Source organism: Nosocomiicoccus massiliensis (assembly GCF_000438455.1).
GTDB classification, from domain to species: Bacteria; Bacillota; Bacilli; order Staphylococcales; family Salinicoccaceae; genus Nosocomiicoccus; species Nosocomiicoccus massiliensis.
In genome coordinates, this window is sequence record NZ_CAVG010000040.1 from 1 (window position 1) to 42,940 (window position 42,940).

The 42,940-nt window shown below is 36.9% G+C and carries 42 protein-coding genes, 2 riboswitches and 1 other annotated feature; of the genes, 11 read left to right on the forward strand and 31 right to left on the reverse strand.

The window, feature by feature from the left end; all coding sequences use genetic code 11:
* Positions 1 to 221: 221 nt before the first annotated feature.
* The 5 genes from TJ68_RS01865 to TJ68_RS01885 all read right to left on the reverse strand — a co-directional run bounded on the left by TJ68_RS01865 (position 222) and on the right by TJ68_RS01885 (position 5,129).
* Positions 222 to 857 carry a KinB-signaling pathway activation protein gene (locus tag TJ68_RS01865; RefSeq protein WP_040928427.1) on the reverse strand — a complete coding sequence of 212 codons (636 nt, stop codon included), beginning with the start codon at positions 855 to 857 and terminating at the stop codon, positions 222 to 224.
* Positions 854 to 1,900 carry an Mrp/NBP35 family ATP-binding protein gene (locus TJ68_RS01870; protein ID WP_040928428.1) on the reverse strand — a complete coding sequence of 349 codons (1,047 nt, stop codon included), beginning with the start codon at positions 1,898 to 1,900 and terminating at the stop codon, positions 854 to 856. Before TJ68_RS01870 ends, TJ68_RS01865 begins: the two co-directional genes overlap by 4 nt.
* A gap of 95 nt (positions 1,901 to 1,995) precedes the next feature.
* Positions 1,996 to 2,670: a PAQR family membrane homeostasis protein TrhA gene (trhA, locus tag TJ68_RS01875; RefSeq protein WP_040928430.1), complete on the reverse strand. Its 675-nt coding sequence runs from the start codon at positions 2,668 to 2,670 to the stop codon at positions 1,996 to 1,998.
* Positions 2,671 to 3,816 carry a UTP--glucose-1-phosphate uridylyltransferase gene (locus TJ68_RS01880; RefSeq protein WP_081643639.1) on the reverse strand — a complete coding sequence of 382 codons (1,146 nt, stop codon included), beginning with the start codon at positions 3,814 to 3,816 and terminating at the stop codon, positions 2,671 to 2,673. It lies immediately after the preceding gene.
* 8 nt (positions 3,817 to 3,824) lie between these two features.
* Positions 3,825 to 5,129: a pyrimidine-nucleoside phosphorylase gene (locus TJ68_RS01885; protein WP_052327249.1), complete on the reverse strand. Its 1,305-nt coding sequence runs from the start codon at positions 5,127 to 5,129 to the stop codon at positions 3,825 to 3,827.
* A 146-nt stretch (positions 5,130 to 5,275) separates the two neighbouring features.
* Between TJ68_RS01885 and TJ68_RS01890 the strand changes: the two genes are divergently transcribed.
* Complete coding sequence (locus TJ68_RS01890) at positions 5,276 to 5,929, forward strand: metal-dependent transcriptional regulator (protein ID WP_040928433.1); 654 nt, start codon at positions 5,276 to 5,278, stop codon at positions 5,927 to 5,929.
* 37 nt (positions 5,930 to 5,966) lie between these two features.
* Here TJ68_RS01890 and TJ68_RS01895 read toward each other — a convergent pair whose 3' ends face one another.
* The 4 genes from TJ68_RS01895 to nhaC all read right to left on the reverse strand — a co-directional run bounded on the left by TJ68_RS01895 (position 5,967) and on the right by nhaC (position 9,348).
* Entirely contained in the window at positions 5,967 to 6,743 is a 777-nt protein-coding gene (locus TJ68_RS01895; protein WP_040928434.1) for a Cof-type HAD-IIB family hydrolase, read from the reverse strand.
* Positions 6,744 to 7,334, reverse strand: coding sequence for a ribonuclease H1 domain-containing protein (locus tag TJ68_RS01900; protein WP_040928435.1), 591 nt, complete (start codon positions 7,332 to 7,334; stop codon positions 6,744 to 6,746).
* A 59-nt stretch (positions 7,335 to 7,393) separates the two neighbouring features.
* Positions 7,394 to 7,771 (reverse strand): hypothetical protein, encoded by a 378-nt coding sequence (locus TJ68_RS01905; RefSeq protein WP_040928437.1) that lies wholly within the window; start codon positions 7,769 to 7,771, stop codon positions 7,394 to 7,396.
* Positions 7,772 to 7,881: 110 nt separating this feature from the next.
* Positions 7,882 to 9,348 carry a Na+/H+ antiporter NhaC gene (gene nhaC / locus TJ68_RS01910; protein ID WP_040928438.1) on the reverse strand — a complete coding sequence of 489 codons (1,467 nt, stop codon included), beginning with the start codon at positions 9,346 to 9,348 and terminating at the stop codon, positions 7,882 to 7,884.
* A 190-nt stretch (positions 9,349 to 9,538) separates the two neighbouring features.
* Between nhaC and TJ68_RS01915 the strand changes: the two genes are divergently transcribed.
* Positions 9,539 to 10,093 (forward strand): NADPH-dependent FMN reductase, encoded by a 555-nt coding sequence (locus TJ68_RS01915; RefSeq protein WP_040928439.1) that lies wholly within the window; start codon positions 9,539 to 9,541, stop codon positions 10,091 to 10,093.
* A 59-nt stretch (positions 10,094 to 10,152) separates the two neighbouring features.
* Here the strand turns inward: TJ68_RS01915 and TJ68_RS01920 are convergent, their stop codons facing one another.
* Positions 10,153 to 10,410: a type II toxin-antitoxin system Phd/YefM family antitoxin gene (locus TJ68_RS01920; RefSeq protein ID WP_040928440.1), complete on the reverse strand. Its 258-nt coding sequence runs from the start codon at positions 10,408 to 10,410 to the stop codon at positions 10,153 to 10,155.
* Between the two features lie 18 nt (positions 10,411 to 10,428).
* Entirely contained in the window at positions 10,429 to 12,303 is a 1,875-nt protein-coding gene (locus TJ68_RS01925; protein ID WP_040928442.1) for a heavy metal translocating P-type ATPase, read from the reverse strand.
* A 187-nt stretch (positions 12,304 to 12,490) separates the two neighbouring features.
* Between TJ68_RS01925 and TJ68_RS01930 the strand changes: the two genes are divergently transcribed.
* Together TJ68_RS01930 and TJ68_RS01935 are read left to right on the forward strand one after the other, a co-directional pair.
* Positions 12,491 to 14,095: a BCCT family transporter gene (locus TJ68_RS01930; RefSeq protein WP_040928443.1), complete on the forward strand. Its 1,605-nt coding sequence runs from the start codon at positions 12,491 to 12,493 to the stop codon at positions 14,093 to 14,095.
* A 151-nt stretch (positions 14,096 to 14,246) separates the two neighbouring features.
* On the forward strand, positions 14,247 to 15,287 hold the full coding sequence (locus TJ68_RS01935) for a PTS sugar transporter subunit IIC (protein ID WP_040928444.1): 1,041 nt from the start codon (positions 14,247 to 14,249) through the stop codon (positions 15,285 to 15,287).
* A 29-nt stretch (positions 15,288 to 15,316) separates the two neighbouring features.
* Here TJ68_RS01935 and TJ68_RS01940 read toward each other — a convergent pair whose 3' ends face one another.
* Entirely contained in the window at positions 15,317 to 16,768 is a 1,452-nt protein-coding gene (locus TJ68_RS01940) for an aldehyde dehydrogenase family protein (protein WP_040928445.1), read from the reverse strand.
* 122 nt (positions 16,769 to 16,890) lie between these two features.
* On the opposite strand from TJ68_RS01940, the gene TJ68_RS01945 reads away from it, so the two are divergent.
* Both TJ68_RS01945 and TJ68_RS01950 read left to right on the forward strand, forming a co-directional pair.
* Positions 16,891 to 18,285, forward strand: a complete 1,395-nt coding sequence (locus TJ68_RS01945; protein ID WP_040928446.1) for an L-cystine transporter — start codon at positions 16,891 to 16,893, stop codon at positions 18,283 to 18,285.
* Positions 18,286 to 18,365: 80 nt separating this feature from the next.
* Positions 18,366 to 18,551, forward strand: coding sequence for a CsbD family protein (locus TJ68_RS01950; RefSeq protein ID WP_040928447.1), 186 nt, complete (start codon positions 18,366 to 18,368; stop codon positions 18,549 to 18,551).
* A 39-nt stretch (positions 18,552 to 18,590) separates the two neighbouring features.
* On the opposite strand, the gene thiD is transcribed toward TJ68_RS01950, so the two are convergent.
* The 7 genes from thiD to TJ68_RS01985 all read right to left on the reverse strand — a co-directional run bounded on the left by thiD (position 18,591) and on the right by TJ68_RS01985 (position 25,821).
* The gene (gene thiD / locus TJ68_RS01955) at positions 18,591 to 19,412 is read right to left on the reverse strand and encodes a bifunctional hydroxymethylpyrimidine kinase/phosphomethylpyrimidine kinase (RefSeq protein WP_040928448.1); all 822 of its coding nucleotides are present in this window, start codon (positions 19,410 to 19,412) and stop codon (positions 18,591 to 18,593) included.
* The gene (gene thiE, locus TJ68_RS01960) at positions 19,413 to 20,045 is read right to left on the reverse strand and encodes a thiamine phosphate synthase (RefSeq protein ID WP_040928450.1); all 633 of its coding nucleotides are present in this window, start codon (positions 20,043 to 20,045) and stop codon (positions 19,413 to 19,415) included.
* Complete coding sequence (thiM, locus tag TJ68_RS01965) at positions 20,042 to 20,845, reverse strand: hydroxyethylthiazole kinase (protein ID WP_202898279.1); 804 nt, start codon at positions 20,843 to 20,845, stop codon at positions 20,042 to 20,044. Before thiM ends, thiE begins: the two co-directional genes overlap by 4 nt.
* 45 nt (positions 20,846 to 20,890) lie before the next feature.
* Positions 20,891 to 20,985: riboswitch (TPP riboswitch) on the reverse strand.
* Positions 20,986 to 21,019: 34 nt separating this feature from the next.
* The gene (locus tag TJ68_RS01970; protein WP_040928452.1) at positions 21,020 to 22,420 is read right to left on the reverse strand and encodes an FAD/NAD(P)-binding protein; all 1,401 of its coding nucleotides are present in this window, start codon (positions 22,418 to 22,420) and stop codon (positions 21,020 to 21,022) included.
* Positions 22,421 to 22,582: 162 nt separating this feature from the next.
* Positions 22,583 to 23,866 (reverse strand): NCS2 family permease, encoded by a 1,284-nt coding sequence (locus TJ68_RS01975; RefSeq protein WP_040928453.1) that lies wholly within the window; start codon positions 23,864 to 23,866, stop codon positions 22,583 to 22,585.
* Positions 23,867 to 23,942: 76 nt separating this feature from the next.
* Positions 23,943 to 24,362 (reverse strand): universal stress protein, encoded by a 420-nt coding sequence (locus TJ68_RS01980; RefSeq protein ID WP_238316011.1) that lies wholly within the window; start codon positions 24,360 to 24,362, stop codon positions 23,943 to 23,945.
* Positions 24,352 to 25,821 carry a SulP family inorganic anion transporter gene (locus TJ68_RS01985; RefSeq protein WP_052327250.1) on the reverse strand — a complete coding sequence of 490 codons (1,470 nt, stop codon included), beginning with the start codon at positions 25,819 to 25,821 and terminating at the stop codon, positions 24,352 to 24,354. Before TJ68_RS01985 ends, TJ68_RS01980 begins: the two co-directional genes overlap by 11 nt.
* A gap of 118 nt (positions 25,822 to 25,939) precedes the next feature.
* Between TJ68_RS01985 and TJ68_RS01990 the strand changes: the two genes are divergently transcribed.
* Together TJ68_RS01990 and TJ68_RS01995 are read left to right on the forward strand one after the other, a co-directional pair.
* The gene (locus TJ68_RS01990) at positions 25,940 to 26,614 is read left to right on the forward strand and encodes a hypothetical protein (RefSeq protein ID WP_040928455.1); all 675 of its coding nucleotides are present in this window, start codon (positions 25,940 to 25,942) and stop codon (positions 26,612 to 26,614) included.
* A 47-nt stretch (positions 26,615 to 26,661) separates the two neighbouring features.
* A complete protein-coding gene (locus TJ68_RS01995) occupies positions 26,662 to 27,855 on the forward strand; it encodes a trans-sulfuration enzyme family protein (RefSeq protein ID WP_040928456.1) in 1,194 nt (397 codons plus the stop codon).
* Positions 27,856 to 27,880: 25 nt separating this feature from the next.
* Here TJ68_RS01995 and TJ68_RS02000 read toward each other — a convergent pair whose 3' ends face one another.
* Positions 27,881 to 28,126, reverse strand: a complete 246-nt coding sequence (locus tag TJ68_RS02000) for a DUF3923 family protein (protein ID WP_040928457.1) — start codon at positions 28,124 to 28,126, stop codon at positions 27,881 to 27,883.
* 83 nt (positions 28,127 to 28,209) lie between these two features.
* Positions 28,210 to 28,629, reverse strand: a complete 420-nt coding sequence (locus tag TJ68_RS02005) for a hypothetical protein (protein WP_040928458.1) — start codon at positions 28,627 to 28,629, stop codon at positions 28,210 to 28,212.
* A gap of 126 nt (positions 28,630 to 28,755) precedes the next feature.
* Here TJ68_RS02005 and TJ68_RS02010 point away from each other — a divergent pair, with 126 nt between their 5' ends.
* Entirely contained in the window at positions 28,756 to 29,487 is a 732-nt protein-coding gene (locus tag TJ68_RS02010) for a hypothetical protein (RefSeq protein WP_040928459.1), read from the forward strand.
* 40 nt (positions 29,488 to 29,527) lie between these two features.
* Here TJ68_RS02010 and TJ68_RS02015 read toward each other — a convergent pair whose 3' ends face one another.
* The 9 genes from TJ68_RS02015 to TJ68_RS02060 form a co-directional block, all read right to left on the reverse strand.
* A complete protein-coding gene (locus TJ68_RS02015; protein ID WP_040928460.1) occupies positions 29,528 to 30,715 on the reverse strand; it encodes a GTP-binding protein in 1,188 nt (395 codons plus the stop codon).
* A gap of 124 nt (positions 30,716 to 30,839) precedes the next feature.
* On the reverse strand, positions 30,840 to 31,358 hold the full coding sequence (locus tag TJ68_RS02020; RefSeq protein ID WP_040928461.1) for an STM3941 family protein: 519 nt from the start codon (positions 31,356 to 31,358) through the stop codon (positions 30,840 to 30,842).
* Positions 31,359 to 31,769: 411 nt separating this feature from the next.
* Positions 31,770 to 32,867 carry a 5-methyltetrahydropteroyltriglutamate--homocysteine S-methyltransferase gene (locus TJ68_RS02030; protein WP_420329221.1) on the reverse strand — a complete coding sequence of 366 codons (1,098 nt, stop codon included), beginning with the start codon at positions 32,865 to 32,867 and terminating at the stop codon, positions 31,770 to 31,772.
* 124 nt (positions 32,868 to 32,991) lie between these two features.
* Positions 32,992 to 33,240: a binding site (T-box leader), on the reverse strand.
* A gap of 101 nt (positions 33,241 to 33,341) precedes the next feature.
* A complete protein-coding gene (locus TJ68_RS02035) occupies positions 33,342 to 34,091 on the reverse strand; it encodes a 3-oxoacyl-ACP reductase (protein WP_040928465.1) in 750 nt (249 codons plus the stop codon).
* An 86-nt stretch (positions 34,092 to 34,177) separates the two neighbouring features.
* A riboswitch (TPP riboswitch) is annotated at positions 34,178 to 34,280 on the reverse strand.
* Positions 34,281 to 34,477: 197 nt separating this feature from the next.
* A complete protein-coding gene (locus TJ68_RS02040) occupies positions 34,478 to 35,788 on the reverse strand; it encodes a sensor histidine kinase (RefSeq protein WP_040928466.1) in 1,311 nt (436 codons plus the stop codon).
* Positions 35,789 to 35,792: 4 nt separating this feature from the next.
* Complete coding sequence (locus TJ68_RS02045) at positions 35,793 to 36,446, reverse strand: response regulator transcription factor (RefSeq protein ID WP_040928467.1); 654 nt, start codon at positions 36,444 to 36,446, stop codon at positions 35,793 to 35,795.
* Positions 36,447 to 36,475: 29 nt separating this feature from the next.
* A complete protein-coding gene (locus TJ68_RS02050; protein WP_040928468.1) occupies positions 36,476 to 37,852 on the reverse strand; it encodes an ABC transporter permease in 1,377 nt (458 codons plus the stop codon).
* Positions 37,849 to 38,502 carry an ABC transporter ATP-binding protein gene (locus TJ68_RS02055; protein ID WP_425325797.1) on the reverse strand — a complete coding sequence of 218 codons (654 nt, stop codon included), beginning with the start codon at positions 38,500 to 38,502 and terminating at the stop codon, positions 37,849 to 37,851. The genes TJ68_RS02050 and TJ68_RS02055 overlap by 4 nt, the downstream gene beginning before the upstream one ends.
* Positions 38,503 to 38,508: 6 nt before the next feature.
* A complete protein-coding gene (locus TJ68_RS02060) occupies positions 38,509 to 39,570 on the reverse strand; it encodes an ABC transporter permease (RefSeq protein WP_052327251.1) in 1,062 nt (353 codons plus the stop codon).
* Positions 39,571 to 39,925: 355 nt separating this feature from the next.
* Between TJ68_RS02060 and TJ68_RS02065 the strand changes: the two genes are divergently transcribed.
* Complete coding sequence (locus TJ68_RS02065) at positions 39,926 to 40,429, forward strand: hypothetical protein (protein ID WP_040928472.1); 504 nt, start codon at positions 39,926 to 39,928, stop codon at positions 40,427 to 40,429.
* 74 nt (positions 40,430 to 40,503) lie between these two features.
* On the opposite strand, the gene TJ68_RS02070 is transcribed toward TJ68_RS02065, so the two are convergent.
* Entirely contained in the window at positions 40,504 to 41,358 is an 855-nt protein-coding gene (locus TJ68_RS02070; protein WP_238316012.1) for a M23 family metallopeptidase, read from the reverse strand.
* A 116-nt stretch (positions 41,359 to 41,474) separates the two neighbouring features.
* Here TJ68_RS02070 and TJ68_RS02075 point away from each other — a divergent pair, with 116 nt between their 5' ends.
* Entirely contained in the window at positions 41,475 to 42,248 is a 774-nt protein-coding gene (locus TJ68_RS02075; RefSeq protein WP_040928474.1) for a hypothetical protein, read from the forward strand.
* Positions 42,249 to 42,940 lie beyond the last annotated feature (692 nt).

Consider the following 42,940-nt stretch of genomic DNA (forward strand, 5'->3'; position numbering starts at 1 on the left):
TTGGTGCGCTTTTGAAAAGCGCAATATTTACTATAGCACGTTCAAAAAATTAAAGCAAGTTATTTTTTGAAATTTTAAAATTTATTTTTCGTGCGTCTGTCGTTTCTTGATTTTGACGACTTTTATATAATAGCAAGTAAACAAAAGATGGTCAAGCGTAAAAATATATATTTTTTAAAAAAACTTTAGAGGCTGGTGTAGCGCTCTAAAGTTATAGACTTTTATTTGTCTTTGTTAACGATACCGCGTGCGATTTTATCTTCTTTAGATGCTTCAATATATTTTGGCAATCTAAGTAATTGGTACGCATTTAATATGAGTACAGTAAATATCGAACGGTATATCCAAGTCATATCTTCTACTGATATAAATGGTAGTAGTGTTAACGACGTCATAAATATCATAAAGAACAATGACGGTATAAAGATATTCTTTTCGACTTGTTTATTTTTAACATATGCGACTACGAATCCGACAATTACAACAATAATTGGTATCCATATAAACTCAAGCGTTGAGCCGTGGTCTTTTCCAACCTTGAAAAATCTTAAGTAGAAAAGATCGAATATCGCATACATAATAAGAAGGATTTGTACGTATGGCCAAAAACTTCTAAATATCCCGAGCCCTAGCGGGTTAATAAATAAGTAAATATAGAAAACTACTTGTGCGACAGTCGCGATAATAAGTCCGTATCCTATAATCCATATTAAACCGATGAAAAACTCAGAGAAGTCCCCTTTAAACAAATGACTCGTGACATTTTCATATTCTGTAAACAAGCTGATAAATGTAGACGCAATCACACCGATAATTAACGTCGTAAAGTAAAACTTAACAACATATTTTGAACTCATTCTTCTTCCTCGATAATACGTTTTGCTATTTCTTCATAATGATCGCTAATTTCACCTTCAAGATAAACTGACGGTGCAAAGTCTTCTTTATCAAAGTTTGGTTGGCCAAGAGGAATCTGCCCGAGTAACGGCACGTTTAACTCTTCCGCGAGTTTTTGTCCGCCACCTTTACCGAATATATATTCCTTATTGCCTGTTTCTTTACTTTCAAAGTAAGACATATTCTCTACAACACCTAAAATTTCGTGATCCGTATGAATCGCCATCGCTCCTGCACGAGCTGCAACGAACGCTGCTGTTGGATGTGGTGTCGTTACGATAATTTCTTTACTCTCCGGTAACATTTGATGCACGTCGAGCGCCACATCTCCTGTTCCAGGTGGTAAATCGAGTAGAAGATAGTCTAGGTCGCCCCATTCTACTTCTTTAAAGAAACTCGTTAGCATTTTACCGAGCATCGGTCCTCTCCAAATGACAGGTGTATTCTCTTCAACAAAGAATCCCATAGAAATAACTTGAACACCGAAGCGTTCAACTGGAATAATTTTTTTATCTTTAATTTCAGGTTGCTCTGAAATCCCCATCATATCTGGCACACTAAACCCGTATATATCTGCGTCGATGATCCCAACTTTTTTACCAAGCTTTTGTAATTTAACCGCAAGGTTTACCGTAACCGTTGATTTACCAACGCCACCTTTACCAGATGCTACAGAGATGAACTTCGTTTTCTCCATATCAAACTGGCTTTCGTACTGGTTACCCATCGTCGCTTTATGTTTATTAATTTCTTCTTCTGGTAACTCGTCAAAGCGAAGACCGACACTATTTGCGCCCGCTTCTTTTAATAAATTAACGATTTTAATTTGTAGGTCTAACTGCTCTTGTCCACCTAAACGTCCAATTAAAATCTTTAAGCTGACGTGTCCCTTATCTTCTATTATTTTGACTGATTCGATACCATTCGTCTCAGAAATCGGTACGTTTAAAATCGGATCATTTACACTCTCCACTATTTGACGTACTTCTGACTCTGTTATCATTTAAAATCCCCTCTCGATAATCGCTATTTGAACTTATATTATCATAATAAGCGATTGCTTCATGCAATAAAATGCGTATGAAGTCTGATTTTATGTTAAATCATGTAGAACACGATACCGATATAATGAGCGATACTCGCTATAAATATAAAAAAGTGCCATATCATATGGAAGTATCGCTTATCTTTTTGCGCATAGAACCATGCGCCAATTGTATATAATACGCCACCTATAAAAAGCATGACTAAAAACATAATATTTGTACCAAATAATACGGCAGGTAAAAACGGTACGATCATCCACCCCATCACAAGATAAAACGCTAAGCTAATTTTTGGACTGACTTTCGGGCTTAACGTCTTATATAGTACACCTAAAATCGCCGCACTCCACTGGAGTATGAGAATCGTATATCCCCAAAATCCACCGATAACGCTAAGCGCGACTGGTGTATACGTACCGGCAATCGCAATGTATATACAACTATGGTCAATTAAACGCATGACATATTTGTGATGTGTGCCCGGTGCCATAATATGGTAAATCGTCGACGATAAAAACATTGTAATAATTGAAATGACATACACGCTACCGCCAAACGCATGCATTGCCCCACCTTCTACATACATATATATAGCAGTAAAAGGAAGTAAAAATATAAACAGAAATGTTGCGACACCGTGACTGACGCTATTTCCTACTTCTTCACCAAACGATAAAGGAATAATGTGTTTTAAAGTTTTTTCAACAGAGATATTATTTTCTTTCATCTATATCATTTCGTATCTCTCAAGATCACGACGCGCTGTTTCCACACTATCTTGACCCTCTTTGTTTTTAAGTGGGGAAAATTCTCCTTCACGGTCCACTTGAAGCGTCTTATGTTTATTTGCAACGATAAATGCGTCGAAATAGAACTTTTCAAATTTTAACGCTTCTTCTTTTACTAACTTTAAATCATCATCTAAAAATTCTAAGTTTTTAAGCGCGAGGTGATATGGCATATCCGCCTCTGCCGCTTTCTCGATAAACGGGATACTAAATACGTGAATCCCGATATTTCCATTTGTAAATGACGCGTCTTCTCTGTCAGGAATTTCAGTGTATTCAACGACTGTTTTCTTACCGTCAAGTAACGCGAGTCGACCGACACTTTCATTTGGTTTAGGCGTAATCGATTTTGACGTCACTTCATTTTCCTCATCTAAATGAAGACCGACAAGGACTTCGTCGAGTACTTTTACGACGACGTTGTCGACGTTGTTCATAAATACCGCTTCAACGCCACGCGTTTTCATATCTTCTAGCATGCCACTCGCTTTAAGCGCACTAAATATTCCACCGTTCCCGTTCGGTGTGATCATTATTTCTTCATCTTTAGTTAATAATAACTCTCCAGATTTTGATAGAGACGGAAAATGTTCTTGCTTAAAGAAGTGAACATTTTCTTTTGGTAATCCGAAGTAGTTTTTATCTTCGAAAAATTGAACTGTTTCATCGTGATTAATATCGCTCGTCATAATGTACCAATGAACGTTTAACACGTCTTCTTTTTTATATTTTAATATTTGACGCGCTTGTAGTTCAAAAAGCGATACGTCGTCAAATGTAAACGTTCCTTTCGGTCCATCGTACCCGAGGCGTGTTCCTTGTCCACCAGCCATTAAAAGTACCGCGACTTTCCCGTCTTCAACCGATGTGTGTGCTAAACGTTCTAACACTTCTACGTCTAACTCTTCTTCTGTCACGAACGGAACTTCTTCAACGTTTGACGTATCAAACGCCGTCTGATTTACATAAACATCTTCATACACAGATTTTACTCTTTCTAAATCTAACTCGTTTAACTGTGCGTCTATTTTTTCTTTTGATGCTTCTCTAAGCTTTTCATATTGCGGAATCCATTGTTTCAATATATACACCTCTATTCTGTAATCACTTTTTTAATGAGTGTTGGATGAACTTCTTCTTCACCAAACGTATAACAATCTTTAACGCGTGAAATGACGTCATCGACATTTTCTTTGTTAGAGTGAATCACTGCAAGTGTATCTCCAACTTCTACTTTATCTCCAACTTTTTTCTCTAGAACGATACCGACCGCTAAGTCGATTTCACTTTCTTTCGTTTCACGTCCAGCGCCTAAAATCGATGCTGCTACTCCCATATTTTCAGACTCAATTTGCGTGACGTATCCTGCTTTGTCTGATTTTACTTCAATAGTATATTCAGCAGTTGGTAATAGACTGTAGTCATCAATCACGTCGCCGTTTCCACCTTGACTTACGATAAGTTGTCTAAATTTCTCTAGTGCCGAACCATCTTCGATTGCTTTCTCTAATAGTTCACGTGCTTCTTCTAAACTATTTGCACCACCACCAAGGACAACCATTTGACTACCGAGGACAAGTGATAATTCTGTAAGGTCTTCTGGACCTTTTCCTTTTAACGTTTCAATAGCCTCAATCACTTCTAGCGCGTTACCAATCGCATAACCGAGTGGCTCTTCCATGCTTGAAATAACTGCCATCGTATTTCGTCCGACATTATTACCAATTTGTACCATCGTATGTGCGAGTGCCTCTGCATCTTTTTCATTTTTCATGAATGCACCGTCACCAACTTTTACGTCAAGAACGATACCATCTGCTCCTGCTGCGATTTTTTTAGACATAATCGAACTTGCGATTAATGGAATCGAGTTTACTGTTCCTGTAACGTCACGTAGTGCGTAAATCAGCTTATCTGCCGGAGTTAAGTTGCCTGATTGTCCGACTAATGCAAGTTTTTGCTTGTTTACGAGTTCGATAAATTCTTCTTGAGATAATTCAACATGGAATCCTTCCATCGCTTCAAGTTTATCAACTGTTCCACCTGTATGACCTAGCCCTCTTCCACTCATTTTAGGTACTGGAACGCCAACTGCTGCAACGAGTGGCGCTAATACTAACGTCGTAGTATCACCAACGCCACCTGTCGAGTGTTTATCTACTTTAAACCCTTCGATTCCAGATAAGTCGATTTGATCTCCCGACTCAACCATTTCCATCGTTAACGTTGCAACTTCATCTTCTGTCATACCGTTTAAAAAGATTGCCATCAGTAGACTCGATGCTTGATAATCCGGGATATCTCCATTGGTATATCCTTGAACAAACGATTTAATCTCTTCTTTTGATAATTCGATATTGTCACGTTTTTTTGTAATGATGTCTATCATTCTTGTCATATTCATACACTTCCTTAAATGTTTTCGAACATAATTTTCTATTCTTATATTATAACGTATCCTATTGAAATGATAAAATAAACGAATGTTGCACGAGTTTCATATTCATTGCATAATTAAGTTACATAACGAGAGGTGGATTATAAATGAGTCCGACGAGAGAAGATTACTTAAAAATAATATATGAACTCGGTGGCGAGTTTTCTAGAGTATCTAATAAATCGATATCTCAAAAACTCAATATTTCACCACCAACAGTTACAGAGATGATGAACAGCCTAGTTAAAATCGGCTGGATCGATTTAAAGCCGTATCACGGGAGTATGCTTACCGCTGAAGGTGCCGAAGAAGCAAAACGACTCGTCCATAAACATCGTCTATGGGAAGTCTTCCTCGTTGAAAAACTTGGGTTTTCAATCGATGAAGTTCACGACGAAGCTGAACTGTTAGAGCACTCAACTTCAGATAAACTCGCTAAAAGAATATACGAATATCTAGGACGTCCAAAATATTGTCCACATGGCGGAGCAATTTTACCTGAAGATATGGAAATCGCAGATCGCCACGCGAAGATCTTACCAGACATAAAAATCGACGACTCTGTCGTCATCCAGCGTTTCGTAAACGAAGACCGACTCGTACATTACTTTAAAAACCAAAATTTAAACATAAACGACGTCGTCACTGTGAAGAACTTCGATGATATGCTCGATTCATACGAACTATACAATGAAACAAACGGAGAAATCGTATATATATCCTCAACAATCGCACAATTTATATTCGTTCGACCATTATAAAAGCCGCGTCCGTTTATACGGACACGGCTTGTTTTATTTAAATGAGTTTATAATGTTTTAACGCATAATATAATCCGTCGTCATCGACGTGACTCGTCACATATTCGGCGACTGATTTCGTTTCATCGACACCGTTACCCATCGCAACAGAGTGATTTACGAGTTTTAACATGTCATAATCGTTCGGACCGTCTCCAAATGCATACACGTCATCTTCATTAAACCCGAGCTTTTCAATGACCTTTTTAACGGTCTTTGCTTTAGATCCACCTTTTGGCATAACGTCTAACGACACTCGATGCCATCTTAAAAAGTCTAACTCGCTATATTTTTCTTTATAGTAATCCTCTTCATCTTCTGTACAAAAGAGTAATCCTTGGCACACTTCGTTTTCAAGATGGAAGTTTTCGTTATGTCCAGGTGATTCATCGAACTTTAGAGAGCCTAACCCTTCGTCGATTCGACTATGACTTTTTATATTTGACACCATATGTGTATCGTTTAAATAGACGACTGGATGGTTATGTTTTTTAGCGTCCTTAGATATTTCTTCTAACAAGTCACTCGGAATTGGATTTTTGTAAATCACTTCACCGTCAACGACTGCGTATTGTCCGTTTAATGCGATATATGAGTCGATTCCTAACTCTTCTCTTAAATTTTTAAATAAAAACGGTGCGCGGCCTGTCGCAATGACTAACGTATGTCCATCTTTTTTAAGCGACTCGATCGCACGTTTTGTAGATTCTGGTACTTTGACCGATGTATTATAAAGTGTTCCGTCAATGTCAAAAAACAATAATTTTTTCACCATTTAGTCCTCCATAATCGATTGTTTTGCAAGATCATCTGCGCGCTCGTTATAAAAATCTCCAGTGTGTGCTTTTACTTTTATAAAATCCACTTTGATTTGTTGCATCAGTTGCTCCATTTGCTTCTGATATTCTTTTGTTGTCGGTTTATTTGTACGCCACTCTTTCGTTGCCCATTTTTCTAAACCTGCATAGTCATAATGGATGTGAATTTTATCGTACTGATTTGAAATCGCGTAGTTAACTGCATATAGTACTCCACCAATTTCAGCGCTGACGTTCCATAAGTTGTCGTCTTTATTAATAGCGATCTCTTTCGACGCTTCGTGTATTACTTTACCATCTTCAATTAGAATTGCACCAAATCCTGCGCGTTCTGATCGCTTATCATAACTCCCGTCAACATACGCTATAAGCCCATCTAACTTTATATCTTCTTTTTTGCTTAAATTCATAAACTTAAGTGCTTCATCTTCAGTTTTAAATGATTTATATTCTGCACCGCTAAAACCCATCACTTCACGCTTTGCAGTGTCCCAATCTCTATAAATACCAGGGGTTCTCCCTCTACGTACTGCATAATATTTACTCATATGTCTCCTCCACGGTTCATTGTACCAAAAAAGGCAGACAGGAGTCTGCCTTCGTGATATTACATTTCATCAGATTTATCTTCTTTTTCCCCTGGGGGAATGCCGATTTCTTCATCCGCTTCAATATGCGTGACAAATGGCGCTTCTTTTAAACTTTCGTATTGTGACTCATCGAGATCGATCGTTTTCATGTTCATGTTGTCCATCTCATTAATCACATCTGATTCTTCTACACCATATTCTTTTAAGTCTTCTAATGTAACGTCACGATTAAACGAGACGATGTAACGTGTTTTTGTCATATCTTTATCTACATCTTTCTCTTCAATATTTTCTTTTGGTTCTTCGACGTTTTCGGACGGCTCTTTTGTATCTGTATTCGTTGAACATGCAGCTAAAAGTAGCGACATTGACATCAACATAATATAGCGTTTCATCACCATCAGCTCCGCTTCATTATTTTGCGCGTTTTTTATCAGTAAATATGCTGATGAAAAACACAACCCCAATACTTAAAATGAGTTTAATAATATGTTTCATACGTATATTATAACTCATTGCTTGCTGGTTTCGCCTCTTCTGAACCGTAAATATCTTCTAAGAACTCTTCTTTTTCGCTGTCAGTAATATATTTAACCCCAATACCTGTCGCAGCTAAAATGAGTGCAATAATCGGTACAGAGAAGTTTAAAATCGCATAAGGGCCGTAATCCCATGCGTACACTCCTAACGTTCCATATATAAATACCCCACACGTATTCCAAGGGATAAATACAGACGTTAACGTACCACCATCTTCTAAGCTTCGCGATAAGTTTTTCGGATGTAGTTTATTGTCTATATATGATTTTAAGTACATTCTTGACGGTACAACGATTGAAATATATTGTTCAGAACACGTTGCGTTTGTGAAAAACGCTGAAGCAAGCGTAGCTGAAATTAAACCAAATGTACCTTTTGCGATTTTTAAAATTTGGTTCATAATCGATTGAAGCATGCCTGAGTACTCCATAATCCCTGCGAAAGTCATCGCAACGATTGTCATCGAAACAGTATACATCATGTCGAGTAATCCACCGCGGTTAAACAGTGTATCTACACTTTCGTTACCACTTTCTAAAGCGTATCCGTTTGTTAAGACGTCAATTGACGTGCTGAGTGATCCACCTTGAACAAATACTTGAGCAAGTACCCCGAGCATCGCACCGATGAATAGTGCAGGTGCAGCACTCATTTTTAATACGATTAAAACGATAACAATTACTGGCACTAAAAATAGCCACGGTGAAATGACAAAGTTATCTTGCATCGCATTGAGCATGCTATTCACCTCTTCATCATTTAACGTTTCGTTACCAATTACTTTAAGTCCAATAATTAAAAATACGATTAATGAAATAATAAGCCCTGGAATCGTCGTGTAAAACATATGTTTAATGTGATCGAATAACGGTACGTGTGTTAAACCAGCAGCTAAGTTTGTCGTGTCTGATAGCGGTGACATTTTATCTCCAAAATAAGCTCCAGAAATAACAGCTCCGGCAATCATCGCAGGTTCAATCCCCATCGACATACCGATACCCATACCAGCAACACCAATTGTCGCCATCGTTGACCATGAGCTACCAATCGCAAGCGCAACTAAAGCACAGATGAGCATAATCGTGACTAAGAAATATTTTGGATTTAATAAAATTAAACCGTAGTAAATCATCGTCGCAACAATACCCCCACCAATCCAAGAACCGATGACGAGACCAACTAAAATAATAATAACAACAGCCGGTAGTGCGAGTTTGATTCCTTTATACATAAATTCTTCAAGTGAATCCCACTTATAGCCACAAATAAGTGCGACAATGGCAGCAGTTGCCGTACCGAGAATTAACGGCACGTGTGGATCAATTTCAAATTTAACCACCGCAATATACATCGAAAAGATCATAACAATGAACGGTATGATTGCTAAAAAGACGTTAATCTTCTTTGGTGATTCTAATTTACTTTCCTTCATTGAAAATCCCCCTAATAATATTCTCTTTTTAATTATAGCGACAAAATTTAAAAATGGTAGCGATTTCTTAAATATTTTCAAAAAATCGGTGACATTTTCATCAACAATTTGACTGATTTTAACCTTCAAATATTACAATACACCGAGAAAATGATACGATATAATTGATAATTTTATAGGAGAGAACGTAATGAATATACTAGTATTAGCTGGAGCGAATGTCGGCTCAAAAACGGCAACTGCTTTACAATACGTCACAAACTATTTTGAAACACACTATAATACTCATAATATTGAGATGATCGATTTAAAAGATAAAACACTCAGCCTAGCAGATGGGCGTCATTATGAAGACTGGTCTGGCGATACGAAAGAAGTCATTTCTAAAATGTTAGCAGCTGACGTCATCGTTATCGGATTCCCAGTGTTCCAAGCATCTATCCCTGCAGTTCTAAAAAACTTATTCGACCTATTACCAATCGATGGCTTAAAAGGAAAAACAGTATCCATCGTCTCAACAGCGGGATCTAATAGACATTTCTTAGTTGCAGAAATGATGCTGAAGCCGATATTAAACTACATGAAAGCACACGTATTATCATCATATGTATTCATCACACCAGAAGCATACGAAGGAAAACGACTCACAGACGTCAACATCTTGCACCGTCTCGATAATTTAGCAGATGAAACAATCGACATCGCTGAAGCACATCAATCATTTAGTAAACGTAAGAACAAATAAAACAACGCCGAGTACAGTTGTACTCGGCGTTTATTCATAATGAGACCAACATGGGTAATTTATAATTCTTCCCAGTTAATATCATCGATATTTGTCCAACCACTATTGTCTTCCATTCGTCTTCTAACGACATTTAACACACCGTTGTTTTCTAAATATAGCGTTTCATTAATACTGTCCCAATTCTCTTTACTAATAAGAACCGCCTCAGAGTTTAACTTATTATCGCTAATAAATATTGCGTTGTGATTTTCATTTACTTCTTTGAGTAATTTATAGAGGTTTTCTCTCGCTTGAGAAGGTGTCAAAACTAACATGTTAATCACTCCTAATGTTTAATCCCTATACGCTAATAATCTTAAACCATTTAATATAACTAGAATTGTTGATCCTTCGTGGCCAATGACTCCTAGTGGTAAGTTTATTGCTTGGAAAAGGTTCGCAATGAGGAGTAACGCGATGACCGCAATTGCAAATACAACGTTCGCAATGACGATACGCTTCATCTTTTTAGACAATCCAATAGAGTACGGTATCATCGTTAAGTCGTCTTTAATAAGTACGACGTCTGCTGTTTCCATTGCGATATCTGTTCCTGAACCCATCGCAAATCCAACCGAAGATTTTGCTAATGCTGGTGCGTCGTTTACACCATCTCCAACCATTCCAACATTTCCATATTTTTCTTTTAATTCATCTAATATAGAAGATTTTTCATCTGGCATTTTATTAGCATGAACTTCTTTAATACCGACTTGTTTTGCGATATGCTTTCCGGTATTTTCGTTATCACCCGTAACCATAATCGTTTGAATACCCATGTTATTGAGTTTTTCAATCGCGATTTTTGCACTTTCTTTCACGACGTCTTCTAGCGCATAAAACGCTTGTAACTCGTTATCGCGACTCACAAAGATCACCGTGTTTCCTGTCGATTCTTTTTCAATTACGACACGCTTCACTTCTTCAGATAGCTGAATATTAGATTCATCTAACACATAACTATGCTTTCCGACTTTCCATTCGCTACCTTCGTTTTGAATTAAGAATCCTTTACCTGTAATATCCTCGACGTGATCGAGTTCAATGAGTGGCGTGTCTTCTAAGTAATCTAAAATCGCTACTGCAATTGGGTGCATAGAGCCTGATTCTGCACTTTTAATAACCTCATCGACATGTTCGTGGTCGACACCATCTACGTAATAAACATCTGTAACAGCAGGCTCGCCAACTGTTAACGTACCTGTTTTGTCGAATATAATCGCGTTTAATGCGTTCGTGTTGTCGATCGTTTGACCGCCTTTAAACACCATTCCGTTACGCGCAGCGTTTGAAATTGCTGAAAGTGTTGCTGGCGTTGCACTTGCGACTAATGCACATGGTGACGCAACTGTTAAAAGTACCATTCCACGGTAAAACGACTCTGTCCAACCCCAGTCGAGTACAAAGTACGCTAAAGCGATAAATAACGGAACTCCGACTAATACAACTTTTACATAAGTGTCTTCAATTGACTCAATAAAACTCGCCGTTTTACTCGGTGAAGACTGCGCTTCATCGACAAGTCGAATAATTTTAGCAAATAACGTATTGCTATCTTCAACTGTAACTTCGATATCGATTCTGTTACCTTCGTTAATCGTCCCCCCGACGACCTCGTCTCCTGTTACTTTTTCAACAGGAACAGATTCACCTGTAACAGATGCTTCGTTAACAACCGCGTCAGTTGAAAGAAGTTTTCCGTCAATAGGAATTGTTTCACCGCGTGGCACTTGAACTTTATCTCCAACTTTTAGCTCAGCGGTTGGTACGACTTCAATTTCGCCGTTTTCATTGTAGCGACGCGCTTCGTCTGGCGTTAAGTTCATTAACTCAGAAATCGCGTTTCGGCTTTTTTCGTTTGCCATCGATTCCATCGCTTCAGCAAGACTGAAGATGAAAATTAACAGCGCACCTTCCATCCAATATCCGATGATCGATGCACCAACGGCTGCTAAGATCATCAGTACGTCTACGTTTAAATGCTTGTCGTGAATCAGTTCTTCGATTCCGTTTTTAGCGCTATAATATCCCCCGATTAAAAAAGCAGCAATAAACACTGGAATCGCAGCATTTTCAAGGCTTTGGTATTGAAGTACAATCCCTATAATAATAAGAACCGCACAAATCACCGTGTTTCTGAAGCCTTTGTTTTGTAACCATTTTTTCAAAGTTGTTCACCTACTAATTTAGAAAATTATCATTTAATTTAATGCTATATCTATACTTAATTATAATAATTTTAAATAAGAAATACAATGATTTAGATCAGTTGTTATTATTTTATTTTCAAACATCCTTTTATTCTAAGTATCAATATGTTAGTCTATATACTTGTGTATAAAAAGGAGTGTTAAAATGACCGATAAAAGTAAGCAAAAAATATCACCAGTGTTTAAATACGCGTCAATTTTAGTACTAATTCTTGTTTTATTTGGTATGTTTATGCCAGCAAGATTCGGTGAATGGACTGGAGCTTTAAGTAACTATATTACGGTTACTTTTGGTTGGTATTACATGATACTTGTTACGGTAATTATTATATTTTCAGTATTTTTAATATTTAGTCCGATTGGAAAATTAAAACTCGGTAAACCGAATGACGAACCTGAATTCAGAACAATTTCTTGGTTAGCGATGTTATTCAGTGCCGGTATGGGGATCGGCCTTGTGTTCTACGGGGCATCAGAACCTATATCCCATTATCTAGCACCACCATCAACTGACCCAGAAACTAAAGAAGCTTTCATGGAGTCAATGCGTTCCACGATATTCCACTATGGATTCCATCCGTGGGCGGTATATGGAATCGTTGCGTTATCTCTCGCATACTTCCAATTTAGAAAGAACGAAGATGGTTTACTATCTAAAACGTTACGACCTATTTTTGGAGATCGTGTAGATGGTCCATTAGGTACAGTCGTCGACGTACTTGCTGTATTCGCAACTGTTATTGGGGTTGCGGTATCTTTAGGTGTAGGTACGTTACAAATTAACGCCGGTCTTAATTATTTATTTAATGTACCTCAAAATATATTAGTACAGTTTATAATTATTTTTGTTGTAACAATTCTATTCCTAGCAAGTGCTTGGAGTGGATTATCTAAAGGGATTCAATATTTAAGTAACATTAATATGTCTCTTGCAGTGCTATTATTAGTTGCTCTATTTTTCATAGGACCAACGATTCTTATTTTAAATATGATGACAACAACAGCAGGATCTTACCTCGGAACATTTTTACAAAACAGTTTCGACGTAGCCCCTCTCTATGAGCAAAAAGCAGAATGGCTGAAAAGCTGGACGATTTACTACTGGGGTTGGTGGATCAGTTGGAGTCCTTTCGTTGGTATATTTATTGCACGTGTATCAAAAGGACGTTCAATTAGACAATTTGTCATTGCAGTATTACTCGTTCCAACAATCGTAAGCTTAATTTGGTTTAGTGTATTTGGAACGACAGGAATTACTGTCGCTCAAAATTCAGACAGCATATTAGCGTTATCACCAGAAACACAGTTATTTGCGATATTTAATGAATTACCACTTAGTGTCGTACTTTCAACAATCGCAATACTATTAGTATCGATATTCTTTATTACATCTGCAGACTCAGCGACATTCGTTTTAGGTATGCAAACATCTCACGGAACGTTACAACCTCCTAAAAGAATTAAAATTACTTGGGGAATATTACTTTCACTCATCGCATTTGTACTATTACTCACAGGCGGTGACGAAGGTCTAGGAGCGTTACAATCAGCAGCGATTATATCTGCTTTCCCATTTAGTATTGTTATCATTCTGATGACAATCAGTTTCTATAAAGACGCCGACTTAGAACGACGTAACTTAGGTCTTACGATTACACCAGACCAAGACAAGTTAGAAGAATATCATGAACATGTAGAAGAACATCCAGATCAAGATATGGAAAGAGAAAATCCAGACAACGTATTCTAAAATTATCCTTACCGATTTTTATATCGGTAAGGTTTTTTATTTTGTATCTAATAAGAAAAAATATATTCAACTTTTCAAAAATACATATTGTTTATTCACCATATAATGGATATGATTATGAAAAATACATATTACGGAGTGATTCTTTCGTATGAAAATGTCTAAAAAGGATTTCTTTTTTAATATTTTAAATGGGATGGCGATCGGTATCGTCGTCGCATTAGTTACTAGTGCATTGCTCGGAGAAATTTTAAAGTTTTTCGGGCGTTACTCTGACGTCTTTATAACGGTCGGTAATGCAGTCAGTTCGTTTCAGTTAATTACGTCAGTGATCATCGGTGTGTTAGCGGGGATGAACTTAAAGTTTGACGGAATTCGTAGCGTTATTTTAGGTGGAGCAGCGTTAATCGGTTCTGGAGCATTAGTCTTTGAAGAAACGGGTGTCCGTTTACAAGGAATGGGAGATTTAATTAACGTTTTAATTACACTCATTATTGCAGCGGCTATTATCGTATTCATTGGCGATAAACTCGGATCACTGAACATCGTATTTTTACCGTTTCTCGGTGGTGTCGTTCCCGGTTTAATCGGATTAATGATCTTACCGTACTCAAAACTTGTGACAACGAGTTTAGGTGAGTTAATTGCGCACTTTACAGATTTAAATCCGCTTCTCATGACGATTTTAATTTGTGTATTTTACTCTGCATTTCTCGCAACACCAATTTCACTCGTTGCGATTGCGACTGTTGTAAGTCTTTCTGGACTTGCGAGTGGTGCAGCAAACTTAGGAATTTTAACAGCATGTATGACGTTTTTATTTGGCTCAATTGGAATTAACAACAAAGGTACCATCATCGCTCTCATCATCGGTACAGGTAAAATGATGATGCCAGTGTACTTCAAAAACCCAATTATCGCGGTGCCGTTAGTCATTAACGGAATTATCGTCGGTGCGACAGGTTACTTCATGAACGTGCAAGGAACACCAATGTCAGCAGGTTTTGGTCACACAGGATTAGTTGGTCCAATTAACTCGTTAGCGTTAATGGACGGTAGTACGAGTATGAATATCGCTAAACTTACAGTGGCGTATCTCATCGTTCCTGTCATTGCTGCATTTATCGTCGATAAACTATGCTTAAAGTTTCTACCAAAATATACGAGAGAAATGTTCTTATTTAAACCATAAAAAGACTGCAGCTCTGCTGCAGTCTTCTTTTAATTAAACGGATATGGCAATGGTCCACGCTGAGTACTCATCCATTTTAAATCTGTAAAATCTTCTAACACATATGGATTTCCGTAACGTCCCATACCACTATTTTTCACGCCACCAAACGGTATATTCGGAAAATCAAGAACCGTTTGTTCATTGACGTGTACCATACCACTTTCTATTTGTTCCGCATACTTCTGTCCTTTTTCAACATCTTCAGTAAATATCGCAGCCGATAGTCCGTAATCTGTATCGTTAGCAAAACGAATTGCTTCATCGTTAGAACTTGCTTTTATAATTAATGCGATCGGACTAAATAATTCAGTTTGTGCGATCTTGCTATCATTTTTAATATCTTTAAAGATAAACGGTGTGACAAAATTACCTTTCACTTCGCCTTCTAAGACGATTTCACCAGAGGCTTTTGCCATTTCGATAAACTTCTTCGTTTTTTCTAACTGAGTTTTATTAATAATCGGCCCAATAATTCCAACTTTATTGTGCTCGACACTCATTTTTAAATTTTCAGTTGCTGCTTTAAATTTATCGATAAAAGTATCATACACTGATTCATGAACGATGATTCGATTGACACTCATACATATTTGACCGGAATGTAAAAATTTCCCAGGAATTAACGCACGAACTGCATGATCTAAATTCGCATCATCCATAACGATAAAAGGACTATTCCCACCAAGTTCTAGCGCTGTCGATATAAATCTATCGTTTGTTACTTTACGAATGTGTTTACCAACTGCAGTCGATCCTGTAAAGCTAATCGCATTAATTTTTTCATGTGTAAAGAAGACATCTCCTACGAGTTTCGGTTCAGTTAACACCATTTGGAAAACGTTACTCGGTACTCCCGCTTCTCTTAATAATACTGCTGGTATCGCTCCACTCACGATACCTGTTTGAACGTCCGGTTTGTGAACGACCGCATTGCCTAACGCTAGTGCTGGCGCAATCGTACGCATCGATAAATGTAACGGGAAATTAAATGGCGCAACGGACGACACCACACCTTTTGGTGAGCGGTAAATTAAATTTTTCTTACCTAGTATAAGAGATGAACGATTTCCAACATGTCCAATCTTTTCTACTAATTTTAAAGACTCTCTTAAAATATTGATTGTCGCAACGTATTCAGCATTCGCTTTAACAAACGTACTTCCACTCTCTTTAATTAAGACGTCTACGATATTTTTTCTATGCTGAATAAATAATTTTATAAGGTTTTTAAGTACTTTCTTACGTTGCTTCGGATTGTTTTTCCATTCACTATTATCCGCAACTTCAAATGCCTTGTTCGTTTGCTCTAAACTCGCAAGCGGAATTTCCGCAACCAACGAGTCGTCAAACGGATTTAACGACTGAAATACTTCCCCACTGTCGCCTTCAACAAATTCTCCATCTATATAACTTTTATTTAAAGATAAAAAGATATTCATATCATCACTCCATTTTTATACTATACCCAAAAAATATTTTATTAATTTAAAACATATCTATTTACTAGGAATTAAAAATGTCCTATAATCGATTTATCAAAATTTTAAAAAGGATGTTATTCATGGATGCTACATTTATTATTATAAATCTAGTTGTATTTTTTGCGCTCCTTGTTGGAGTTTTTTTCATGCAAAAAAAGCATATTAAATTTTCATACCGCGTATTAATCGCACTCGGTATTGGCTTAGTATTCGGTGGAATTATTCAACTTCTATATGGTGCTGATTCATACGTCACGACTCAAACGACAGGTTGGATGGGCCTCATCGGAAATGGCTTCATTCGATTACTACGTATGATCGTTATTCCACTGATCTTCGTATCAATTTTAAGTGCATTTGCGAAATTAGAAGTTAGAGAGAAGTTTTTAAAGTCTGCAGTTAAGGCAATTTCGATCTTACTCATTACTGTCGCTATTTCTGCGGTAATTGGTATTACGACAGCTATCGCATTTAACTTAGACGCTTCAAGCATTAACTTAGGGGAAGCTGAAAACGCACGTAGTTTAGATATTGAATCAACAGCTTCAGAAATTGAAGGGTTAACGTTACCAGAACAAATTACGCAACTGATCCCAGCAAATCCATTTTTAGACTTTACAGGTCAGCGTGGTGCTTCGACAATTGCGGTCGTAATTTTCACAGCATTACTCGGATATAGTTTATTAAAGTTTAAAAAACACGATGAAGTACGTGCAAACAAATTATCAGAGGGGATTTTAATCCTCAACGATTTCGTCATGGAACTCGTTAAAATTATTTTACGCTTAACGCCATACGGAATTTTAGCAATTATGGCAAATACTGTTGCAACAAGTGACTTTAGAGCTTTAGTGGATTTAAGCTTATTCGTCGTCGCGTCTTACGTTGCACTCATTGCGATGTTTATCGTTCATTTAATTATTATTGCATTAACGGGGTTAAGCCCATTCACTTACGTTAAAAAGACGGCTGAAGTGTTACTATTCGCATTTACGTCACGTTCAAGTGCAGGTGCGTTACCGTTAAATATTCAAACTCAAACGACACGCCTCGGTGTACCGTCAAGTGTTGCAAACTTCTCTGCAAGTTTCGGATTATCGATTGGACAAAATGGATGTGCCGGAATTTACCCATCAATGCTTGCGATAATGGTTGCACCAGTTGCTGGAGTGAATGTTGACTTACAGTTTATACTCACGTTAATCGTCGTTATCGTAGTTACAAGCCTTGGTATCGCTGGTGTAGGAGGCGGTGCGACGTTTGCTGCCATTATCGTTTTAAGTACGATGAACTTACCAGTTGCACTCGCAGCAGTATTAATTTCTGTTGAGCCGTTAATCGATATGGGACGTACAGCATTAAACGTTAGTGACTCTATGGTCGCAGGTACTGTAACAGCAAAAACTGACGGTACTCTAGACAAAGACACTTACGATAATATGTCTTACGATGAACTTACAACTTCAAATATCTAACTTTATTTTACGGTTCGATGTTTTAAAACATATAGAACGGGTATATATCTAGTACTTCAGAAATGAAAGGTATGATATGAATGAGTAAATTTGAAGGTAAAGTAGATCAATTAAAAGGTAAAGCAAAAGAAACAGCTGGTAAAGCGTTAAACGATAAGAGTAAAGAATTCGAAGGTAAAGCAGATCAAGCTGCTGGTAAAGCAAAAGATGCTGTAGATAATGCATCTAAAAAAACTAAAGACCAAATTGGTAAATTAGGCGAATAATCGCATAACAAAGGGAGTTCCATTCGGAACTCCCTTTTTTTATTTTTCGATAATTTCAATACTATCTTTTACCTCTACCCAGTGGTTTACGGGACCATGTCCGTGACCGACTTCTATACGGTCTTCAATCGCGCTTTGGATAAAACTCTTCGCCGTAATAATTGACGTTTTTAAATCATTTCCTTTTGCAAGTTCAGATGCGATACACGCTGCGAACGTATCCCCTGTACCGTGTGTACGATTCGTATCGATACGTGTGCCGCGCATCCAAAACTCTTCATCTTTTAAACTGACGAAGTCTTCAGCATACAGATCATCACGGTGTCCACCTTTAATAACGACGTTTTCTGCCCCGAGTGCTTTTAAATAATTCGCCGCTTCAACCATATCTTCTCCTGATTGAATCGTTAAACCTGTTAACACTTCAGCTTCGGGAATGTTTGGTGTAATAATCGCTGCAAGGGGTACTAATTCTGACTTTATTGAATCGATTGCGCCGTCTTCGAGTAATTTATGACCACCTTTTGCTATCATCACTGGATCTAATATGTACGGTCCAAAATCGACTCTTTTTAAGTTTTCTACAACACATTTTACATGTGCCTCACTTGCGAGCATACCTGTTTTACACGCACCGATTTTAAAATCATCTGCGAGAGAATCAAACTGTGCATCAATAAACTCTGTCGGTACATAATATGCGTCTTGTACGCCTTTTGTGTTTTGTGCTGTGAGTGCGACGACAATGCTCATTCCAAATACGTTACGCGCTTGAAACGTTTTTAAATCTGCTTGAATACCTGCACCGCCTCCAGAGTCTGAACCTGCGATTGTAACTGCTTGTGGTGTTGAGTTAATCATTTAATTGTCCTCCAAAATATGTTCTATTTTTTGTTTTAAACCACTTACTTTTTCTGCAACGTTTTCTGCTAACATAATTTCAGATACAATAGCTGCACCTTTTACTCCTGTGTCTTTTAATACGTCTATGTTTTCTTCTTTAAGACCACCGATCCCAACAGATGGCACGTTCGTATGTTGAATGACTTCGACTAACGCCTCTTTTGACTGAACAATCGTTTCTTTAGTGTTTGTATCAAAGAATGCCCCGACGCCGAAATAATCTGCACCACCTCTCTCTGCTTCTATAGCTCGAGTAGTTGTTTTTACAGTGACACCGAGTATTTTATCGTCACCTATAATTTGTCGAGTAATATGTACAGGTAACTCCTCATCCCCGATATGAACACCCGCAGCATCAACTGCTAAAGCAATATCTACACGGTCATTAATAATAAGTGGCATGTTATATTTGTCCGTCACTTCTTTTACTTTAACGGCGAGATTGTAAAACGCGTTTGTCGTTAACTCTTTTTCTCGTAGTTGTACGATCGTGGCCCCATTTTGGCACGCTTCTTCAATGATCGATAAAAACTCATCATCGCTATAATCGTATCGACCTGTCACTAAATATAAACTTAAATCGAATGTCATACGTATTCTCCTTTAACTTCTTTCGTCCAATCCGTATCTTTTAATAGAGATAACTCGTTTAATAAATGAAATCTAAATTCATTTAGACCACGACTTTTCTCTGCTGCGACTTCACCGCAAATGTTAAAATAACTGACTCCGTTAATACATGCGTCTACAGGATGAAGACCACTGCCTAAATTCGCAGCAACTAATGCACCGACAGTATCTCCAGTTCCAGTAAATTGACCGTTATATTCAACGCCATTCGATAGTTTCACTACATGATCTTTACTGACGATAATATCGACTGGACCTGTCGCTAAGAAGACCATGTTTCCATGCTCTAGTGTTTTATCTTTTAACGCATCGATTAACTCCTCTAAACGGTCCGCTTTCGTATCCTCTTCGCCAGCATCTACCCCTCGACCATGACTTTTCAGCTTACAAAAAGCACGCATTTCAGACATGTTACCTTTTACAACTGCAGGCTTAAGTTCAACGAGTGCGTCACCGATACTATTTCTAAATTCGCTCACGCCGTATCCGACTAAATCAACAACGACCGGCTTTTTATGAGTATTCGCACGTGTCGCTGCATGTAACAAATGCTTCGCTTCATTGTATGGTAAACGCGCTAAGTTAATAAACAACGCGTCTACGGCTTGAATTACTTCATCTTGTTCATCAATATGAGCGGCCATAATCGGTTTTGCACCGACATATAATAAACTGTTCGCAATCATTTCAATAGAAATCTGATTCGTAATACAGTTCACGAGCGGGCTCGATTGAAGCGGAAATCCCGGTTTAAAATCCAACAAAAAAGCACTCCTTAATTATTTGCATAATTTCGGAGTGCTCAAAGAAGCCCTAAACATTTGTTACCTACGCCAGCATTATCTGTACAGGTTCAATGGGTATAATCTCAGCCACAAAAGTAGCACCCCGAAATGTCTATATTATTTTCTTAAGTATAACACATCAGTCGTCATTTATTGGTTAAGTTTTTCAATCGACTGCGGTATTTTCTTTAATATTAAGTTCACACCAGAGTTATTGATGTGCGTCGTAGATACTAAGTTACCGTATAGTTTCATTCTATCTAACACACCCGCTTCAGAGATCACCGAAAACTCTGGATATGTGATCTTAATACCACCGAGTGCGTCTACTTGTAGAATACCCTTATCGATTAAGGTCTTCACTAGAGGTGATGCGTTGTTTTTATCTGCTAGATTTTCCCCATTTAAGTTTGGTCCAACCGCACTCACCATAACGTCTGCTGAATAGTTACCATCTTTAGTTTCAATCACAAACTCATCCTCGTAATTAATATCCTCCACACCAGATACGTACGTCAGTTGACCTGATTCAATGAGTGAGACAATTTTTTCAGCAGTCATTTTTGGGAATGGTCCTGTTAATTGACCGTGTATGCCTTTTAGATGCTTCATATAATATTTTTTATCTTCTAACGACAAGTCATTCCACACTTCTCTTAATACTTCTGATAATGCTTCCGCAACTTCTTGAACGACACCGAGCGTATCTAAATGTTCGAGTTGATATTTGAGCGAATCGAGGACCGGCATGTCATTGAGCTCTGTTAAAAGATGAAAATCTATACCTTGCTTCTTCGTTTCTTCTTTAAATATATCGACGATTGTTTGAATCGTGATGTCTGTATTTTGTTTTAACGCTTCTACATCGATATCGACTTCCGCTTCATTTCCTCTAATGAAGGGCACCGTGCCACTTCGTGACGTCACTAATATATCGTTTTTATAGTTATGATGATGTAAATACATAATAATATCGAGTGACGTTAAGTTTGTTCCAATCACTCCGACAGATTTCGCGTTTAATAACACGTCACTATTGCGTTCTATCGGAAACGGTGTTGCGATATATTTGTCAATTTCTTTTAAATTATAAATATCCGTTTGAGGCAACTGTCCGATACATAAGTGTACAATATCGACTTCGTATGTATCATCCGCATGGATGATATAACTCTTTTCTTTCACATCGATATCATCGACGACTGATGGTACAAACGTCACTCGGTTATCTTTTACATACTCTGAAAACACGTCATTAGAATACTCACCAAATTCTGGACGCGTAATAAATTCATGTTTTAATAAGTCTGGATCATGTGCCTTTAAATATTTGATGTATTCTTTTTTATCGTCCCACGGGGCGAGCGTCATCTTTTTTAGTCGCTGATTGAGTAGCAGTGCGTCATCATCTGGACCGAATGGATATCCAGTCCCTGCGGCATTTAAATCATCGAATATATAAATTTCCATATCTGGATTCTCAACATGGTCAATATAGTAGCGAAGCGTTCCGATGCCGGCCATGCCTGCACCGACAATTGCGATTTTCATATAGAACCTCATTTCTAACTGTTTCATTACTCATACCCGTTTCTCATAATAAAAACTCCTGCCTAAAATAGACAGGAGTTTCAAATTATGACGGGTTGATTGACCAAATACCCGCTTCTTTTAATGCGTCTTTTCCTTGTAGTTCTTCCGTAATATCTCTCTTTATAAGAATCCGATTTGGATAATGAATAGTACCGCAAACACATATATTAACGGATGAACTTCTTTACCTCTACCTGCAACGAGTTTGAGTAACGGATATGTGATAAATCCGAGCGCGATTCCCATTGCGATACTTGCCGTAAATGGCATCGTTAAAACGATAATAAATGTTGGGAATGCGTCATCAAAACGCGACCAATTGACTTTCGCTAATCCCGTCATCATAAAGCTACCAACGATAATGAGTGCTGGTGCTGTAATTGCAGATAACGCAGAAATAGATTCAATAATCGGTGAAAAGAATAACGTCAGCATAAATAGTACCGCTACGACTAACGTCGTCAGTCCTGTACGTCCACCGACTTGAACACCTGATGATGATTCGATATACGCACTTGACGGTGTCGAACCAAACGTTGCACCAACTGTCGTTGCGACCGCATCTGCCATTAACGCCTTTTTAGCGCCTGGTAGTTCACCGTTTTTCATCAGCCCTGCTTGTTCAGCAACACCAATCATCGTACCTGTCGTATCAAATAGTGTCACGAGTAAAAATGCGAATACGACTGAGTATAACGATTGACTAAATACTCCGCCTAAGTCGATATCAAAAAATACTGGTGACGGAGGCGTAGATACAACACCATTATCGATGTGAAGAAGTCCAGTCACGTAACCGATAATTGCCGTTACGAGCATTCCGATAAATAGCGCCCCTTTAACGTTACGCGCGACAAGAATTAGCGTCAGTAATAAACCAACAACTGTCAGTAACGTGACAGGTGACGTAATATCACCAAACGCAACGAGTGTGCCTTCATCTGGCACGATAATCCCTGACATTTTTAAACCAAGTGAAGCAATAAATAATCCAATACCACTCGCGACCCCGACTTTTAACGGTGTTGGAATCGAGCGAATGAGTGTTTCACGAAGTGACGTAAATGTCAGAAGTAAAAATAGCATCCCTGCAAAAAACACTGTTCCGAATACCGCTTGATATGTAACGCCTTCAGTAAATACGACCGACACAAAATATGCGTTCATACCCATACCTGGCGCGATTGCGATCGGATAATTCGCCCATAACGCCATAATGAGCGTACCGACAACCGCAGAAATTACCGTCGCAATAAACACTTGGTTAAACGGTACCCCAGCTGCTGATAAAATCGCCGGGTTTACGATCACGATATACGCCATCGTAAGAAACGTAGTCAGACCCGCAATTAACTCCGTACGGACGTCTGTCCCACGTTCATGTAACTTAAAGAATTCATTCATAATTATATTCTCCCTAATGATTAAACTAACATAACTAGTTTACGCTTCATTCGCTTAGACGTCTAGAGGGTCCCAACTACTTCACGATCACAACTGGTATTTTTGATTTCTTCGTGACTTGATGACTCACGCTTCCGAGCATCATCTCTTGGAATGCGTTTAACCCTCTTGAACCGATGACGACGACGTCATATGTACCTTCGTTTGCGATTGAAACTACTTTTCGAATCGGATTCCCCGATTCTAAACGCAGTTGATAATTTACATCGTTTGAATCATATAATTCAGTAATTGGATGAAGCACTTTAATATGCTTCTCTTTTATATCTTTCTCGCCAGGTGCGTCTTGTAAAAAGTCGTATTTCACCGCTTCAGTTTCTAATACACTTAACACTGTAATGACACTCTCTTCACCAGCGAATTTTAACGCTTCTTTTGCAGCGCGAAAACTATAATCCGAGCCGTCTGAAGCGAGTAGTATTGATTTATACATCATCGTGCACTCCTTTTTGTATGAGATGAGACTCTTTTATCGTAGTTCGTGTGACAAACTTATCATAACTGCTTTTAGATAAATGTGTCACGTACACTTGATTGTGTGTTTTTAGTTGATGAACAATCTGTTCAATCGCCTCTAATGCAGCATCATCGTAAATTCTCGAGTCGTCGAAATTTAAGTAAATCGTACGACCTTTATCGTTTAAATCGATATGGTCCATCATCGATTCAATTGACGCGTAAAAAATATTCCCCGACACTTTATACGTAACTACGTCTCCATCTTCTTTAGTCACTGTAACGTTCGATATTTTTCTTAAGAAGAATAACGCACTTAAAAGCACCCCGAGAATGACCCCGACTGCTAAGTTATTCGTTAAGACGACTGCTACAACTGTAACGAGCATTACGAAAATATCGCTCTTTTCAGCGTACTTCACGTATTTAAACGTGCCCCAGTCAAACGTCTTTAACGCGACCATTACCATAATTGCCGCGAGTACAGACATCGGAATCTGAACCATAATATCGCCTAAAACGAGAATCATAAACATTAAAAACGCACCTGCAGTAAACGTCGAAAGACGTGTTGTACCACCGTACTCGACACTCACGACTGATTGTCCGATCATCGCACAACCACCCATTCCACCAAAGAATCCTGTAATAATATTTGAAACCCCTTGTCCGCGAGATTCCTTATTTTTGTTACTCATCGTACCTGTCGCATCATCGACGATTTTAGCAGTCAATAAACTCTCAACGAGTCCGACAATCGCCATAGAAATCGAATACGGTAAGACGATGAGTAGCGTTTCTAACGTATATGGTACATTCGGAATAATTAATTTTGGTAATGTACGTTTAATCTCCCCTAAGTCACCGACTGTTTTAATATCTGCACCAAAGATAATATATACACTCGTTAAAATGACAATCGCAAACAGCGGTGCTGGAATCGTCTTAACAAAACGCGGTGTAATATAAACGATCAGTAAAGTGACGATGACATATATGTATGTCGCAAACGATATGTTAAAAATATGCTCGAGTTGCGCCATAAAGATTAAAATCCCTAAAGCATTCACAAATCCAATCATGACGGAATTCGGTATAAATTTTAGTAAAGATCCGACTTTAAGCAACCCAAAAATCACTTGGATAATCCCCATTACAATCGTTGCGAAAATTAAATAATCGACACCATACTCTTTAACAAGCGGACTCACAAGTAACGCAATCGCACCAGCAGCTGCAGAAATCATCGCCGGACGACCACCTAAAAACGAAATCGAAATCGCAATGACGACCGACGCGTATAATCCAACCATCGGTTCGACACCTGCAATAAAAGAAAAAGCAATCACTTCAGGAATCAACGCAAGTGAAACGACAATCCCTGCTAATATATTTTGAATTGGCTGATTTAGCCACTCGGTTTTTATCTTTTCTACCATAGTAACCTCACTTTCCAAACATCTATTATAATAGAAATCACACAATAGTTGCATGTAAAATCTGCTATATTATAATTTAAGAAGAAAACACACAACATATAATGTGAGGTGGTAATTTTTGAAAAAAGTATTATTCGCATTCGCTTCACTTTTACTCATACTCGCTGCGTGTAGTAAAAAAGACGTTGCTGAAACTGAGAAGCCTAAAAACGAAGTCGAGCGTTCGCACCAAGAAGCAGAATCTGATACAGAAAAAGACAAAGAAGAAACTGAATCAAAAGAAGACACACCCCTAATCGCATTTGAAGACCTAACGACAGAACATCTATTAGCAATGACGATTTACGATCAACAAGTGATCGACGAGTTTAACGAATACGTATTACCGACAGCAGAAGAGATATTCGCTGGAGAATATTCGCGTCCTCTTTACCCCGGCGGTGAAAGCGCTGACGTAACGAATCAAATACCAGAAGTCAGTATCATCAATGTAGACGTCACTGAAGTGCTCGTAGACACACCAGAAGATCCATTATCATTCTACGTCGTTAACCCGCCAAGCATGGGTGGCATGTCCGTATTTGCAGTCGGAGAAACATACACGTTACTTTATTCATCACTCGGCGAACTTACATATCAAGAAGCTTTAAACTATGGCCATCAATATAACATTAAGGAATTATACGAAAAACATAAAAACAACGAAAACATATTAAACCTCATGGAACGAATGAACAGCTACGAAAATATGGAAGCGTATTACGAAAAAATAGATTCTATGTATGGAGAATAAAAAATACATTTTAAAATTACTACATTCTAACTGAAGGAGTTTCAATCATGCGTTCAAACGTTAACTTTAACACGAAGATTATTCATAACTGTCAGACAGAAAAAGAAGCGGGCGCAATCGTTCAACCGATTGTTCCAGCTGTTGCATACTCATTTGACTGTACGACTGATGCTCAGCATGCGACAAAATGTGCATCTGAAATTCATTACGGTCGTTACGGTAATGATACGACTAAGCAATTAGAACAAAAAATCGCGAGTCTAGAAGAAGCAGACGATGCACTTGCAGTAAGTAGCGGTATGGCAGCAATTAGTATCGCACTACTCTCACAACTAAAATCCGGTGATCACGTACTCGTTACAAAAGACTTATACGGCGGTACGTACAGTTTCTTAACAAAAATCGCAAGCCGATATAACATCGAATACGACTATATCGACTGCACTAATACAAATACAATAGAACAACATATTAAAGACAATACAAAAGTGATTTTTATCGAAACACCATCCAACCCGACGTTAACAATATTAGACATAGAAGCAATATCACACGTCGCAAAGAAACATCACTTAAAAGTCGTTATCGATAACACGTTTATGTCACCATACTTACAGCGCCCACTCACACTCGGCGCAGATATCGTCGTACATAGTGCAACAAAATACTTAAACGGTCACGGTGACGTCGTCGCAGGCCTCATTTGTGGATCAAAAGAAGACATCGCATTTATGCGCCAAAACATCATGGGAGAACTCGGACAAAACTTAAACGCGTGGGATGCGTTCTTAATCCTCCGTGGGATTAAAACATTATCCGTACGAATGGATAGACACTGTGAAAATGCAAAAGCAGTATTTCACTACCTAAACACACATCCATTCGTCAAAAACGTCTATTTCCCGGGTGATGAAAACCATCCACAAAAAGAAATTATAGAGAAACAAATGGCAGACAGTGGTGCAGTCGTATCATTTGAAATCGATGGAGATTCAACGATGGCAGAAGCACTATTAAACCATTTAAAACTCATCATCATATCATTCAGTTTAGGTGACCCAGAAACACTCATCCAACACCCAGCATCCATGACACACTCCGCAATACCAGTGGACGAGTTACATAAATTCAACCTAACAGAAAGCCTCATACGTTTGTCCGTTGGACTTGAAGCGGCAGAAGACATTATCAACGACTTAGATCAAGCGTTTGATAAGGTAAAAGAAGAGTTTATTAAATAAATAAAACCCCGTTAAGCTAAAAATTTTAACTTAACGGGGTTCTTCTTTGTCTATTTTTAATAACAATATTAATAACTAACCATACGACTTGTATGATAAACGGTATTATAAAAGCTGCCGCTAACACTGCGATATTAAGAAGTTTTAATTCCGTTGTTTGAACTGCACCAGTTGCATCAACTTCTCGTAACCAAAGAAATGCTGAAATTGCTAAAAAGCTTGCGACTTCTACAATCGTGATTATCCACCAAAAAATCCATGAGCCTTTCATAACATCATCACCTTTTTTTTAGAATAACATATTATTCTTAAAAAAGACCCCAAGCAATTATCATCAATTACTTGGGGATTTTTCTATTCTCCAAACAGATCTGTAAAGTTTTCGCCACCGAGGCTTTCTACAACTTTAGATAGTTCGTTTAATTTTGCTCTGAACTCTTCTGATGATTTCAGCTGTGCTGGTAGTTCATTTGCTCGTACAAATTTTAGCTCATCTGCACCTTTTTTATACACTTCAACTTCTAGTTTACTTGACGGATATTCCGCTTCTACTTCTAGCTTATAGTGTACGTTTTCATCTGTTAATGCAATGACGATTTCTAGCTCGTCTTCTCCTCCTGAAACTCCTTCATTAAAGAGTTTCGACTCTAACTCACTTTCTATAATGAGAAAGTTGTTATTGTCCGCTTCCTTTACAGAAATATCAAAAAGAATGTCTTCTAACTCTCGGAGTAGCCCTCTGACTTTTCGTCTATTCGTTAATTGTTCACTCATAATGATGCCTCCTTTTTATATTCCCTTCTCTTATTATTATACCAAATTTTACACATTGATTATATTTTTAAATGTATTGTTTATTCACTCTGATATAATATATTTAAAACCATTTAGAGGTGCATTATGAAGAAAATAATCTATGTAATGATGTTATCTACACTTATTTTAGTCGCATGTAGCAAAACTCCTGTTCCTATCGAAGACAATACGGTCGAACGAAAGGATAGTTCGAATGTTGAAGAGGTCGATGAATCATCTAAAGAGGATTCGAGTAAAGAAGATTCTGCAGAAAAGTCTAAACAAGAAGAAAATAAAGACGAGCCGTTGATTAAAAGAGAAGAGCTTACTAGAGATCAGATTCTTGCAATGACTTGGTTTGACCAAATTCCTATTGAAGATGACAATTATATATTGCCCGATGCAAATGATGTAATTCAAAATAAATATACATATGAGCTGTATATGCCAGATAGAAGTATTGAATATAAAGAATTAACAGGGATTAAAAAGATTGGACTCATCCCATATGTTAATCGTGGATTTGATTTAGCCTACCCTTATGAGGTAGATATATATTTAGTTCTTCCTAAGCCCAATTCGCATGGTGATGCTTACTTTTCCATTGGAGAAGAATATGTAGTATTAGTAACAGCTCAGGAAGCTCCTAGATATGAATATACGAAACCTAATGAACATGGTCTTACTCTAGCTTCAGAATATCGTATCGATGATTTATATGAAAAGTATAAAGATGATGAACGAATCTTACAGCTTGCAAATATGTTTGAAGAATATCATGATCATGAAGAGTATTTCAAAAATAATCCTGAAGCTGACCCGCATAATAAGAATTAAAACAAGCCCTACACCTAAAATATAGGTGTAGGGCTTAATTTTATGCAATCTGCCATGGATATGGATCTTCTAATGTGTTCCAGTCTTGTTCCATTTCTTCTGCGTTGATTAGGCATTCATCTAATTGTTTTGTGATTGCTTCTTTGTCTAAGTCGATTCCAATGAATACGAGTTCGTTTCTTCTGTCTCCGTATTCTGGATCCCACGTTTGTGCCATTTCTCTATTTTCTGCTAATATTTGACGGCGTGTTTCTGTAGGCATCGCTGCTACCCAGTAGCTCACTGGTTCGATTCCGACACTTCTTCCTGCTTGTGATACCATGATTGCAAAGTCATTTCTTGACGCGAGCCATGCGAGTCCTTTTGCACGGACGATGTTTTCTGGCATTTCTTGTAAGAAATCGTCAAAGCGTTTTGCGTTGAATGGTAATGTGCGTTTATATACGAAACTTGAAATACCGTATTCTTCTGTTTCTGGTGTATGGTTTTCATGTCCCATTTCAAGCTCTCTTAACCATCCTGCAGATGATGCTGCTTTTTCATAATCAAAGCGCCCTGTGTTTAATACCTTTTCGAGTGGTAATTCTGCGTTCACTGTTTCAATAATTTCCGCTTCAGGTTGTAACGTACGAATTGTACGTTTTAATTGTGATAACTCATCTTCAGATACTAAGTCTGTTTTATTTAATACGATGACGTCACAAAACTCGATTTGGTCGATGAGTAAGTCACTCACTTCACGCTCGTCGACTTCGCTCATTCCTTCTTGGCGATCGAGTAGTGTTTCGCCTGAGTTATAGTCATTCCAGAATCGATATGCGTCTACTACTGTGACCATCGTATCGATGTAAGTCGTTTTTGTTAAGTCGATACCGAGTGATTCATCGACATATGAAAACGTCTGTGCAACTGGAACTGGCTCACTGATACCTGTTGATTCGATTAAAATGTAGTCGATATCTTGTTTAGATAACTTTTCAATTTCTACGAGTAAGTCCTCGCGTAATGTACAACAAATACATCCGTTAGAAAGTTCTACAAACTTTTCATCTGTACGACTTAAGCTACTTCCATTCGCAATTAAGTCTGCGTCGATATTAATTTCACTCATATCGTTTACGAGTACTGCTACTTTTAAGCCTTCTGTATTGTTTAAAATGTGGTTCATTAGCGTCGTTTTACCTGCACCGAGGTAACCGCTAAGTATAGTTACTGGTATTCTTTTCATTTATAAATCTCCTAAATCGTAATTGTTACGTTCTATATAATAACATGTTTGAAATTTTTAAGTCAATGATTCGCTCATAATAAAAGAGCCTTACACTACTTCGTAGTATAAGACTCTATCTCTTTTAATTATTCATTTGTTTTAAGTAATTGTTCATGAGTTCGACTAACTCCGTTGCATCATACCCGACTGCGATATTTGCGTTTACGTTAATTCCCGGTAGTCCCATGTTTTCGTTTGCTTTTGCCATCTTTTTAGCAAAATCTGACAGATTGCGTAGCGTCTCATCTGGATTCTTTAATTGAACATTCACGAATTGCTGTCCGCTCATTTCAGCATGTTGAATTTGACTGACTTCATTCCATTCAATTAACTGATCATTCGTCGCCATGAGTGATGAATAATCGTAAAATCCTTTGTCGTTAATAACGAGTAACGTATCTCCTGAACGGTACATTTTAATCGTAGCAAATAGTCCTGCGAGAGAAAAACCGACCCCTGCTCCACCGACGATTGATAGTAATAAGCTTTCTTTATTTAAACCGTAAAGCAGTATAAATACGCTTAGACCGATAAAGACAATCGAGAATAAGATTAGCATCGTTACTTTCTTTTTGCTCTTTTTAATCACAATTTCGTTCATACGATTTCCTCCATTAACTTGATATAAAACGTTTACCCAGCACTTAGTTGAGAAAAACATTTTAATTTGAAGTGAAGTTTGACCTAGAGATAGTGAGTATTATAAGGTTTAATAGATGGATTCTTAGTCATTTTCAGCCATATGAATTTATCCAATATGAAAGGGTGGATGAAATTTTGGATTTCTTTCTTAATCATATTATAGTCGGTTATATAGTAATTCCATTGATAATAATTTTTGGGATATATCAATTGAAAAAGAATAATAAAGATGCACTAGTAAAACCTATTATATCTTTCTTAATTATTTACCTGATTCTCCGAACAATATATTTAATTTTAATTTCTTTTATAATTTAAAAAGTACAGACACATAAGAAAAACCCTCTACAAGAGAGGATTTTTCTTCATATTAAAGTAATTCTTCTGCAAGCTCGACAATGTAGCGTAGTTTGTTCCACTGTTCTTCTTCAGTGAGTATGTTACCGTGGTGTGTCGATGCGAAACCGCATTGCGGTGATAAGCAAATTTGTGATTTTGGTATAAACTGGCTCGCTTCTTCGATTCTTTCTTTTATTGTTTCTTTGTCTTCAAGTTCACCGTGCTTAGAGGTGAATAATCCAAGCACTACTTTTGGACCGTCGTTTGGAATATAATCTAGTGGTTCAAAGTCTCCAGATCTGTCATCGTCATATTCTAAGAAGAATCCATCGACTTTCTCTTTTTTAAATAATGTCGGTGCAATTTTTGCATAACTGCCTTCAAACGCGTGTTTTGAACGGTAGTTTCCACGGCATAGATGTGTTGTGATGACGAGGTCATCTGGTTTTACTTCTAAAATAGAATTCACGACATAAAGCGCTAGATCAATTGCTTCTTGTCGACTTAATTCAGTATCTCCCCATAAGTAATCTTCTGCATTAAGTCCTGCGATGTACACGTCATCAAATTGTAAGTAACGACACCCCGCTTCATAAAACGCCTCGACTGCATCTTGATATGTTTTGATAATATCGTCTGCATAGTCTTTAATATTTGGATAGATAGACTTATCACGAATACCTTCGTTAAATAGTTGGTTCGGGCTTGGGATTGTTTGTTTTGCGACTGCACGCCCGTTTACTATTTCCTTAAATAATTTAAATTCTTCGACATGTGGGTGGTTTTTGTTAAATGAAATTTTACCGTTGTTTCGAATGTTCCACGCTTCTGTAACTTCACCGACGAACGTATATCCTTGCTCTGGTTCATACCCTTCGACACCGTTTAATTGTTCTAAAAAGTCTGTATGCCAAAAGCGTCTTCTAAATTCGCCGTCTGTGACTGCTTTTAGCCCTACTTCTATTTGTTTGTCGACGACTTTTTCAATTTCTTCTGTTTCTATTTTAAATAATTCTTCTTTAGAAATGTTACCTTCTTTAAAATCTTTTCGTGCGTTATGAATGCGTTCTGGTCTTAGTAAACTTCCTACGTGATCTGCTTTGAATGGTCCTTTTGTCATATTAAACATCTCCTAATTTTTAATTTAATTTTTCATACACTTTTTCTTCAACTCGTTTTCATCATGTCACTTTCGATTTTAATCGCCCCATTTAAATAGCTGCCAAAAAAAAACGCCCTTTGAATGATACAATTCAAAGGACGCTATACACGTGTTACCACCTTACTTTATGCATTTCTCGCGAAATACACCTCACAGGCACGGCGTAAATATACGCTTATACCCTGGCTTTGTAACGGAAGCAACCGATTAACTCTTACTTTAAAGTTCGAATCAATGCTTTAGAGGCCATTTTCAAAATAATTCCAACCGTCTTTTCTCACCAACCAAAGACTCTCTGTAACGTCTTCGTTACTTTTACTTTCCTCATCAACAGCTTTAATTTATTGTTGTGAATAACTATATCACACACAAGAAATTAAAATCAATACAATTTTTAAAATTATCTGAAAAATTAAATACTGTTCAATATTAGAGCGCGTACTAGTTCATCGTTAGTCCACCATCTACTGTAATGTTTTGCCCTGTCACACTTTTTGCTTCATCTGAAGAAAGGAATGCGACCATATTTGCAACATCATTTGGCGTTGTGACTTGTCTAAGTGGTGTATTATTCGCTATTAAATCAAACACCTCATCTGTCGTAACACTCGAAGCATCTGTTGTCTTTAATAACCCACCAGACACCATGTTTGCACGAATTCCATGTTGACCGAGTTCACTTGCGATATTTCTAGTCATACCGAGTAAACCAGCTTTTGCGCTCGTGTATTCATGATATGGTACGACCGGGTTTTGGAAGAGGTTCGTACCTATATTAACAATCGAACCGCTTTTTTGTTCAATGAAATGTTCAATCACACTTTGACTTACGTTAAATGCTGCTTTCATCGTACCTTCTAATTGCTGTTCGTAATCTTCCCAATCTAAATCTTTAAATGCTTTTTGTGCGACTGGATCGAACTTAAATCCAATTAAAGCATTATTAACAATGCCGTCGATACGACCAAATTTTTCAATCGCCGCTTCAACCATTTGGTCAACTTCTTCACGGTTTCTAACATCTGCTTTATATGCGATTGCTTTGTCCTCTCCTAATTCTTGTACCTTTTTCTCTGCTAATTCCTTACTCTCGTTATAATTAATAACGACGTTGTAACCTTTAGCGCTTAACGCATCAACAATCGCTGCACCTAATCCACGTGCGCCACCTGTGACTAAAATTGTCTTCATACCAATACTCCTTTAATATTTTTCATATAAAAAATACACCTTCCAATTAGGAAGGTGCACAAAGAAGAATTGCACGCAGCAATCCGTTATGTATATGCACACTTTCCTACGCTAGTTTAAACTAGATCAGGTTCAAAGGGTCTGAGTAAACTCATCTCAATTTATTTCTAAATTCCCCTAGTGTATCTCTTATATTAACTTTAATATACAAAACGCTTTCAACTACGTCAATTGTTTATAACATTTCTAAATCATCATTCTGTCACAGGATATGTGCTCTTATAAAATGATATATCTTCTTCTAACGGTATCTCGTCTGCACGTGCATGTTTAAAAGATTATTAAAATAAAATCACCTCTATTTTCATAGAGGTGATTCCATATTATTATCCGTTAATTTTTATTTTAAAAATAAATGAGTTATCTGTCGTTTCAACTTTATATTCCTTATTGTAATTGTCTAATAAACTACTCACGATATATAAGCCGAGTCCATTACTCGTCTTCTTGTTGATATCAAATTTCACATCAAATATCCCGTCAGTATTTAGCGCTTTAACATTTTTATACGTATTTTCGATAAAGAACCAGTCATTATCTACACCGATATTAATCTCACCGTATTCGTCGGTGTATTTGACTGCGTTACTCACTAAGTTTGACATAATCATTGTTAACGCCTGATGGTTAATATATATCGTCTCGTCTTCTACTCGATTACTAATTGTAATATTTTTTTGTTTTGAAATCACACGATATTTATCTAAAACGTTTTGTAAGACGTCGTTAATTAGAATTTCCGCTTCATCTTCCTTTAAATGATCGACAGATGACAACGATAAAATTTGCGTGATGTTTTGTGAAAGTTCATCTGTAATTTCAATACAATTCGCGATATATTTATCTCTATCTTTGTATTTCCCGATGTTATACTGCATGTTCTCGAGTATAATTTTAAGACTTGCGAGTGGTGTTTTTAACTCATGAGATGCGCCTCTATAAAAATCATATTTTAACGCTTCTAACTTTAAAATCTCTTTGTTTTTAACTTCTAAATCGTCAATCGACTGTAATAACGTAAAATACAATTCGTTAATTTGTCTTTTTAAATCTCCGATTTCGTCGTTTGACGTGACGGTTAACGATGCGTTTTTATCGAGCAACATCATATCGTCTGTTACATATTTTATCTCTTCTATATTGTTTTTTATAAACTTCGCATAAACGAGCGCAACGATAACAGATACGATTAATGATAACAGTAGTGAATACGGGAGAAACTTAAAGCTTAAATCTCTCGCATCCTTTTGCATATCTGCGGTTGATATAAACTGAACGTCTAGATTTTCACCACTATTTAAAGTAATTGTACGCTCCTCGATGATAAGTGAGTTATTACTACTCGTCGGATCGATGCCAACGTCTTTGTTAATCTCTACAGCATTGTTATTGTGGTTGCCTTTTAAAGTGACTTTAATTTCACTATTCTCCGAATAGAAATTTAATGATTCTTGGACATAGTATAGTGACTCTCCATTTAAGTTTGCTGATATTTCTTCTGCTTTACGATAAATTTCATCTTTTCGACTTTCTAAATACGGTTTGGGGAAAACTAAAAAGACAAATAGATGAATGAGTAACGTAACGACTAATAGAACTGAAAAGATTTGTATAAACATTTTAGGAAATATTTTCATAATGTTATTGTCTCTCCAGTCTATAGCCGACATTACGTATCGTTTTAATACAGTCGAGGTGTAGTTTCTTTCGCAACTCTTTAATGTACACATCAATCACACGATCATAGGGGGCGTCGTCGGTATCTTTCCATACGTTATCTAATATTTGCGACCGTGTTAATGCATTACCTTCATTGATGAGTAAACATTTTAATATCTCTAATTCTTTCGGATTCACGTCAACTGGCTCACCGTTCACTGTCGCTGTGTAACTTGTGAAGTTCACTTCTGTATCACGATACTCAAATTTTTCTACATTACTATAATGTTTTTTAATGAGCGCATCGACTCTTACTTTTAATACAGGTAAGGAGAATGGTTTTTCGATATAGCCATCTGCAAAGTGTGTAAACGCATCGATCTTATACGCTTCATCGTTAAAAGCTGTTAACATCAAGACCGGTAGCGTGCTCTTTTTTCTAATCTCTTTTAACACGTCTAAACCGTTCAAGACTGGTAGTTGTATGTCTAGAATAACGAGCTTTATATCACGGTTAAATAATTCTAACGCTACTCCACCATCTTCAGCTTCTATCACAGTGTAGCCAAATTCAGATAAATACTCTGCGATGCCTTCTCTTATTATTTTGTCATCTTCAACAATGAGTACTTTCATATGATCTCCTTACCTATAATTGTATTCTGTTACTTCGTATCTATAAGTAAATCCTTCGGGTTCTTTTTAAGAATATTTATAGAAGCAATAATGACTGATACGAGTAAAACGATAGACATAAAGATTACAACGTAAACGACTGATTCAGTTAATATATTAACATCTAAATGCGTTAATGTTCTATTAAATCCATCGACTTCCGCTCCGCCACCTAACTGACTAGATGATGACTGTGACTCGATTTGTTTTTGAATATCGTCAGATACTTTACTTAAGATTTTTTCACCGAATATCTGAGCTGTATATTTTGCGATAATTGTTGAGAAAATAAACGCAGGGATCGATATAAATATTACTTCAAATATAAGTTGTATTAATATCTGAGCTTTCGAAATCCCTAACGATAATAATATCGCAATTTCTTTTCTTCTCGCGTTCATCCATAAGAATAATAGTAATGACACGATGACACCAGCAAATATAAGCGATCCGATAAATAACGTGTTCGCAATGCTACTAATGCTTGAGATAGACTCTTCTAACGCTGGGAAGTTTGACGTACTCTTCACTAAGCTGTACTTACTCCAGTTGATGTCGAGTTTTTCAAGGTCTTTAACGACCGTTTCTAAACTCGTATCCCCTTTAACAAAGAATGTCGCATCTTGATATACTGCAGTGTCTTCTGTATTTCCATATACTTTAGCTGCTGTATTTAAATCTGTCATTATCGTATTTTGATATAACTCTTGTGGAGCAGTGACAGGGCCGTTGTTTTCGCCATCAAATAATCCGATGATTTCAGCTTCCACCATTTCATCTGCGCCTTTTTCGTTATCCGCATCATACACGTTAGACTTGATTTTAATTGTATCTCCAACTTTTAGATTGTTCTTTTCAGCAAGTTCTTTATGAAGGATGACTTTATTGACATCTCCATCTTTAAGATGCTCACCTTCAACGAGTTTATAACTTTCAGATACAAATTTAGTTTCTTTAGATGAATCATTGACCCCTGTTAACATAACAGTACGCTTAAAATATTTCGCACGGTCACTCGACGGGTCAACTGCTGTTTCAGGTGTTTCGATAATATCGTGATCTACTAAGTCTGCGACACTGTTAATTCTTTTAACGTAGTGATCGATACTTTTCACTTCAGATATCTTCTTAATATCTTCACCTTTAATATTACCGCCACCTCTAGGCGTACCTGGGTTTACTTGTCGGTTAATTTCCATTATGAAACTGTTCATAACGTTTCCGAACGTTTCTTCGGATGCTTTTTCAGTCGCATCTTTAATAGATAAACCAATTAAAGACAGTGTTGTCATAATTAAAATGACACTCATTATAATTAAACTTTTTAATTTCTTTCTCGTCACATAGTGAAAGGCGTTCTTTATCATTTTACTGCCTCCCTATCGACACGTTGAAGCGTTTTTTGTTTCAGTTCTAATACGACGTCTGCTGCTTTTGCGACCGCTCTACTATGTGTAACGACGATGACACACTTATCTCTTTCGATTGCGAGTTCTTTTAGTATTTCGATAATATCTGATGCTGTATTGTCATCTAAGTTTCCAGTTGGTTCATCTGCTAATATAACCGGTGCTTTTGATACTAATGCACGCGCAATTGCCACACGTTGTTGCTGACCTCCTGAAAGTTTTAAGACGTTTCTTTTCACTTCATTTGGACCAAGACCAAGCGCTAATAATATATCTGACGACGCTGCTTTGTTTACTAAACGAATATTTTCTAGTGGAGATAAATAATCGATTAAATTATAATTTTGAAACACTAACGATATATGATCTTTTCTATGCGTCGTGTACCCTTCATTTTTAATATCTTCACCATCAAATAATACTTGGCCACTCGTCGGCTCATCTAGCCCAGCAAGTAACGACAGTAACGTCGACTTACCAGATCCTGATTTACCGACAATTGCGTAAAATTTCCCCTTTTCAAATGTCTCGCTTATATTCGATAACACTTTTCCTTTACCGCTTTTATATTGATACGATACGTTTTTAATTTCTAATATGCTCATAATAATCTCCTAACTGATTTTTGATAATAGTTCTTTCGGCGTTTTAACGAGAATCATTAACGATGCGATAACTATAGATATCACGATAATGACAATCAATAATCCGTAACTCATTACAAATGTAGATAAATGATGTGTCATTTCTACTGGTAGTTCATTACCTATAAATTGTTTCTCAATAATTCTCCCAACAGCAAAATAGCTAAAGATGTACGACAACACGAGTGCCGGTATAGATATAATTAGCAGTTCTGCTAAAAACTGCATAATAATCTTAAATTTACTGACACCTATTGATAGTAAAATCGCAATCTCGTAAATTCGCTCTCTTATAAAGAATGTAAGTACGAGTGATAACACTAAAATTCCACCGACTAATATCGAATATGCCATAAATTTGATCATGTCGTTCATGCTGCCATATGATTCAATGACGTCTTTAAACGGATCGTTTTTTTCATCAAAGTAAAACTCCGCACTAAGTACGCTCGATTGTTCTAACGTTTCTTTTAACTTTCCTGGTTCTTTTGTGAACATCTCTAATTCATTCACAACTCGATCTCCATCTAATCCAAGTGCACGCTGACTTGTTTTGTAATTCATAAACACCGTGTTTTCACTGAAATCAGATGTTAAACCTGTATATTGTTCTTGTTTTTTACCTGAGAAAATCCCTTTAATTTTAAACGTATACGGCGCATGTGCCTTTTCACTATTTGTCTCAAACATCTCTAAGGAAATTTCATCATTCACTTTTAAGTTATTTTCTTTCGCAAGAGCCTCGTGGATTAAAATACCATCATCATCGTTCTCACTTAAGTTTTCACCCGCTTCAATAGTGAACGCGCCACTTTGAAATAGCTCATGTCGTTTCACGTCCTCAACCGCTTCAAAAGCGAGCACTTTTCTAAACTCACTCGGTAAATCCTCCCGCATCACCGTCTGAGCAGCTTCAATCACTTTTAAACCTTTAGGTTTCGCGAGTCCTTTATATTTAGAAACAACCTCCTGATCACCCTCAACAGAGTTAAACTCCGAACGTAAAAAGTCACCGCCGTCTTTTTTCTTCACTACTAGAGAAGAACGAGATGACTTCTCAAGCGACGACTTCAATTGATTTGTCGTATATAAAAAATTAAAGCAAGAATATAAACATGAGAGAACGACCGCTAAAATTAAAAGCAAAATCACCGTCCGTCTCATCTTTCTAGTAACATAAACCCATGCATTCCTTAACATCACAAACCTCCTTCAAACATTTACAAGCTTATAATACAACTCATTTATAAAACGTATATGAAATGGGGAAAGAAATTTGAGAAATAAAAAAGCACTTCTTGAATAATCAAGAAATGCTTGAAACTTTTATTTATAAGGTTTTAATTTATTATTATAATACGTATATAACAATCACAGGAGGTGCCTAATGAATCAATTACTATTCAATGAATTTATTAAAATTTGTCGTGATTTAAATCAAGTAAATATAAAACCAACATTAATGGGATCTTTAGGTTTAGAATTAGTGTCTAAAAAAGAATGGAATCCGAGTGATATCGATATACATGTACACGGGGATCCACGTGGTTGGGAGGCGCCTGACGAGGAGAGAATCTATCATTTTGATGCTATTCAGTCGGTCATGAATCGTCTCGACTATCAGTTAATTGACCGACATGAGAATGAGTTTTCTAATGGTACGACGAGTGTTGAATACGGGTGTATCGATACATTACCTGAATTCGCGAATGTGCAGTTGTCTGATTTACAGCACGTGTCTATTGAGGGTGCTGAATTTTACGTCCCTTCACTCGAGCAATTTTTAAAAATATATGAGTCCTCATCACAAGACAGCTATAGAAATGAAAATAACAACAATAAAGATTTTAAAAAAATAGCATACTTAGAAAATGTATTGTCTAAACGTTAATACAACGTACTTTACACAAATAAAACCTGTAACTTCCATTACATCATTGTATTGAAAGCTACAGGTCATTTTTATTATCGTGTGATTATATCCCCCTGGTGCATATCATTATTTCCATCAAAATTAATTCGAATACTTTTTGAATCCCACAAATCACTTGAATCAGCAACGTGGAAATGAATATGGGCTTCACTTGAGTTCCCAGAGTTTCCAACAAGACCAAGTAAGTCGCCTCTCTTTACAGTATCTCCTTCTTTAACGACAATTGATTGATACTTAAAATGAGAAAGATGGCTAAATTCATCATTTCCATGATCTAAAATAACATAGTTCCCAGCTGGCTCATCTGTATTAGATACCCCAACAGGTTCGTTATCTTTAATGTCATTTTCAATCCCTACAACGATACCATCTGCAGGTGCGATATACTCTTCGCCAAACGCATAATAGCTTTCATTGAGTTCTTTGTCTCCCTCATATGATCTTTTGTCTTTTACAACGATAAAATCATACGCATAACGTTGTGATTCATACTCATAATGATAGTTCACTAAGGTGTTTATACCACCCCAAACAACTAGCCACTCACCCTTAAATGGGGGTGTAAACATTGTTTTAGTATATACTTCATCTGTTTCTGGATAGCTCTCTACTGGTAAAAACTGTATTCCATCCATTAAATCATCTTTATTAAAAACAGCAACAATACCTTTTGTGCCACTATCGTCCAGCCATACATACTGTTTTGACTCATCATTATCAAGCAGTTCAGATTGAAATTCCAGTCCCGTGATATCTTTTGTGAAATCTTCCGCTATCTCACGAAATTCATCTAGAGATATCTCGTTTTGAAATTCATTACTTGTTTGACTATACACTGTTTCAAAATCACCTTGTAGTATCAGGTTCGCTAACTCTTTTGGCTGCATGATATTCCCTCCTCCATAGATGTAACTAGATACCTAATTCTATCACATTCATATATTTCTATTCAGAATCTCGATGATGTAAACTTAAATAGACCATTCATTAAGGAGAACTAAAATTGGACATTAAATTAAAGTGGATATTGCTTATAATTATAGCAATTTTATTACTCGCATTATTTATTTATAAAACAAACAGTCCTTCTACTAAAACATTCACTTCATCCAAGGGACGTGAAGGTGAGTACATGATTTACCCGGTGAGTAATTCTAAAGGCATACTATTATGGCTACATGGTGACGGTGCTTTTGAATACGAGAATCCAAAGTCAAAAGAGTATTTAGAAGGTTCAAAAGGGATTAAACATGTGGCAAAAGATAAAAATTTAACTCTAGTCGTTCCTAAAACACCTTCAACAAAATATAATACGTGGTGGGAAGAAGGAGATCTTAATTCAGATTATCTTATTGAATTAATTCAGTCTCTACCGAATCATAATACTCTTTGGATAGGTGGATTTTCAGGTGGTTCAGAAATAACATCTTACTGGCTAATCGAAAAACTTCAAAAGTTAGATATTAAAGAAGGAGGCGCAGTTCTTTTTGGAGGCGGCGGTTCTCCAAAAGTTGAAAATATTAGTGAGCGTATCCCAAAAGATGAAATTATACCGGGCGACTTCCCTATTTATTGGATTGTCGGAGAATACGATACAGGCGACAGCAAAGAACATCCTTTTGACGCTTTAACTGCAAGTAAAGAAGGAGAAGAATTTTATAGAGAAAACGGTTGGGAAACACATATTACTATCTTAGATAATTACGGACATTTGTTAACCAAAAATAATGAAGGAAAATATGGCGAGTTTCTGGATGAAATAATACCGGAGCGTTAAGTAAAAACAAGCACTCCTCGATTCCTCGAGAAGTGCTTGTAAATTTCATATGAATACAAATTGCTATGCAATTTGTATACTGGACTTGTAAGCAAACAAGTTTGCCACTTTTCCACCTAGACTAACTTTGCATAAAAATATTTGAACATCGACAAACCGTCACTATGAAAATTAATTTGTAACACTAATGTGAATTAACTGTTTATATAATCATAAAATATACTTAATTAGTGATTTCTTCAATATAGATAAGACCATCGAATTGTTCTCTAGGGTTCAATTCATATTCTATAAAACCTTCGTCGTAAGCATTGTATCTATTATTTAATAGCTTATGTTGTTCTAGATTTATAAATAATGGACTTTCCTGATAATAAGAAAGTTGTGCTTCTAAAAATTTTTCGTCAGTTATTTTTTCTAAATCTTCATTGTTTAAATAAATTGAAGAAAAATTTTCAGCACTGTTAAAATACGTCCCAATAACAAAGGTTTTTAAATTAGATTGATTTAATAAGTAACCTAAAGAATAATGATCAGTAGGTCTAGATATTTGTCCTTCTTCGCTAGGAATATTTATTTTCCCAGGATTTTTTAAGGCATGCCAATTATGAACCCATACTATTACTTTATTTCCTTCTTTAACTAAGTTATTTATTTTTCATACATGCCTATTCTAGAACAACATAAGCTAT

What these genes read in the sequence shown, in the direction of transcription:
- TJ68_RS01865 (WP_040928427.1), bottom strand. Translation starts at nt 857, where the DNA reads ATGAGTTCAAAATATGTTGTTAAGTTTTACTTTACGACGTTAATTATC.
- TJ68_RS01870 (WP_040928428.1), bottom strand. Translation starts at nt 1,900, where the DNA reads ATGATAACAGAGTCAGAAGTACGTCAAATAGTGGAGAGTGTAAATGAT.
- trhA (WP_040928430.1), bottom strand. Translation starts at nt 2,670, where the DNA reads ATGAAAGAAAATAATATCTCTGTTGAAAAAACTTTAAAACACATTATT.
- TJ68_RS01885 (WP_052327249.1), bottom strand. Translation starts at nt 5,129, where the DNA reads ATGACAAGAATGATAGACATCATTACAAAAAAACGTGACAATATCGAA.
- TJ68_RS01890 (WP_040928433.1), top strand. Translation starts at nt 5,276, where the DNA reads ATGAGTCCGACGAGAGAAGATTACTTAAAAATAATATATGAACTCGGT.
- TJ68_RS01895 (WP_040928434.1), bottom strand. Translation starts at nt 6,743, where the DNA reads ATGGTGAAAAAATTATTGTTTTTTGACATTGACGGAACACTTTATAAT.
- TJ68_RS01900 (WP_040928435.1), bottom strand. Translation starts at nt 7,334, where the DNA reads ATGAGTAAATATTATGCAGTACGTAGAGGGAGAACCCCTGGTATTTAT.
- TJ68_RS01905 (WP_040928437.1), bottom strand. Translation starts at nt 7,771, where the DNA reads ATGAAACGCTATATTATGTTGATGTCAATGTCGCTACTTTTAGCTGCA.
- nhaC (WP_040928438.1), bottom strand. Translation starts at nt 9,348, where the DNA reads ATGAAGGAAAGTAAATTAGAATCACCAAAGAAGATTAACGTCTTTTTA.
- TJ68_RS01915 (WP_040928439.1), top strand. Translation starts at nt 9,539, where the DNA reads ATGAATATACTAGTATTAGCTGGAGCGAATGTCGGCTCAAAAACGGCA.
- TJ68_RS01920 (WP_040928440.1), bottom strand. Translation starts at nt 10,410, where the DNA reads ATGTTAGTTTTGACACCTTCTCAAGCGAGAGAAAACCTCTATAAATTA.
- TJ68_RS01930 (WP_040928443.1), top strand. Translation starts at nt 12,491, where the DNA reads ATGACCGATAAAAGTAAGCAAAAAATATCACCAGTGTTTAAATACGCG.
- TJ68_RS01935 (WP_040928444.1), top strand. Translation starts at nt 14,247, where the DNA reads ATGAAAATGTCTAAAAAGGATTTCTTTTTTAATATTTTAAATGGGATG.
- TJ68_RS01940 (WP_040928445.1), bottom strand. Translation starts at nt 16,768, where the DNA reads ATGAATATCTTTTTATCTTTAAATAAAAGTTATATAGATGGAGAATTT.
- TJ68_RS01945 (WP_040928446.1), top strand. Translation starts at nt 16,891, where the DNA reads ATGGATGCTACATTTATTATTATAAATCTAGTTGTATTTTTTGCGCTC.
- TJ68_RS01950 (WP_040928447.1), top strand. Translation starts at nt 18,366, where the DNA reads ATGAGTAAATTTGAAGGTAAAGTAGATCAATTAAAAGGTAAAGCAAAA.
- thiD (WP_040928448.1), bottom strand. Translation starts at nt 19,412, where the DNA reads ATGATTAACTCAACACCACAAGCAGTTACAATCGCAGGTTCAGACTCT.
- thiE (WP_040928450.1), bottom strand. Translation starts at nt 20,045, where the DNA reads ATGACATTCGATTTAAGTTTATATTTAGTGACAGGTCGATACGATTAT.
- TJ68_RS01970 (WP_040928452.1), bottom strand. Translation starts at nt 22,420, where the DNA reads ATGAAAATCGCAATTGTCGGTGCAGGCATGGCCGGCATCGGAACGCTT.
- TJ68_RS01975 (WP_040928453.1), bottom strand. Translation starts at nt 23,866, where the DNA reads ATGAATGAATTCTTTAAGTTACATGAACGTGGGACAGACGTCCGTACG.
- TJ68_RS01980 (WP_238316011.1), bottom strand. Translation starts at nt 24,362, where the DNA reads ATGATGTATAAATCAATACTACTCGCTTCAGACGGCTCGGATTATAGT.
- TJ68_RS01985 (WP_052327250.1), bottom strand. Translation starts at nt 25,821, where the DNA reads ATGGTAGAAAAGATAAAAACCGAGTGGCTAAATCAGCCAATTCAAAAT.
- TJ68_RS01995 (WP_040928456.1), top strand. Translation starts at nt 26,662, where the DNA reads ATGCGTTCAAACGTTAACTTTAACACGAAGATTATTCATAACTGTCAG.
- TJ68_RS02000 (WP_040928457.1), bottom strand. Translation starts at nt 28,126, where the DNA reads ATGAAAGGCTCATGGATTTTTTGGTGGATAATCACGATTGTAGAAGTC.
- TJ68_RS02005 (WP_040928458.1), bottom strand. Translation starts at nt 28,629, where the DNA reads ATGAGTGAACAATTAACGAATAGACGAAAAGTCAGAGGGCTACTCCGA.
- TJ68_RS02010 (WP_040928459.1), top strand. Translation starts at nt 28,756, where the DNA reads ATGAAGAAAATAATCTATGTAATGATGTTATCTACACTTATTTTAGTC.
- TJ68_RS02015 (WP_040928460.1), bottom strand. Translation starts at nt 30,715, where the DNA reads ATGAAAAGAATACCAGTAACTATACTTAGCGGTTACCTCGGTGCAGGT.
- TJ68_RS02020 (WP_040928461.1), bottom strand. Translation starts at nt 31,358, where the DNA reads ATGAACGAAATTGTGATTAAAAAGAGCAAAAAGAAAGTAACGATGCTA.
- TJ68_RS02030 (WP_420329221.1), bottom strand. Translation starts at nt 32,867, where the DNA reads ATGTTTAATATGACAAAAGGACCATTCAAAGCAGATCACGTAGGAAGT.
- TJ68_RS02035 (WP_040928465.1), bottom strand. Translation starts at nt 34,091, where the DNA reads ATGAAGACAATTTTAGTCACAGGTGGCGCACGTGGATTAGGTGCAGCG.
- TJ68_RS02040 (WP_040928466.1), bottom strand. Translation starts at nt 35,788, where the DNA reads ATGAAAATATTTCCTAAAATGTTTATACAAATCTTTTCAGTTCTATTA.
- TJ68_RS02045 (WP_040928467.1), bottom strand. Translation starts at nt 36,446, where the DNA reads ATGAAAGTACTCATTGTTGAAGATGACAAAATAATAAGAGAAGGCATC.
- TJ68_RS02050 (WP_040928468.1), bottom strand. Translation starts at nt 37,852, where the DNA reads ATGATAAAGAACGCCTTTCACTATGTGACGAGAAAGAAATTAAAAAGT.
- TJ68_RS02065 (WP_040928472.1), top strand. Translation starts at nt 39,926, where the DNA reads ATGAATCAATTACTATTCAATGAATTTATTAAAATTTGTCGTGATTTA.
- TJ68_RS02070 (WP_238316012.1), bottom strand. Translation starts at nt 41,358, where the DNA reads ATGCAGCCAAAAGAGTTAGCGAACCTGATACTACAAGGTGATTTTGAA.